Raw genomic sequence first — 57,671 nt, 5'->3', positions numbered from 1 at the left:
GGTGGCCGTGTTGACGGCGTCCTGGCCGATCATGGAGTCGATCACGAAGAGGACTTCGTTGGGGACGATGGCCCGGCGGATCTGGCGCGCCTGCTCCATCATGTCGGCGTCGACGCCGAGGCGGCCGGCGGTGTCCACGATGACGACGTCGTGCAGCTTCTGGCGCGCTTCGTCAACGCCGGCGCGTGCGACGGCGACGGGGTCACCGGCCGGGTGGGCCAGTTCGGAAGTGGCACCCGGGTGCGGCGCGAAGACGGGAACACCGGCGCGCTGGCCCACGACCTGGAGCTGCGTCACGGCGTTGGGGCGCTGGAGGTCACAGGCGACGAGGATGGGGCTGTGGCCCTGCGCCTTCATCCACTTGGCGAGCTTTCCGGCCAGGGTGGTCTTGCCGGCGCCCTGGAGGCCGGCGAGCATGATGATGGTGGGGCCGGTCTTGGCCATCCGGATGCGCCGCGTCTCGCCACCGAGGATCTCAACAAGCTCCTCGTTGACGATCTTCACGATCTGCTGGCTGGGGTTCAGGGCCCCGGAGACCTCGGCGCCCAGCGCGCGCTCACGGACCTGCCCGGTGAATTCCCGGACCACCGGCACGGCAACATCGGCATCCAGCAGGGCGCGCCGGATCTCGCGGACTGTGGCGTCGACATCTGCCTCGGTGAGGCGGCCCTTGCCGCGAAGATTCTTGAAGGTTGCTGTCAACCGGTCAGAGAGTGAATTGAACACGCGCCGTGCACTTCTTTCAGTGGATGTACGGGACTCGACTATCTAGGGTATCAAGACACGCCTTCAAGATGGCATGCTGGCAGGGTGACGAGCCAAACGACTGTCAAAACCCTGCTCATCCTCGGTGCCACGGGCGACCTGACCGGCCGGCTGCTGCTGCCGGGCCTGGCCCGGCTGGTGGCGAAGGGCCGGGCCCCCGGGCTGAGGCTCGCCGGGGCGGGTTCCAGCGCCTGGACGCCCGGACAGTGGCTGGACCGCGTGAACACTGCTTTCGCTGACGCCGAGGCCCACGCCGACGCGGCGGGCAAGCTGGAACTGAAGCGGGTCCTCGAATCCACAAGCTACCACCAGGTCGACGTCACGGCCCCGGGGCTGCTCGCGGCCCTGCTGGCCCGGCTCGAGGCCCCGGTAGCCGTGTATTTCGCCCTCCCCCCGCAGATCAGCCAGAAAGCCTGTGAAGTCCTCCACCCGCACGACGTGCCGCCCGGAACCCGGCTGGTCATGGAGAAACCGTTCGGCTTCAGCCTCGAGTCCGCGCGCCGGCTCAATGAACTCCTCCGGACTCTGGTCCCCGAAGACCACATCCATCGGGTGGACCACTTCCTCGGCAAGGCCACCGTGCTGAACATCCTGGGCCTCCGCTTCGCCAACACCTTCCTGGAACCGATCTGGAACCGGAACCACATCGAAAAGGTGGAGATCGTCTTCGACGAGGACCTGGCCCTGGAGGGACGAGCGCGCTACTACGACGGCGCGGGCGCCCTGCGCGACATGATCCAGAGCCACCTGCTGCAGATCATGGCGCTGCTGGCCATCGAGCCCCCGGCCACCATTGGCGAACGCGACCTCCGCGACGCCATCGCCGCCGTCCTGCGGGCCAGCAGCGTCAAGCCGCCCTACACCGACAGCACCCGGCGGGCGCGCTACCTCGCAGGAAGCCTCAGCGGCAAAGACGTCCCCGATTACACTGCGGAGGAGGGGGTGGACCCGGACCGGAACACCGAGACCCTGGCCGAGGTGCACGTGGACATCGACAACTGGCGCTGGAAGGGCGTGCCGTTCATGCTGCGCTCCGGCAAGGCCCTGGGTGACAGGCGCAAGGAGGCCGTGATCACCTTCCGGCCGGTTCCGCACCTTCCCGCCGGCTTCACCGGAATTGACACCCCCAACACGCTCCGCATTGGCTTCGGCCCGGACACGCTGGAGCTCGACGTCGACGTGAACGGCCCCGGAGACATCTTCAGCCTGGACCGCGCCGCACTCGTGGCCGAACTCAACGCCTCCGAGCTGCTGCCTTACGGCGAAGTCCTTGAAGGCGTCCTGACCGGTGACCCCCTGTTGTCCGTCAGGGGTGATACCGCGGAGGAGTGCTGGCGGATCGTGGAGCCGGTGCTGGCCGCCTGGGCAGAAGGGAAGGTTCCGCTGGAGGAATACCGGGCGGGCTCCGACGGCCCGGCACCCAAATAGGCAGCCCGTGCCCAAATAGGCCGACAGCGCCCACATAGGCTGCCCGCCCCGGCCAGTCCCGCACGCAGGAAGGGCCGGTCACCCTTTGGTGACCGGCCCTTCCGCTGCGTTGGGCTGTTGGCTGGTGCTAGATGGCGGCTACGCCGCGTTCACCCGTCCGCACCCGCACTGCTTCGAAAACATCGACCGTCCAGACCTTGCCGTCGCCGGCCCGGCCCGTGTTGGAGCTGGCGATGATGACATCCAGGATGTCGTCAGCCTGTTCGTCCGTGGCCAGCACCTCGACGCGGATCTTGGGCAGCAGGTCCACGTTGTACTCGGCGCCGCGGTAGACCTCGGTGTAGCCGCGCTGCCGGCCGTAGCCGCTGGCCGCGCTGACCGTCAGGCCTTGGACCCCGTAGGCCTCCAGGCCTTCGCGGATCGATTCGAGCTTCTCCGGACGAACGATTGCTGTGATCAGTTTCATGCCCCCACGCTTTCCTTACCTGTTGCTGCTTCTGTCTTCTTGCCGTCGCTGCCTGCGGGAACCGCGTCCGTGCCGCTGGTGTGCCCGCCGGTGATCAGCTCGTGCAGGGGCTGGAAGCTGCCGCCGTGGCCGCCGACGCCGAACTCGTAGGCGGTTTCTGCGTGCAGGCTGAGGTCCACGCCCACAACTTCCTGTTCCTGGGAGACCCGGAAGCCCATGGTCTTGTGGATGGCCAGCGCGATGATCGTGGTCAGGACGGCCGAGTAGGCGATCGAGATCCCCGCTGCCGCCAGCTGGGCCCAGAGCTGGGCGAAGCCGCCGCCGTAGAACAGGCCGCCGCCGACGCCGTCGGCCGGCAGGGCGATGAAGCCCAGGGCCACCGTGCCGATGATGCCGGAGACAAGGTGCACACCGACGACGTCCAGGGAGTCATCGAAGCCCCAGCGGAACTTCAGGCCGACGGCGAGGGCGGAGGCCACACCGGCGACAACGCCGAGGGCCAGGGCACCCACCGGGCTGACGTTGGCACATGCGGGGGTGATGGCAACCAGGCCGGCAACCACACCGGAGGCAGCACCCAGCGAGGTGGGGTGGCCGTCACGGATGCGTTCGGTGACAAGCCAGCCGAGCATTGCGGCTGCCGGAGCGGCCAGGGTGTTGATCCAGATCAGGCCGCCCTGTTCCGCGGTGGTGGCTGCGCCGCCGTTGAAGCCGAACCAGCCGAACCACAGGATGGCAGCACCGAGCATGACGAACGGAACGTTGTGCGGGCGGTGGTTCGGGTCCTTGCCGAAGCCCTTGCGGTTGCCGATGATGAGGACCAGGATCAGCGCTGCCACACCGGCGTTGATGTGGACCACGGTGCCGCCGGCGAAGTCGATCGCTGGGCCGAGGGCCTTGCCGATGGCGCCTTCGGGACCGAAGAGGCCGCCGCCCCAGACCATGTAGGCGAGGGGGCAGTACACCAGGGTGACCCAGACAGGCACGAAGACGCTCCACGCGCCGAACTTGGCGCGGTCTGCGATGGCGCCGCTGATGAGGGCAACCGTGATGATGGCGAAGGTGGCCGCGTAGCCGACCTTGATGAGGCCGTCAGGGGTGGTGATGCCCTCGAGGCCGAACGTGGCGAACGGGTTCCCGACAATCTGCAGGAATCCCTCGCCGGAGCTCATCGATGCGCCCCAGAGCACCCACACCACGCCGACCATGCCGATGGAGATGAAGCTCATCATCATCATGTTCAGTGCAGCCTTGGCGCGCGTCATGCCGCCGTAGAAAAATGCCAGACCTGGTGTCATGAACAGCACGAGTGCCGCCGCCACCATGAGCCATACGTGACCTGCGGTAAGTTCCATGGTGCACGTCCTCTCTTGATCGAATAGTGCGGAGTGATCCGCCTGCCCAACGCCTTTTGCGTCCTGAATCAAGTTTTGCCGCGGTGTGTTTCGCTGGCGGAGGATTTAGATTGCCGGTCTGTTACAACAACCTCCCTGACGTAAATGGTGCATATCCTGCTTGTTACGGTTATGTTTCAGCCGCCCCAAACGCCCGTCCCGCCTGTTTCACAAGGATTCCCCGCTCCATGACGCCACTCCCCCGTAACGCCGCGGGCAAACCGCGGTTCAGTGCGGTCCGCCGCGCAGACGGCGCTCCGCTGCCCCGTGACATCAAGGTGATGCTCGTCGCAGCCTTCCTGATCGCCTTGGGCTTCGGCCTCGTGGCCCCCGTGCTGCCGCAGTTCGCCACCACGTTCGACGTCGGGGCGACGGCCGCCGCCGTCATCGTCAGCATCTTTGCGTTCATGCGGCTGCTGTTCGCGCCCGCCGGCGGTGCCCTCATCGGCAGGCTCGGCGAGCGGCCCGTGTACGTCGCGGGCCTGCTCATCGTGGCGGCGTCCACGGCGGCCTGCGCCTTTGCCCAGAGCTACTGGCAGCTGCTGGTGTTCCGCGGGCTGGGCGGCGCGGGGTCGGTCATGTTTACAGTGGCCTCGATGGCACTGGTCATCAGGCTGGCGCCGCCGGAGAGCCGCGGCCGGGTATCGGGTGCGTACGCGTCGGCGTTCCTGATCGGCAACGTCTGCGGGCCTATTGTCGGCGGCCTGCTGGCCGGCTTCGGCCTGCGTGTCCCGTTCCTGGCCTACGCCGGCGCCCTCGTCCTGGCGGCCCTGGTGGTGCAGACGCAGCTCAGCCATGTTCCAGGCTCAGCCCGCGGCGAGGCAGCGGGCGCGCCGGCCATGAAACTCGGCGAGGCCGTCCGCGACAGCGCCTACCGGGCAGCCATGCTTTCCAGCTTCGCCAACGGCTGGGCGACGTTCGGCGTGCGCATGGCCACGGTGCCGCTGTTTGCCGTCACAGCCCTGGGCTCGGGCCCCGGGGCGGCCGGCTGGGCGCTGGCAGTCTTCGCTGCCGGGAACGCCCTCGCCCTGACCGTCTCGGGCAGGCTGGCGGACAGCCTGGGCAGGAAGCCGATGATGGTGGCCGGTCTCGTGGTTACCGCCTCAGCCACCGGGGGAATCGGCCTTACCCACGACCTCGGGTGGTTCCTGGTCGCATCGATGCTGGCTGGGGTGGGCGCCGGAATGCTCAACCCGGCGCAGCAGGCGGCGGTTGCTGATGTGATCGGGCGGGAACGCTCGGGCGGACCGGTGCTCGCGGCCTTCCAGATGACGTCCGACATCGGTGCGATCCTCGGGCCGGTGCTCGTCGGGCTCCTGGCGGACCGGCTTGGCTACGGCTGGGCCTTCGCCGCGACAGGTGCCGTGCTGCTGGCGGCCGCCTTGGGCTGGCTGGCCGCGCGGGAGACGGTGCAGCGCCAGTCCGACCCGACTGGGTAGCAGCAGGGGGCGCTCCCAAGGCTGGGAACGCCCCCTGCTGCTACCTACTTGGGGTGCGGGCTAATTCAGGAGGGCGTCGACGAAACCCTCGGTCTCGAACGGTGCGAGGTCGTCCGCGCCCTCGCCGAGGCCGATGAGCTTCACGGGTACGCCGAGGCTCTTCTGGATGGCGACGACGATGCCGCCCTTGGCGGTTCCGTCCAGTTTGGTCAGCACGATGCCGGTGATGTTGACAACCTCCGCGAAGACCCGGGCCTGGTTGAGGCCGTTCTGGCCGGTCGTGGCGTCCAGCACCAGCAGGACCTCGTCCACCTCCGCCAGCTTTTCCACGACGCGCTTGACCTTGCCGAGCTCGTCCATCAGCCCGACTTTGTTCTGCAGGCGGCCGGCGGTGTCGATCATGACGACGTCGACTTCCTGGTCGATGCCGGCCTTGACGGCCTCGTACGCCACGGACGCCGGGTCCGCGCCGTCGATGTCTGACTTCACGGTGGGAACCCCCACGCGCTGTCCCCAGGTGGCCAGCTGCTCGGCGGCGGCGGCACGGAAAGTGTCCGCGGCGCCCAGCAGGACGTCCTTGTCCTCGGCGACGAGGACGCGGGCCAGCTTGCCCACCGTGGTGGTCTTGCCCACTCCGTTGACGCCGACCACCATCATGACGGCGGGCCGGTCCGCGTGCCGGTCAATCCGCAGGCTCCGGTCCATGGATGGGTCCACGATCTTGATGAGCTCTTCCCGGAGCAGCGCCTTGACGTGCTCGGGGTCGCGTGTGCCCAGGACCTTCACGCGTTCGCGGAGCGCGTCCACCAGCTGCATGGTCGGTTCAGTGCCAAGGTCGGCCAGGAGCAGAGTCTCCTCCACCTCATCCCAGACGTTCTCGTCGATCTTGTCGCTGGAGAGCAGCGCCAGCAGGCCCTTGCCCAGGACATTGTTGGACTTGACCAGGCGCTCCCGGAGCCGGGTGAGCCGGCCGGCCACGGGCAGCGGGGTCTCCACCTGGATGGTCTCCAGGCCGGCCGCGTCATCCGGAACCTCGGCTTCCAGCCCCTCAACGTCGACGGCGTCCGGAGCCTGGCGATCAGCAGCCGCAGTGGGCGCGGCCGGGCGGTCCTCGAGGAGGGTTCCTCCGCCTCGGAGCGGCTCAACGGGGTCGTTGGCGTCGCGGGTACCGGGGTACTGGTTGCCGGATTTCCGGGCCTTCATCAGCACCGGGACCAGGCCGCCGATAACTACGAGGGCAGCAAGAATGGGCAGAAGAATGGGGATGATGTCATTCACACCCCTAGCTTCTCACAAGCTGCAGGGGCTTCTCAGACGTCCGCTCCCAGCCGCTGGCTGATGACTGTGGACACCCCGTCGCCCCGCATGGTGACGCCGTAGAGCGCATCAGCCACCTCCATGGTCCGCTTCTGGTGGGTGATCACGATCAGCTGGCTGGATTCCCGGAGCTCTTCGAAGATCGTAATGAGGCGGCCCAGGTTGGTGTCATCGAGGGCGGCTTCAACCTCGTCCATGACGTAGAACGGCGAGGGCCGGGCCTTGAAGATGGCCACGAGCAGGGCCACCGCCGTGAGCGACCGCTCGCCTCCGGACAGCAGGGACAGCCGCTTGATTTTCTTGCCCGCGGGCCGTGCCTCCACCTCGATGCCGGTGGTGAGCATGTCGGTGGGATCGGTCAGCACCAGCCTGCCCTCGCCGCCGGGGAAGAGCCGGCCGAAGACCCGCACGAATTGGGCCGAGGTGTCCGCGAAGGCCTCGGAGAAGACTTTCTGGACACGGTCGTCGACTTCCTTGATGATGTCGAGCAGGTCCTTGCGGCTGGCCTTGAGGTCCTCCAGCTGGGTGCTGAGGAACTGGTGCCGTTCCTCCAGTGCGGCGAACTCCTCCAGCGCCAGCGGATTGACCTTGCCAAGCGACGACAGGTCACGTTCAGCCTTCCGGAGGCGCTTTTCCTGCTCCTCCCGGACGAACGGCACGCCCTCCACCACCGGCTGGCCCTCGGCATCGACCGGCGCGCGCAGCGCCGCCCACTTGTCCGCGGAAGCGGCAGCGGGCAGGGGCACCGGCTGGTCCGGCCCGTAGTCTGCCACGAGCTGGTCCGCAGTGAGCCCCAGCTCCTCCACCGACCTCGCGTCCAGTGCCTCGATCCGGAGCCGCTGCTGGGCACGGGCCAGCTCGTCACGGTGCACTGAGTCGGTCAGTTCGGACAGTTCGCGGGCCAGGGCGTCGTTCGCCGTGCGGATCCCGGCCAGTTCGCGGTCCCGCTGCTCCCGGACGTGCTCGGCGTGGTCCCGCTCCCGGCCGGCCAGCTCGACGGAGACGTCGCTGAACCGGATCAGCTGTTCTGCCGCGGCTGCGACAGCCGCTGCCCGCTTTGCCTGGATACGCCGACGGCGGGCCCGCTCGGCCGCCTGCTCGCGCGCCCGGCGTTCCGAGGCTGCCGCCCGTTCCAGCGAGGTGGCCCTGTTGCGGATGGCCGTGAGCTGTTCTTCCCGGCTGCGCAGCGACAGGCGTGCTTCCATTTCGGCGGACCGTGCCTGTGAAGCGGCCAGTGCCAACGCGTCCCGCTGCTCCGTGGACGGCTCCTCCTCGGCGGGCGCGTCCTGGGCGGCTGCCAGCCGGGCGGTCACCGCTGTCAGTCCTTCCTGTTCGGCGACGATGTTTGCCTCGGCGCGGGCCAGCGACGCGGCCAGCCGTTCGCTCTCGCCGACCGCGCTGCGCAGGACCGAGTTGAGGTGGCCCAGCCGTTCAGCCACCGCGGCCAGCCGCGCGTCGGATTCATGCAGGCGATCCAGCGCGGCGTCCGCCCGTTCCTGCGCCTCGGCGCGGCGGGCCCCTGCGGCAGCGAGGGCAAAGCGGCACTGTTCCAACCCGGCGGTGACGGCGGCCAGGCGGGATGCGGCGTCGTCGACGGCGGCCTGCACCTCGAGCAGCGAGGGTGCCTTCGCGGATCCGCCGGTGACGGTCAGGGCGGTGAACACGTCCCCCGCCAGGGTCACGGCGGTAAGGTCGGGGTGCCGGGCGACGAGGTCCGCCGCCGCGTCATGGCCGTCGACGACGGCGGTGGCAGCGAGCAGTGTGCGCACGGCCGCCGCTGTGGTTCCGGAGGCCGTCACCAGGTCCGCCGCCGGGCGGGCCCCGGAAGGGAGTGCACCGTATGCAGCAGCGTCTGCGGCAGCGGGCGTTCCCGCGGGAGGGGCAGCGGCCGCGAGCAGCAGCGTGGCCCGGCCGGCGTCGTCGTCCCTGAGGAGGCGCACCAGTTCTGCTGCCGTTCCCGCATCCCGCACCACGATGGCGTCCGAAGCGCTGCCCAGGGCCGCCGCAACCGCGGCCTCATACCCCGGCTCGACGGTCAGGGCCGCCGCAAGCCGACCGACAGTGCCGGACACGCCGGCACCGAGGACGTGCTCGGAACCGTCCTTGCGGTTGAGGCCCAGCTGCAGCGCCTCGTGCCGCGCCTTGAGCGCGTCGCGTTCACGGATGGCGTCGTGCTCGGTTGCTTTAAGGGCATCGATCTCCGCGAGGATGCCGTCGAGGGCGGCGCTGGCGTCCTCGTATTCGGCGTCGAGGGTTTCCTCGCCGTCCTCGACGCCCGCCACCTGCGATTCGAGCGCGGTGAACTCGGACTGGGCATGCCGGCGCCGCTCATCGCCGGCAGCCAGGGATTCGCGCAGCCTGCCGACTTCGGCCTGGGCTGATTCCACCTTTGACCGTGCTGCCCCCACCTGGCCGGCCAGGCGTGCCAGCCCCTCCCGGCGGTCGGCGGCGGCCCGCAGCGCGGCGGTGAGGCGCTTCTCCTCGGCCGCGGCGGCGTTCTCGGCTGCTGATTTGGCGGCGGTGGCGGCCTCCAGCGCGGCCCGCCCTTCGAGGATGTCCTGCTCCAGTTCTGCCTGCTCGGCGCGGACCCGGGCGGCCTGCCGCTCCAGCTGTTCCGGGTCCCGGCCCGGCTCCGGCGCGGGGTCCGCGGAGCCCAGCAGTCGGCAGCGTTCCTGGGCCAGGGAGGCGAGCGAACGCAGGCGTTCCCGTCCGGCGGACAGCTGGTACCACGTGTCCCGGGCGGCGTTCAGCTGCGGCGTCGCCTCCGCCGCGAGCTGTTCCAGGGCCGCCTGCCGCCGGCGGCCTTCTTCGAGTTGGTTTTCGACGACGGCGCGCCGCGCCTTGAGCGCGGACTCGTCGGCAATGTCCTGTGCCAGGGTGTTCTGGAGCTGGACCAGGTCATCGGCCAGCAGCCTGGCCCGGGCATCGCGGACCTCGAACTGGACGGTCTGCGCGCGCCGTGCCACCTCGGCCTGTTTGCCGAGCGGCGTGAGCTGCCGGCGGATTTCCCCCGTCAGGTCGCTGAGCCGCTGGAGGTTGACCTGCATCGCCTCCAGCTTGCGGACGGTCTTCTCCTTGCGCCGCCGGTGCTTGAGGATGCCGGCGGCTTCTTCGATGAAACCCCTGCGGTCCTCGGGAGTGGCGTGCAGCACCCGGTCCAGCTGCCCCTGCCCCACGATGACGTGCATTTCGCGGCCGAGTCCGGAGTCGGAGAGGAGCTCCTGGATGTCCAGGAGCCGGCACGCCGAGCCGTTGATGGCGTACTCGGAGCCGCCGGTGCGGAACAGCGTGCGGGAGATGGTGACTTCGCTGTATTCGATCGGCAGCGCACCGTCGGTGTTGTCGATGGTGAGCGAGACGTGCGCGCGGCCCAGCGGCGGCCGGCCGGACGTGCCGGCAAAGATGACGTCCTCCATTTTGCCGCCGCGGAGGGTCTTGGCGCCCTGCTCCCCCATGACCCAGGCCAGGGCGTCCACCACGTTGGATTTGCCCGAGCCGTTGGGCCCGACGACTGCCGTGACACCGGGCTCAAAGTCGAACGTCGTGGCCGACGCAAACGACTTGAAGCCCCGGACGGTCAGACTTTTGAGGTGCAAGGTGTTTCAGATCTCCATAGGTGGCGGCAGCGGCTGCTTGTCATTCACCAAATCTAGTGGCAAGCGGGCCGGGATCCCCGGATTTACGGCCCTCCGGGGCCTTTCGAAACTGGGTGGGAATTGTCACCAGCGGCCGTTGCGTGGCCGCGGCTGGCACACGGGGCAGGTGTAGGAGGAACGGTTCATGAACTGCTCGCGCTTCAGGATGCTGCGGATCCCAGCGGCCGCGCAGCGCCGGCACTCCTCGCCTTCCCGGCCGTAGGCGTTGAGAGACCGCTCAAAGTAGCCGGACGCGCCATTGACGTTGACGTACAGGGAGTCGAAGCTCGTACCGCCGGCGGCCAGGGCATCGGTCATCACGTCGCGGGCAGCGGCGAGAACGCGTTCGGCGTCGGCCCGCCGGAGGGTGTCGGTGGGCCGGGCATAGTGCAGCTTTGCCCGCCACAGGGCCTCATCGGCGTAGATGTTACCGATCCCGGATACGAGTCCCTGGTCCAGCAGTGCGCGTTTGAGCCCGGTCTTCCGCTTCCGGAGGCGGCGGTAGAACGTGTCAAAGGAAAAGTCCGGATCCAGGGGGTCGCGCGCGATGTGCGAGGCCTCCTCGGCGATGACCGGCACCGGGTCCTCCGCGAGCCCGCCCGGTCCGCCGTCGTCCGTGGGGACGAGCGTGGTGACGAACAGGCCGCCGAAGATCCGCTGGTCCACGAACCGCAACTGCTCCGGCATGGCTTCCGCGGGGCTCAGCCGCAGGCGGATCTTCAGGTGCTTCTCGTCCGGAACGGAGCTATCCTGCATCAGCAACTGCCCGCTCATGCCAAGGTGGGCCATCAGGGCGACGCCGGGCAGCCCCGGGTCGCCGTTGTCGGCACTTGGGCGGGACGTGCCGTCCCCTTGCAGCGGCATCCACAGGAACTTGCCCCGGCGGACGACGTCGAGAACCTTTGCCCCCTCAAGGTTCCCGGCGAAATCCTCGGGTCCCAGAGCGTGCCGGCGCACGGACCGCGGGTCAACCACGTCGACGCCGGTGATGGTCCGGCTGCGCACCCAGTTGACCAGGCCGCGGCGGACCACCTCGACTTCGGGAAGTTCAGGCACGGGCGCTTAGCTGCCCGCGGCGGATTCCGACGGGGCCGCCTTCGCGTCCCCCGGTGCAGACTCCGCGCCGGCCGGTGCAGACCCCTCGGCCGGGGCCTTGGCTTCCGCTCCGGAGAGCTTCCGCCAGGCATCCGCGGCAGCTTCCTGCTCGGCTTCCTTCTTGGAATGGCCGGAGCCCTTTCCGTAGGCAGTCCCGCCGATCTGGAGGACGGCGACGAACGTGCGCGCGTGGTCCGGGCCGGAACCCTCCACGGCGTAGTAGATGCTGCCCAGCTGGCGCCCCGCAGCCAGCTCCTGGATGCTGGTTTTCCAGTCCGTGCCGGCACCCAGCGCGGCGGCGTCCTTCAGGAGCGGTCCGATGAGGCGCATCACCAGCTGGCGGGCGGTCTCGATGTCGTTGGACACGTAGGTAGCGCCAATGAGGGCTTCCATGGTGTCGGCGAGGATCGAGGCCTTGTTCTTGCCTTCGGTGAGCTTCTCCCCCTGCCCGAGGTAGATGTAGTCCCCGATGCCCAGGCTGCGGCCAATGCCGGCAAGGGCGCGGGTACTCACCACGGCCGACCTGCGCTTGGCCAGATCACCCTCGGGGAGCGTCGGGTTGTCGCGGTACAGCGCATCGGTGACGGAGAAGCCAAGAATCGAGTCGCCCAGGAACTCAAGGCGCTCGTTGGTGGGTATGCCGCCGTTTTCGTAGGCGTACGAACGGTGTGTCAGAGCAAGACGAAGCGTCCCGGCGTCAATGAAGACACCGAGACGCTTCAGAAGCTCTTCAGTTGAAGACATCCTGATCAGCTTGGGGGCCGATTAGACGTCCGCGACCTTGCGGCCCTTGTACTCAAGGAACAGCGCGGTGCCAGCCGAGTCAGTGACGACCTTTGCCTGGTGCGGCAGGCTGTAGGTGACCTGGCCGTTCTCGATGGTCTTCACCAGGTGGGGGGCAGTTGCCTTCCACTGGGAGCGGCGGGCGCGGGTATTCGAGCGAGACATTTTCCGCTTGGGAACAGCCACGGCTAACTCATTTCTCTCTAGAAAAACACTTACAAATCAATTTTGCCGGTCAGGCTTAGCCAGATCAGCTAGGGCAGCCCAGCGAGGATCTACGACCTCGTGGTGGTGCCCCGGCTCGTCTTCCAGGCGCGCTCCGCATTCGGAACACAGGCCCTGGCAGTCTTCCCGGCACACCGGCTGGAACGGCAGCATGGTAACAACTGCGTCCCGCAACACCGGCTCAAGATCGATCAGATCGTGCTCGACTCGACGTTGCTCTTCTTCGTCTTCCCCGTCCGAGAACACAGCGTCCTCGTAGAAGAAAAGTTCTTGCACATTGACCTCAAGGTCATACGCAAGGGGATCCAGGCATCGGCCGCACTCACCTTTTACTTCGGCGAGGGCGGTTCCTGATACCAGAATTCCTTCGTGTACGGCCTCAAGCCTCAGGTCCAGCTCGATATCCGAGCCTTCCTGAACGCCAATGAGCGCCACGCCGAGATCCCCCGGCGCGGGTACATGTTCCGTCAGTGTACGCATGCTCCCCGGACTGCGTCCGAGGTCCTTGACATCGAACATCAAGGGCGAACTTGCATCTCGCTTAATGAGAACTCCTGTTGAACATATGACCGACGTACCATCTTAGCCTGAACTCCCTGACGGACTCAAACCGGATGCCACGCCGGGGCACGCGGCCGGCGTGCACCGGAAACGTACCGGACAAGCCTACCCCCTGGAGGGCCGGCCTGCTCACGGCGCGCCGGAAAGGAGCCTCTTCAGCACCGATCTGGGGACGTACTCGGAGACGCTGCCGCCGAGGGTGGCCACTTCCTTGATCAGGGTGGATGAGAGGTGCAGATAGTGCGCCTCGGCCGGCAGGAACACCGTCTCCACTCCGCTCAGCTGGCGGTTCATGGTTGCCATGGGAAGTTCGTAGTCAAAGTCCGACGACGACCGCAGCCCCTTCACGATGGCGGAGACGCCGCGCTGCCGGCAGTACTCCGCAAGGAGGCCTTCCCCGACGGGTTCCACGACTATCCCCCGCAGCGAGGCCAGCGTCTCCCTGGCCATCTCGATCCGTTCCTCGAGCGGAAACCGGTACTTCTTGGCATAGTTGGTGGACACGGCGACGATCACTTCATCAAACAGGCTCGCGGCTCTGGCGATCACCTCGAGGTGTCCATTGTGGATGGGGTCGAAGGAGCCTGGGCATACGGCGCGTCTCATGTTCCGAACCTACCGTATCCGCGGCCCGGGATACCATGATTCCCGTGCCGCCGGCACGGGCCGCGGCCCAACAGAGCGGCTCAACAGACAGGCAGGAAACCAATGACACAAACACTTCCGGCACCCTGGCAGCGGGCGGCCACCGGGGCGAACCTGCTGGCGAGTGACGGCGCTTTGGGCGTGACCATCTTCGAGGAGATGACCACGCTGGCCATGCAGACCGGCGCCATCAACCTGGGGCAGGGCTTCCCCGACGAGGACGGCCCCGCGGAGATCAAGGCGGCCGCCCAGGCCGCGATCGCCGAAGGCTCCAACCAGTACGCGCCCGGCAAGGGGATCCCGCAGCTCCGGAAGGCCGTGTCCGCACACCAGAGCCGTTTCTACGGGCTGGAACCGGACCCGGACACCGAAGTCATCGTCACCACGGGCGCAACCGAGGCAATCGCCGCGTCCCTGCTGGCCTTCGTCGGGCCCGGCGATGAGGTCCTGACGTTCGAGCCGTTCTACGACTCCTACGGCGCCATCATCGGCCTCTCCGGCGCCACGCACGTCACCGCCCCTCTGCCCGCCCCGGATTTCCTGCCCGATACCGCTGCCCTGGAAGCGGCGTTCACGGACCGCACCAGGGTGGTGCTGCTGAACAACCCGCATAACCCCACCGGTGCGGTCTTCCCGCGCGAGGTGCTGCAGCGCGTCGTCGACCTCGCCCGGAAGCATGACGCGCTGATCATCACCGACGAGGTGTACGAACACCTCACGTTCGGCGTCCGTCACATCCCGGTGGCCACGCTGCCCGGGGCCGCCGACAGGACGGTCACCATCTCCTCGGCGGGCAAGACGTTCTCCTTCACCGGCTGGAAGGTCGGCTGGCTGAGCGGCCCGGAGCACCTGGTCGCTGCGGTCCGGACGGTGAAGCAGTTCCTCACCTACAGTTCCGGCACCCCGTTCCAGAGCGCCATCGCCACCGGACTGGCCCTGCCCGACGAGTTCTACCGGGGCATCTCCGCCACCCTGCGGAAAAAGCGCGACATCCTGAGCGAGGGGCTGCGTGCGGCGGGCCTGGATGTGTTCACCCCGGACGGCACCTACTTCGTCAACGTGGACACCTCGCCGCTGGGCATCCGGGACTCGGTGGACCTGGCCCGGCGCCTGCCCGGGCTGGTGGGTGTGGCAGCGATCCCGGTTCCCGTGTTCTGCCACCCTGAGGGCGCTGAGCGGACCCGCAGCCTGCTGAGGTTCGCTTTCTGCAAGCGCGATGAAGTCCTCGAGGAAGCCGCCGAACGGCTGGCGACGCTCCAGGACAGGCTCTGACCAGGCCCGACGGCGGTCCCAAGGCGTCCCGCTTCCTGCGCGCCACCGGCCAGCACGCCGTCATCGAACCGGATACCTATACCGACGGCGGGTTCGTGCTCAGCATCGGCGGGGCCGAGCAGTCGCACGTGGACCTGGCCGATCCCGAGGACATCTTCTACGAATACCTGCGCCGCATCGGGCACATCGTGGACCTCGCCGCTCCGTGGGGTGAGCCCATCCGTGCGCTTCACCTGGGCGCCGGCGCCCTGACCCTGGCGCGGTACATCCAGGCGACCCGCCCCGGTTCCGTGCAGTACGCCGTGGAGCTGGAGCGGGAGCTGCTGGACTTCGTGCTGGAGCGGCTGCCGCTGCCGGAGGGCACCGACCTCCACACGATCATCGGCGACGCCCGCGATGCCCTGGCGGCGCTGCCCGCTGACCTGCGTTTCGACGTCGTCATCCTTGACATCTTCTCCGGCCCCGAAGCGCCGGAGCACATCGCCTGCACCGCGTTCTACCAGGAGGCCGCCGCCCTGCTCACGGAACGGGGTGTGCTGATCGTGAATGTCGGCGACGAGCCCGGCCTGACCCTCGTCCGCAGCCAGGTGGCGGCGCTGCGAAGGGCCATGACGGACGTGGCCGCCTGCGCTGAATCGGGGATGTTCACGGGAAAGTATCCGGGGAACATCATCCTTGCCGGCACCAGGAAGCCATGGCCGCCCGAGTGGTCAGCAGCCCTCACCGCACGCGGGCCACACCCGGCCAAGGTCCTGGCCGGGGTGGAACTGGACCGGTTGTCGGACTAGCTTCCTAGTCCTCAGCCTCCAGTGCCAGATCCACGTCCTGGCCGCTGGACGGTTCGGCGTACCACAGCCGGGTCTCACCGTACTTCTTCTCGGCGAAGCGCTCCAGGCCTTCCGGCCACCCGGGTTCGGCGGCGCGCGAGGACCGTTCCACCACCACCACTGCCCCGTCGTTGAGGTGCGGTGCAAGCTTTTCCAAGACTGACGCCAGCGCCGGCTCCTCAAGGGGGTAAGGCGGGTCCAGGAAGGCGACGTCCCACGTGGCGTCCTCGGCAGCGCGGTCCAGGAAGGACTCCACCTTGGAGCGGTGCACCGTGACGGCCTTGCGGCCCAGGACTCCGTTGATGAGGTCGGCGTTCCGCTGGCACACGGCGCTGGCCTTCGCGTCGAACTCCACGAGGTCGACAGTTTCCGCTCCCCTGCTGGCGCTCTCCACCCCCAGCGCCCCCGATCCGGCGTAGAGGTCCAGGACCCGCGCGCCGCCGAGCACGTCGAACGCGTCCAGCCGGGAAAACAATGCCTCCTTGACGCGGTCCGTGGTGGGCCGGGTCAGCGACCCGGACACGTTGGCCAGCGGGGTTCCGCCCGCGGCACCGGCAACAATCCTGCTCATGCTGCGTACCCCGGCTGGGTGGGCCCGGGTGGGAGGGGGTTCGTGCTAGCCGCGTTCAAGGAACGCCTCCTTCTCGGGATTCAGGTACTCGTCAATGGCCTCGGCAAGTGCCGGATAGCCGGTCAGCGCGGGGTCCGCGGCCACGATCTTCTGGGCGTCCTGCCGGGCGCGGGCAATGATGTCCTCGTGCTCCAGCACCCGGAGCAGCTTCAGCGTGGACCTGCCACCTGACTGGGAGGCGCCGAGGATGTCGCCCTCGCGGCGCAGCTTCAGGTCCTCCTGGGACAGCTCGAATCCGTCGGTGGTGGACGCCACGGCGTCCAGTCTGCGCCGGCTCGGGTGCCCCGGTTCGAGCGTGGTCACGAGCAGGCACGTGCCCGGCAGCCCGCCCCGCCCCACGCGCCCGCGGAGCTGGTGAAGCTGGGAGATGCCGAAGCGGTCCGCGTCCAGGATGACCATCAGGGTGGCGTTGTGCACGTCCACCCCCACCTCGATGACGGTGGTGGAGACAAGCAGCTTGGTCTGGTTGGCGGTGAAGGAAGCCATGGTCTCGGACTTCAGCACCTGGTCCTGGCGTCCGTGGAGCGGCGCCAGCGCCACTCCGGCCAGGGCCGGTTCCTCTTTGAGGTGCTCGACGACGGCGGTCACGGACGCCAGTTCGCGTGCGGCTCCGTCCCCCTCCAGTTCCCCGGGCTCAGGTTCCGCTTCACCGGGAGTGAAGTCGCCGTCGTCGTCCGCCCCGATCTTGGGGCACACGACGTATACCTGGTGCCCTGACTCGATCTCCTCCCGGGAGCGGGACCAGATGCGGGCTGCCCAGGCGGGGTTCTCCGCGAGGCCCACGACGTGCGTGGTGATGGGCGCCCGGCCGGCCGGCAGTTCGTCCAGCACGGACGTTTCGAGGTCGCCGAACACGGTCATCGCCACGGTCCTGGGGATCGGGGTGGCGGTCATGACCAGCAGGTGCGGCGGCTTGCTGGCCTTGGCGCGCAGGGCGTCGCGCTGTTCCACGCCGAACCGGTGCTGCTCATCCACCACGATGAGGCCCAGATCAAAGAAGGTGACGTTCTCGCTTAGCAGCGCGTGCGTGCCGATGACAATCCCGGCAGTGCCGGAAGCAGCGTCGAGGAGCGACTGTTTGCGCGCAGCGGTGGGCATCGAGCCGGTAAGCAGGCTGACCTGCACCGAATGGTCACCCAGTCCGCCCAGGAGTCCGTCGCGGGCCAGCGGACCGAGGGTGCGCCGGATGGAGTCGAAGTGCTGCGCCGCCAGCACTTCCGTTGGCGCCAGCAGCGCAGCCTGTCCCCCGGCGTCGACCACCTGGAGCATGGCCCGCAGCGCCACGATGGTTTTGCCGGAGCCGACCTCGCCCTGCAGCAGCCTGTTCATGGGCCAGTCCTGGGACAGCTCAGCCGAGAGGGTCTTGCCGACGGCGGACTGGCCGGCGGTCAGAGTGAACGGAAGCTGCCGGTCGAAGGCTGCGAGCAGCCCCTCCGGCACGGGCCGCCGGGCGGTGGCCTCCTCGGAAGCAAGCTGGGCACGGCGGCGGGCCAGGGCTGACTGGAGGACCAGCGCCTCCTGGTAGCGGAACCGCTCCCTGGCCTTGCGCCAGTCCTGCGGGGTCTCCGGGGCGTGGATCAGCCGGTAGGCCTCCGGCACCGGAAGGAATTTTTCGCGGGCGGATATGGCCGCCGGCAACGGGTCCGGCAAGGCGTCCAGGTCCGCGGTTTCCAGCAGGGTTTTCACGACTTTCTGGATGGACCAGCTGGTGATGCCTGCGGTGGCCGGGTAGATCGGGATGGGCATCGCCGCCAGCTTTTCGGGGTCCATGTCCGGGACATCCGGATCCTTGTCCAGCAGCTGGTAGTTCGGGTTGGTCAGCCCCAGTGAACCTTGGTAGCGGGTCACCTTCCCGGAGAACATGGCGCGCCGGCCGGCATGCAGTTCGGCCCTGGCGAGGCGGCCGTTGAAGAAGCTGATTTTCAGTGTGCCCGTGCCGGCGTCGTCGGTGACGACGACGTCGGTGATGGAGCCCTTCCGGGCGCGCATCTGCCGGGTGCTGTTGGAGACGACGCGGGCGATGAGCGTCACTTCCTCATCGAAAGGAAGTTCGCTGATGCGCGTCAGCTCACCGCGGTTGAGATAGCGGCGCGGGAAGTGGTTGAGCAGGCCGCCGACGGTGGTGATGCCCAGGTGCTTCTCGATCGCGGCCGCGGAGCGCTTGCCGACCCGGCGCTCCAGGCCGAGTTCCAGTTCGACGTTCATCGTCCCTCTGCGCTCACTTCTCCCGCCGGGTCCCGGGGCAGGGCGAGCTCGCTGACGGACACGTCCGCCGGATCGCCCAGCGACCTGATCATGTCAAGGGCGGGGACCGGATCCGGGACGTGCACGTGGACCCGCCACCGGTACCGTCCCCCGGCGTCGGCGGACGGGCCGACCTGGCTCATGATCACGGAGTCCCCGAGTTCATCCAGCCGCTGCCGGAGCGTGGCGGCGTCCAGCGGGGACAGGCTGATGGTGCACATGACCTCCACGCCGTCGTCGGCCGGCATGCGGGTGTGGATGTGTGGGTCCTGGAGGTCGTACCCATGCAGGCCGTCGAGAAGTTCGTTGCGGAGTTCCTCGCCGAGCACCGCCGAACGGAGGCAGTCCAGGATCAGCAGCATCCCCACGCCGCCGGCGTCCACCACGTGCGCGGCCTGCAGGGCATCGAGCTGCCCCTCCGTGCGGACCACGGCCTCGAGGGCAGCTTCCACGGCCGCGTCCAGGACCAGGCCCAGTGCGTGGTTGCTGTCGTTGCCGTTCTGGCCGGCGTCGACGGCGGCCGCTGCCCGGCCCGCCGCTTCCATGACGGACAGCATGGTGCCGGGAACGGGGTCGCTCAGCGCGGACCAGGCCCTGATCTGCGCCCGGTTGAGGGCGGCGGCCAGGAGCGAGGAGGTGAGCCTGGCGTGACCTGCCAGTGGCTCGGCCGCGGCGCAGAGGAACACGGAGAACAGCGTGCCGGAGTTGCCTTTGGCCTGCTCCATCGCCGCCTGGCCGGCCCGCGCCAGGACGGCACCCACGTCGTTGAGCTGTGCCTGCTGGCCGGTGTTTTCCTGGCCGGCAGCTGAGGGAGCGCCGGCATCCTGCAGCGCACGGGCTGCGGCACGGACAGTCAGATACAGGTTGGTTCCGGTGTCTCCGTCCGCCACCGGGAAGATATTGATGGCATTCAGGCGGTCGCTGTGGTTGCCCAGTGCGGTTTCGGCCTTGCCCAGCCACCGCTTCATGGCTTGCGCGTTCGCGGCAACCTTAGTCTGCAAAGTGATCCCATCCCACGGAGTCTGCGGGCCGTCCCGCGATCGTCACGCCCGGCGCCTTGTCTGCGCCGCAGGCCTGTACTGAGCCTATCCCAGTAAACCCGGGCGGCACCTGCATGCCCGCCGGGAATGTGGCGAGGAGCCCGTGGTCTTCGCCGCCGCCCAGCACCCAGGCGTGCGGGTCGGCGCCCAGGAGCGCGGCCGCGGGGCGAAGGGGCCCGGCGAGCACGCCCAGCTGGCCGGGATCCAGGTCCAGGACGACGTGGCTGGCCACCGCCAGCCTGGTTCCGTCCCGGACCAGGCCGTCGGAAATGTCCATCATGGCCGTGGCGCCGGACAGCCGCGCCAGCGGCCCGGCCTCCAGGGGAGGCTCCGGCCGGCACTGAAGCTCAAGCAATGACAGCAGCTCCGGCGTCAGCGAGCTCACATGATGGGCGGACTCCAGCAGTGCCAGGCCGGCGGCTGCCCAGCCTGCCCGGCCGGCGATGGCCACAGTGTCGCCTTCCCGGGCGCCGGACCGGAGGACCGGCTGGCCGCCGTCGAGCGTGCCGAGGACTGCCACGGTGACGGACAGCTCGCGGCCGCGGCCAAGGTCGCCGCCTGCGACGGAGCACGCACCGGCGCCGAGCTTACTGATGGCTGCGGTGAGGCCATCCGCCAGGTCCTCGACCCATCCGACCGGCGTGTCCGGGGGCATGGTCAGGCTGACCACCATGGAGGTTGCCGATGCGCCCATGGCGTTGATGTCGCTGAGGTTCTGCGCTGCGGCCTTCCAGCCGACGTCGTAGCCGGTGGTCCGGTAGCCGTTGTTCCACTCAAGCCGGAAGTCCTGGTCCTGGACCTGGGTGTCGATGCTGATGACCGTCCTGCCGTCCGGGACCGCGACGATGGCGGCGTCATCGCCGGGTCCGAGAACCACGGCGGCACTGTGCAGGGCACTGAGTTCCAGGCGCGGGAAGATGCGTGCCAGAAGCTCCGCTTCGGACAGTTGGGCGACAGTCAATGGTGTTTGGGGCACGCCACTACGCTACCGCCACGGACTGACATTTTCGGCGGTCCGTCCGGCTCGCCGCGGAACGATAGGCTTGAGGGATGCATTTCCCGCATGCCCAGAAACCTGCCCAGAAACCCGTCCGCAGGCTTGGGGTGGCAGTGGCGGCGGCGCTGACCGGACTGACGCTGGGCGGCTGTTCACCCGCCGTCGATGTCGCCCCCGCCGCCGATGCGGCCAATCCGGCCTGCGCACCCATGATGGTGGCGCTTCCGGATGCCATCGGCGACGCCCGGCTGCGGAAGACGAACAGCCAGGCCACCGCGGCCTGGGGCGACCCGTCGCAGGTTATCCTGCGGTGCGGCGTCAACGTTCCCGGGCCCACCACTGACCGCTGCGTCAGCGTCAACGACGTCGACTGGGTCATCAAGGAGGGCAACCCCGTGTGGACGCTGACCACCTACGGCCGGGAACCAGCCACGGAAATCCTCATGGATCCGAACAGGATCAGCTCGGCCACCGTCCTGGCTGACCTCTCCGGCGCAGCCGCGAAGATCAAGGCCAGCCGCAAATGCGTGGGCCAGCAGGACGTCCAGAACCTGCCCACCAGCAAGTAGACAGACCCTGGGCCCACGCCGGCAGGGTTCCCTGGCCGAAGCGGAGCGAGGTTAGGGTGCCGGTGGGGATTTCAGCGCAGGCCGGTCTTGCGGGTCAGTGCCAGGTGGATGAGCTCGTCGATCAGGTCCGGATAGGACAGGCCGGTGGCCGCCCACATCTGCGGGTACATGCTTTTCGGCGTGAACCCGGGCATGGTGTTGATCTCGTTGATGATGAGGTCGCCGTCGGGCGTGTAGAAGAAGTCGACCCGGCTGAGGCCCTCCGCTCCCACTGAATCGAAGGCCGCGGCGGCAAGCTCGCGGACGCGGGCGATCGCTTCCCCGGGCATGTCCGCGGGGCAGCTCAGGGCGGCCGCGTCATCCACGTACTTGGCCTGGAAGTCATAGAACTCGTGTTCGCCCGCAGCCACGGAGATTTCGCCCGGCAGGGACGTGCGGGGAGCCTCGCCACCGCGGCCCTCAAGCACGGCGCATTCGATTTCCCGGCCCACGATGCCGGCCTCGATCACCAGCTTCGGATCATGTTCGCGGGCCGCCTCGATCGCGGCGTCCAGGGCGTCAAGCGAGTCCACCTTGGAGATGCCCATCGAGGATCCGGCACGGGCGGGCTTGACGAACACCGGGAAGCCCAGCAGGTCGACCTGCTTGCGGACCGACTCGGGATCGTTGCGCCACTGCCGGTCGGTCACCGCGATGTACGGGCCAACCTTCAGCCCGGCGGCCTCGAAGACCACCTTCATGAAGTGCTTGTCCATGCCCACGGCCGAGGCCAGGACGCCGGCACCGACGTAGCGGGTGTCGGAGAGTTCCAGGAGCCCCTGGATGGTGCCGTCCTCGCCGAACGGCCCGTGCAGCAGCGGGAACACCACGTCCACGGTGCCAAGTTCCTGCGGCACCTCGTTGGGAGCCGTCACGATGAGCTGGTGTTCCCCGCCGATCTCGGTGAGGCTGACCGTCTGGGCCGACGGCGGGACCTCGGGAAGCGAGGTGGCGGAGAGGGACCACTGGGCCGTGTCCCCGGACGCGAGCACCCACTGGCCGGATTTAGCGATGCCGATGGGAACGACGTCGTACTTGTTCCGGTCGATCGCCCCCAGCACTCCGGCGGCGGTTACGCAGCTGACGGCGTGCTCACTGGAACGGCCGCCAAAAAGGATGGCTACGCGCGGCTTGGGCCCGGCCGTCCCATCCAGGGTGGTCGTGTTTTGGTTGGTCTCGTCCGCTGCGGTCAAGTTTTCTTCCGACACTGTCAGTAATCGCCTTCGGCTTTAAGTTCCCGGGACAGCAGCAGCGGCCCGAGTTGGTCAACGGACAATTTTCCGGCGAGGACCGCGACGACGGCCGCCGTGATGGGCATTTCGACGCCGAGCTTGCCGGCCAGTTCGTGGACTGCCTGGCCGGACTTGATGCCCTCGGCTGTCTGGGTCATTTTCTGGGCAACCTCGTCCAGCGTGAGCCCCTGACCCAGCAGGCGGCCCGCGGTGTGGTTCCGGGAGAGCGGTGACGAGCAGGTGGCCACCAGGTCCCCGAGGCCGGCCAGGCCGGCCATGGTGTGTGCCTTGCCGCCGAGGGCCAAAGCCAGGCGGGAGGTTTCGGCCAGGCCGCGGGTTATCACGGATGCCTTGGTGTTGTCCCCCATCTGCTTTCCCTCGCAGATGCCCACGGCCAGCGCGATGACGTTCTTGACGATGCCGCCGATCTCAACACCGACGATGTCCGAGGTGGTGTAGGGACGGAAGTACGGGGCCGTGCAGCTTCTGGCGATCCAGCCGGCGACGGCGGAATCAGGGCAGGCAACGACCGAGGCCGTAGGCTCTTCGCGGGCGATTTCCATGGCCAGGTTGGGCCCGGACACCACGGCGATGCGTTCGGCGGGGATGTCCAGTTCCTCCGCGATCACCTCGCTCATTCGTGCGTCCGAGCCCAGTTCCAGGCCCTTCATCAGGGACACCACCAGGGCATCGGACCCGATCAGGGGCTTCCATTTGCGCAGCTGGAGGCGCAGCGACTGCGCGGGAACGGCCAGGACCACCAGGTCGGCTCCGGCCAGCACCTCCGCCACGTCGGTGGATGCGCTAATGCTCGGCGGAAGGTCAATGTCTGAGAGGTACTGCGGGTTGCGGTGGTTGCCGTTGATCTCAGCCACGACTTCCGCCCGGCGGCCCCAAATCCGGATCCTGCGGTCAACGCCGGAGGCCGAGGCGGCGTCGGCGAGGGTTTTCGCGAAGGTGGTCCCCCACGAACCGGCGCCAAGGACTGCCACGGACAGGGCCGAACCGGGCCGGCCGTGCAAAGGCGTCATTTCCCGCCCCGCTCGACATCGCGGCCGTGCTTCGTCTGGTTGTGGGCGGTGGGGTCCCAGCGCCGGGCCGGCGGCTGTTCCCCGCGGAGTTCGGCCAGGAGTCCGGTCACGGCATCCATGATGACGTCGGTGGCCTCCGCCAGGGTGGCCTTGTCCCGCGGGCGCCCCGCGAAGCGGGAGAGGTCAACGGGGTCGCCGATCCGGATCCTGGACGTCTTGCGCGGGAACAGGTGGAAGCGCTTGGCGTAGCGGGGAAAGACCTCGTGCGCGCCCCAGTGTGCCATCGGGACCACCGGGATGCCGGTCTCGAGGGCCAGCCGGGCGGCGCCGGTGTGGCCCTTCATCGGCCAGAGGTGGGGGTCGCGGGTCAGCGTACCTTCGGGGTAGATGATGATCGCCCCGCCCTCTGCCACTATCTCCTGGGCGAGCTGCAGCGAGCGGTTAGCTCCCGCCGTCGAGCGTTCCACCGGAATCTGCTTGGTGGCATGCAATACGGGGCCCACCACGGGCACCTTGAAGAGGCCCGACTTCGCCAGGAAATGCGGGGCGCGCTTGTTGCTGTACAGCATGTGCCCGATCACGAGGGGGTCGATCTCGGTGCAGTGGTTGGGCACGGCGATGAAGCCGCCCTTGGGAAGCTTGTCCGTGCCTTCCCATTTTTTGTTCATGATCAGGTTCAGGGCCGGCCGGACAATGCCGGCGATGATCATGAACGTTATGTGGCTTTTGGCCGATTCTTTCACCGGGCCCCCGCTACTTTGCCGACGAGATGTCGAAGTCGGCGCCGAGCCCGGCCAGCTTCTCCGTGAACCGCTCGTAGCCGCGGTTGATGATGTCGATGCCCGTCACCCGCGAGGTGCCCGTCGCTGCCAGGGCAGCGATCAGGTGGCTAAAGCCGCCGCGGAGGTCCGGCACATCGATGTCGGTTCCCTTGAGCTGGGTGGGGCCGGAGATGACGGCGGAGTGCAGGAAGTTCCGCTGTCCGAAGCGGCACGGCACGCTGCCCAGGCACTCCCGGTGCACCTGGATGCTGGCGCCCATGCGGATGAGGGCATCGGTGAAGCCGAAGCGGTTCTCGTAGACGGTCTCGTGCACGATGGACACGCCTTCGGCCTGGGTCAGGGCCACCACCAGGGGCTGCTGCCAGTCGGTCATGAATCCCGGATGCACGTCCGTTTCGAGGACGAGGGGGCTGAGCTTGCCGCCGCGGTGGTAGAAACGGATGCCGTCCTCGCCGATGTCCATCCCGCCGCCCACCTTGCGGAAGGTGTTCAGGAAGGTCATCATGTCCCGCTGCGAGGCGCCTTCGACGAAGATGTCGCCGCGCGTCACCAGCGCCGCGGACGCCCAGGAAGCGGACTCGTTGCGGTCCGAGAGTGCACGGTGGTTGTAGCCGCCGAGGTCTCGGACGCCCTCGATGCGGATGGTGCGGTCCGTCTGGACGCTGATGATGGCGCCCATCTTCTGGAGCACGGCGATGAGGTCGATGATCTCGGGCTCGGTGGCGGCACCGGAGAGCTCGGTGATGCCCTCGGCACGCGTTGCACTCAGGAGGACCTGCTCCGTGGCACCGACCGACGGGTACGGCAGGGAGATCTTGGCCCCGTGCAGGCCCTTGGGCGCGGAAATGTGGATGCCGCCCGGGCGTTTCTCGACGACGGCGCCGAACTGCCGCAGCACGTCCAGGTGGTAGTCGATGGGGCGGTCGCCGATCTTGCAGCCGCCCAGGTCCGGGATGAAGGCCTCGCCGATCGCGTGGATCAGGGGTCCGCAAAGCAGGATAGGGATCCGGGAGTCGCCGGCGTGCGCGTCGATGGCCGTGCTCGGCGCCGTCTTGGCCGCCTTCGGATCCAGGGTCAGGTCGCCGGTGACGGGGTCCTTCTCGACGGTCACGCCGTGGAGCTGGAGCAGGCTGGTGACCACCTCCACGTCCTTGATCTCCGGAACGTTCCGCAGCACGGAGGGCTCGTTGCCCAGCAGGGCCGCCACCATGGCCTTGGGCACAAGGTTCTTGGCACCGCGGACGCTGACACGGCCTGTTAGCGGGACGCCTCCGCGGATTGTCAGAACACTACTCATTTACCGGTTTCCTCACGACTACTCGCCCCCCAAATCCTTACAAAGGCACCAGCTAAGCATATGAGCTCGCGTTACCGAACCGAAATACGCGCGCCGATGCGCGGGACACGACGCCCGAACTCAGGGCAGCAGAAAGGCCCGCCGCGACTGTGCGCGGCGAGCCTTCCGACAATGCTTTTCGGCTCCCGGTCAGGAGGTCCTGGCCGGCAGCGTCAGGGGCTTGAAGGACGGCCGGGTGGCTTCGTAGGCCGTGATGTCCTCCTCGTGCTGCAGGGTCAGCCCGATGTCGTCGAGGCCCTCGAGCAGGCGCCAGCGTGTGTAGTCGTCGATCTCGAACGGCGCAACCACGTTGCCGCAGGTCACGGTCTTGGAGGCGAGGTCGACGGTCACCTCGGTCCCGGGTGCGTTCTCGAGCGTCTTCCAGATGAGCTCGATGTCATCCTGGGCAACCTGGGCCGCAAGGAGACCCTGCTTGCCCGAGTTGCCGCGGAAGATGTCGGCGAACCGGGAGGAGAGCACGGCGCGGAAGCCGTAGTCCTTGAGCGCCCAGACGGCGTGTTCACGGGAGGATCCGGTGCCGAAATCGGGGCCGGCCACGAGCACGGACCCGGCGTTGAACGGCTCCTGGTTCAGGATGAAGGACGGGTCCTTCCGCCACGCCGAGAACAGCGCGTCTTCAAAGCCGGTGCGGGTGATGCGCTTGAGGTATACGGCCGGGATGATCTGGTCCGTGTCGACGTTGCTCTGGCGCAGCGGGACGCCAATGCCGGTGTGGGTGGTGAACTTTTCCATGGCGTCTTCCTAGGCGGCGTCGGTGGTGAGGGCTGCGGATTCCGGGGCCGGATCGAGGTCCGACGGCGAGCTCAGCGTTCCGCGGACGGCCGTCGCGGCTGCGACCACCGGGGAAACGAGGTGCGTGCGGCCGCCCTTGCCCTGCCGGCCTTCGAAGTTGCGGTTGGAGGTGGAGGCGCACCGCTCCCCCGGCTCCAGCTGGTCCGGGTTCATGCCCAGGCACATGGAGCAGCCGGCAAAGCGCCATTCGGCGCCGAAGTCCTTGAAGACCCTGTCCAGGCCCTCGGCCTCGGCCTCGAGCCGCACGCGGGCCGAGCCGGGAACCACGAGCATCCGGACCTTCGGGTCCTTCTCGCGGCCGCGGATGATGTCTGCAGCGGCGCGCAGGTCCTCGATGCGGGAGTTGGTGCAGGAGCCCAGGAACACAGTATCCACGCGGATGTCCTTCATGGGCGTTCCGGCTTCCAGTCCCATGTACTGCAGGGCGCGTTCCGCAGCGGCCTTGGCGTTCTCGTCGCCGAAGTCTTCCGGGGACGGCACCTTGGCCGAGAGCGAGACGCCCTGGCCCGGGTTGGTGCCCCAGGTGACGAACGGCTCGAGGGTGTTCGCGTCCAGGTCAACCTGGGCGTCGAAAACTGCGTCGTCGTCCGTGCGCAGCGTGTTCCAGTATTCGACGGCGGCGTCCCACTCGGCGCCCTGCGGCGCATGCGGGCGTCCGTTCATGTAGGCGTAGGTGGTTTCGTCCGGAGCCACCATGCCGGCGCGGGCGCCTGCCTCGATGGACATGTTGCAGATGGTCATCCGGGCGTCCATGGACAGCGCGCGGATGGCGGAGCCGCGGTACTCCAGGACGTAGCCCTGGCCGCCGCCGGTGCCGATCTTGGCGATGACAGCGAGGATAATGTCCTTGGCGGTCACGCCGGGGCGCAGCGTGCCCTCGACGTTGATGGCCATGGTCTTGAAAGGCTTGAGGGACAGCGTCTGGGTGGCCATGACGTGCTCCACCTCGGACGTGCCGATGCCCATGGCCAGCGCACCGAACGCGCCGTGCGTGGAGGTGTGCGAGTCGCCGCACACAACGGTCATGCCGGGCTGGGTCAGTCCCAGCTGCGGACCCACGACGTGAACGATGCCCTGTTCGGCGTCACCGAGCGGGTGCAGGCGGACGCCGAACTCCTCGCAGTTATTGCGCAGGGTCTGGATCTGGGTCCGGCTGGTAAGGTCGGCAATCGGCTTGTCGATGTCCAGCGTCGGGGTGTTGTGGTCCTCGGTGGCGATGGTGAGGTCAGGGCGGCGCAGCTTGCGGCCGGCCAGGCGCAGACCCTCGAACGCCTGCGGGGAGGTCACCTCATGGACGAGGTGGAGGTCGATGTACAGAAGGTCAGGCTGGGCGTTGGCACCTTCGCCGTCGCCTTTGCGCACCACATGCGCGTCCCAGACTTTCTCGGCCAATGTTTTGGCCATGGCCATCTCCCTTCAATGCTGTTTGTTTGTTGGTTCCACTGAAACAGCAGACCCCGGTAATAAGCCAGTCAAAAGATTTGCATCTCAGATAATGAGACGGCAATATCAATACATGGACAATTCTAGTGGAGTCGGTGTCATTGATAAAGCAGCCCAGATGCTCGACGCACTTGAGGCCGGACCGACGACTCTTGCGCAGCTGGTCGCTGCCACGGGACTGGCACGGCCGACAGTGCACAGGCTGGCGCTGGCGCTGGTCCACCACCGCCTGGTCAGCCGTGATATCCAGGGCCGCTTTGTCCTCGGCAGCCGCCTGGTTGAGCTGGCGTCCGCTGCCGGCGAAGACCGGCTGATCGCCTCCGCCGGGCCGGTCCTCATGCAACTCCGCGATGCCACCGGCGAAAGCGCCCAGATCTTCCGCCGCCAGGGCGACTGGCGCGTCTGCGTCGCCTCGGCCGAGCGGCCCATTGGCCTGCGTGACACCATTCCCGTGGGAACCCAGCTGTCCATGAAGGCCGGCTCCGCCGCCCAGGTGCTGCTCGCCTGGGAGGACCACGACCGCCTGCTGGAGGGCCTGCAGTCCGCGCGCTTCACACCCACCGTTCTGGCGGGAGTACGACGGCGGGGCTGGGGCCAGAGCCTCGGCGAACGGGAGCCGGGGGTCGCCTCCGTCTCCGCACCTGTCCGCGGACCGTCCGGCCGGGTGATCGCCGCGGTTTCCATCTCCGGCCCGATCGAGCGGCTGACCCGGCAACCCGGCCGGCTGCACGCCGAGGTCGTCTGCAACGCGGCCCGTGTCCTGACCGAGGCCCTCCGCAAGAACAACGACTGATTTTCCCACCTTCGTGGCCCCGACGGCGTGCCAGGTTCTGTAGTGCGCCCAACCCAGTAGCAGATCAGGGCCTTCCCAGCGCTGGGAACGCCGCGAGCTGCTACCTGGTTTTCGTTCTCGGGCAGATTCAAAAAAAGTTTCGAGATCCGCCTCCATCGGGGGTCCTGGCGGCCCTTTAATGTCAGTGGCCCTTGGCAGACTGTGCTCATGGAGGTTCTCGGGAATTCAGCAGTGAGAGCGGAGGCGCCGCACGCCGGCGCCCTGCATGCTGCCGCGGTTTCCGACGCCCTTGTTCCGGACGCAGTTTCCCCCTTTGACGCGGTACCCGCCGACTGGTTCACCGGCGGGGTTTTCCCGTTCAATGAACTGGCCGCTGCCGGGTTCGTGTATGACGCGGACCTCGACGCCATGGTCCCGGAGGACCCTATCCCCGGTGGAGACTATCCCGACGGCGTTTTTCCTGAGGACCCGTTTCCCGAGCTCCTTTATAAGGACGAGCTGTTCGCGGCCAACTCGAGCGCCGACGGTACTGCCTCAAGTGCGGGCGCACCTGGGCTGAGTCTTGTTGACAGGGGCGGACCGGCAACGATCCTCATCCGTGCCGACCTCACCGCCGACGGTCCGGGGCTGATCGACCAGATCCGGGCGGGCGAGAACATCAAGGCCATGATCGCCGGGCAGCAGGCCAGGCTTGCCGTCGAGTTCGAAGCGAGACAGCGGCAGGAACAAGCCGAACCCGGAGCCGTGAACAGTCCCGCGCAGGCCGCTCCCGGGCTGGCCAAAAACAGCACTCTGTCGGCCGAAGAGCTTGGCAGGAGACGCCCCAAAGAAAACACCACGGGTGTGGCCGAGCAGATCGCGCTGGCCCGGGGTGAGTCCCCTCACCGCGGCGGGCGGCTGCTGGGCATGGCCAAAGCCCTCGTTGTCGAGATGCCGCACACCCTCGGCGCACTCGACACGGGCCAGCTGAGTGAAGAAAAGGCCATGTACTTCGTGAAGGAAACGGCCGTTCTCACCGTCGAAGACCGGGCCGCTGTTGATGAGGAACTTACCGCGGACACCGGAACTTTCGACGGGGTCGGGACCCGCGGCGTCATCGCCGCCGTCAAAGCCGCCGCCACCCGCAGGGATCCGCGCTCCGTCACCCAGCGGGCCAGCCACGCCGCCTCCGAACGGGGCGTGAGCCTGCGCCCGGCTCCGGATTGCATGAGCTACCTGACCGCGCTATTGCCTGCCCGCGAGGGCGTCGCCGTGTACAAGTCACTCTCGGGGCAGGCCGACGCCCTCCGTTCCGCCGGGGATCCGCGGTCCCGGCACCAGGCCATGGCCGACACCCTCGTCGAATCCATCACCGGTACCCCCGGCGGCATCACCGGGATTGAACTCAACCTCGTCATGACCGACCGCACCCTCCTCCAAGCCGACAGCGAACCCGCACGCCTCACCGGCTACGGCATCGTCCCCGCAGCATGGGCACGCGAACTCCTCAACCCGGAACAGTCACACGAACGAGGAGAGTGGCCGGGGAACCCGGAGGGCTCGGGCCCGCAGGATTCCGGCCAAACAACCGCCTGCGGGCCAGCCCCCGGCAGCGCCGAAGCTACCGGCGCGAACGCATCGGGCTCAAACACCTCCCTGAAAGACACCCTGAAGGAACTAAAGCTCTGGATCCGCCGCCTCTACACCGCCCCGGACACGGGCGATCTGGTCGCCATGGACTCGAAACGCCGGCTCTTCCCGGCACCGCTGCGCCGCTTCATCCAGGTAAGGGACGACACCTGCCGCACGCCCTACTGCGACGCCCCGATCCGCCATCACGACCACATCATCCCCTGGCACGACGACGGTCCGACATCCCTTGCGAACGGTGCCGGACTCTGCGAAGCCTGCAACCACACGAAAGAGCTTCCCGGCTGGAAAGCCCAACCCAGACCCGGGCCGCGGCACACCTACGAAATCACCACGCCAACCGGCCACACCTACCGCTCCACCGCGCCCCCGCTTCCTGGAACTGGACTGCGCGAACCGCACCACTCCGAAGAGTGCGGCCCGGCGCCGTAACGGGCAGTAGTCTGGGCACCATGACCAGCTACGCAGTGTTCCTCCGCGGCATCAACGTGGGCGGCATCAACATCAAGATGGCGGACCTCAAGGAAGCCCTCAAGGCGGGACCGTTCACCGGCGTAAAGACCCTGCTGGCCAGCGGCAATGTGGTGCTGGCCAGCGAGCTGAGTCCTGCCGCCGTTAAGAAGGAGTTCGAGGCAACCCTGCGGAAGGCCTTCGGCTACGACGCCTGGGTGGTGGTCCTGACCTCGGACCGCGTGGCAGAACTCGTTGCCGCGTGCCGCTACCCGGCCGATGACAAAACCACCCATACCTATCTCACCCTGGCCTCGGACACGGCCGCGCTCGACGAACTTTTCGACACGGGGAAAGCCCTGGACGGCGCAGAGCAGGAGCGGCTCGGTCCCGAGGCCATGGCTTGGCTGGCGCCCGCCGGCGGCACCCTTGAGAGCCCGTTCAGCAAACTGTCCGCCAAGCCGAAGTACAAGGCCTCCACCACCACCCGAAACCTCCGCACCATGATCAAGGTCCGGGACGCCGCAGCAGCCTTGGAGACGGCGGCCGGCTGACGCGCCGGCAGTCTAGCCCGCGGCCTTCCGCAGCGCCGCGTTGAACGCCTCCAGCCGGCGCACTTCCGCCTCGACCGGTTCCACCACCAGCCGGCCCGCCACCTCTGCCACAGCAGCATTGAGCCGCTTCCTGGCCCTCGCGCCGCGGCGACGTGCCACGCCGGCTGAAATGAATTTGGCCGTCACGGCGAGCAGGATCCCCAGCCCAGCTCCGCCGGCAATCATGAGGGTCGGGATCGGCCAGCCCTCTACCCTGGGAACCTCCGGAACGGGCAGTTGCAGGTAGCCGAGGCCCGCGAGTACACCCAGCCACCCGAGACCTGCCACGGCCGTCAGCAGCGCCAGCCACTGGATCACGTTGAATGCACTCCACCACCAGGACTTCCGGCCCGCAGCGAGGTCTGCCCCGGCGATGGCCTGGTCAAGGGCATCAGGCAGCCGGTCCCTCCCCGCCCGGGCCGCGGCGCGGATCGATGCCCGCCAGGGACCGGGGGCACCGTCGCTGGCGGCATCGGCAAACTGGCGGACCGCAGCGTCGGTCCGCGCGCGCTCCGGAGCGCCCGCGGGCGGCAGGGACGTCCGGTTCACCTCGGCGCTGGTATTGCGCCGCAGGTTGAGCCGGCGCAACGGATCTGGCCTGAAACGGACAAGCCAGCGCGTCACGGGCCAGCCTGTGCGCCGGGTGGACTCGATCCGGTAGGACGTGGACACAGCGTCAGCCACCAGCGGCACGTTCGCCGCCACGGCCAGTTCGTCAGCGAGCCGCGCCGCGGTCCCGCCCTTCACCCCTGCAGCTTCCCCGCGGCCCGAGGCTTCCTCCAGCTGCGCCGCGGCCTTGGTCACGTCAGCGGACAACCGAAGGGACAGGGCCTCCCGTTGCGACACCACGCGGCGGATGGCAGCACGGACGCCGTCGACTCCCGCTCCCGTTAGCGCGGAGGCCGCCATGACCTGCACCTTGCCCAGCCCGTCGCGTGCCAGGATCCCCCGCAGCGACTCCATCACAGGCTGAACGTCGCCTGCCGGCAGCCTGTCCACCTGGTTGAGCACCACCAGAGTGACGGCCCCGTGGGACGCCAGCGGCGCCAGGAAGCCGTTGTGGACGGCAGCGTCGGCATACTTTTGAGGATCCAGCACCCAGACCAACACGTCCACCATCCCCACGAGCCGCTCTACGATCTCCCGGTTCGCGGTGCGCGTGGAATCAAAGTCGGGCAGGTCAAGCAGAATCAGCCCGGTATCCTCGTCTGCAAACCCGTCCACGGGATCGGCGAGGTGACGGGCGCGCACGTCCAGCCAGTCCAGCAGCGGTTCACTGCCGTCGGCTCCCCAGACACTCGCCAAAGGTTCAGATGTGGTGGGACGGCGCGCCGCCGCCGTCGCGATCTCAGCGCCGTTCACGGCATTGAACAGGGTGGATTTTCCGCTTCCGGTCGCCCCGAAGAAACCCACCACCGTATGGTCGGCAGAGAGCGACCGCCGTGACCGGGCCCGTTCCAGCACCCGGAGCACATCCTCGACGGCGGCGTCGGGCAGCACGCCCTCGGCCAGTTCCCGGGCCTTGCCCAGAGCATCGAGGCGGCCTTGCAGCCGCGTTTCTTCCTTCGCCCTCCCCCAGCGGTTCATGTGGCGTCCGCCAGCCGCGCCAGCGCTTGAGCATGTTCGGCGAGCCCGACGGCGGCCTGACCGGCCTCCGGGTCCAGCCGGTCCAGGAAGCGCTCCTGCTCGGCCGCCAGCAGGTTCCGGCATCTGCTGCTCAAATCGTCGCGGGCGGTCCGGGCGAGCCGCCGTACGGCGTCCTCACCAAAGACAGCTTCCAGCAGTCTCTGGCCTACGACGGCGGTGCCACCGGCGACGCCGATTTCAAGTCCGGTCAGCCCGGCAGTCATGGAGAACACCACGATCATCAGCGCGGCACCGAGGCCGTTGATACCGAAGGAGAGCCACCGCGCCTGGGTCCGCTTGTCCTGCCCCTCGGTCCTGATCAGTTCCATGAGACCCGCCTGCCAGTCGCGTATTTCCGCTGCCGCCAGGTCCGCGAACCCCGGGCTCGTTCCCGAGAGGTCGTCCGTGCCCAGGAGTTGCCGTCCCGCCGGATCCGAGCGCCAGCGCTGGTCTGCGTCCTCCGCCGCTTTGGCAGCTTCATCCAGGATGACGGCCTGGAGGCCTGTTTCAATGGCGGTTTCCACTTTCACAGCGGGCGCGGGCTCGCCGCGGAAGAATGCCCCGAGCCGGTCGCGGAACCGCCCGACGTTCTGCTCCAGGCTCCGGAAGAATTCTCCCGTTCCCACAAAGTCCTGCCAACGGGCCAGGACCTCCCCGCGGAGCAGGGCCCCGTCCTTGGTGGCGTCGATGATCCGGGTGCCTGCATCTTGGTAGGCGGCCCGCACGTCGTCGCCCAGCAGCCTGGCGGCACGGCCCTGCTCGCTGGCGGCGTCGGCGATGCGTCCCACGCGCTGGCCAAGCTCCCGCACCGCGCCATGCAGGGTCCGCCGTACGATGTCGGCCCGGGCAGCGGCATCGGCGGCCAGGCCACGAAGCCAGGCCTGCAGGGGCTCCACGGTCTCCGCCGGCAGCATGCCGGAACCGCCAAGGTGGACTTCCGGGATGACGAAGAGGCGGGCGGTTCCAAGGCCCTCCCGTGCCAGCATGCTGCGCAGATCCTCGCTCACCTCAGCTTCCGCAGCGGGCGGCACACGGTCGAGGACCACCGCCACCATGATGTCCCTCGAAGCCGCGTTGAGCAGCAGCTTCCACGGCACGGCGTCGGCGTAGCGGTTGGCTGTAGTCACGAAAATCCACAGATCCGCTGCTGCCAGCAACTGCCCGGCGAGCCTGCGGTTCTCGTCCGAGATGGAGTCCACGTCCGGAGCATCAAGCAGTGCTATGCCCTCGGGCACCTCGGGCTCGCCCACGAGGACCAATGACGTGACGGGCGAGGTGTCCGTGGGTGTACCCGCCGCCCCGGCCGGCGCGGGTGTGGCGGCCGGAACGGTGCCCGGGACGGTGGCAGGGACCACAGTCCCCCGGATCCGGCTGAGGCCTGGCAACACCCGCTGGTCTTCGAACCAGGCAGCTTCCGAGGGATGGTGCAGGAGGATGGGCTGGCGGGTGGTGGGCCGGATGGCGCCGGCACGGGTAACGGGATGGCCGACCAAGGCGTTGACCAGCGTCGATTTTCCCGCTCCGGTGGAACCCCCGACGACGGCCAGCAGCGGCGCATCCAGGCTGCGGTAGCGCGGCAGGATGTAGTCCTCGAGCTGCGCCAGGGATCTGCGGATCTCCAGCCTGTCTTCCTCGGCGCCGGGGAGGGCCAGCGGAAGCGAAACCGCGTCCAAGTCGCGGTGTACGGCCTCGAGCAGCGCTACAGCCTTAGCTGACTGCCCGACCGATGACTGGCCTCTGGGCAGCGTGTTGCCGGAAGACGGTGCCGGCTCGTTGGATGAAGTCACAGCTTCATCATGACAGTTCGGCCACCCTTCTCGCCGCGGTCTGGGGACGGCGCCAGCGCCGGGCAGGACCCTCTACATAGCGGCAGGACAACCACGCCAGGAGTGCCACGAGGAGCAATGCCGCTCCGGCGAAAATGAGCGGCGGTACTGCGTGAGGCCATCCAGCCCACATCGACGGCAAGAACAGGGTCCACAGCGGGCCATTCCACAAGCGGGGATCCGGCATGCCGTCCAGAGTTCCCGGGATTCCAGCAAGAGCTACCACCGCGACGCACACGAACAGTCCCGGGAAGATGCGGAGAAAGCGCGCCCGGGCGTAGCTCCACGCTGTCCTGGCCTGCATCCTGCTTTGGGTGATGAGGTATCCGGAGATGCCGAAAAAGCCTATGACGGCCCACGTGCCCAGCTTCACACCACCGGGCTGCGGTTCAGGTCCGTATCCGCCTAGCCACCATGCGTGGGAAACGATGACCATGGCGGCGAGTACCAGTCTTATGGCGTTGAGCGAATTCTTGCCCTCCGCGAACCTGTTCCCCAGCATGGATTTCCCCCAATGACTTGACTGGGTTCAGAGTATTGCAGGGCCCGCACCATGGCCATAGGGTTTAGCGGCCATGGCACCGCCAGGACGCAAAGGCATAAAAAAATCCCCCGGAGCAATGCTCCGGGGGATTTATTGTGACCCCAGCGGGATTCGAACCCGCGTTACCGCCGTGAGAGGGCGGCGTACTAGGCCGCTATACGATGGGGCCGTGTACTTTCCGATCAGCATCCCTGCCGATCAAGCCAAGTTAGTGTTTCACACATTTGGCTTTGTTCCAAATCGATCAATTTCGATTCGCAACACCTGAGAATCTGCGGAAAATCCGTAGAATTTCAGAGCTGGGATACCAGGACTCGAACCTAGAATGACGGTACCAGAAACCGTAGTGTTGCCAATTACACCATATCCCATTGGCACTTTCGGGCCGGTCGAAAGTCTCTATCTTTCGCTCCGTGCCCCTCAGCACGAGTAATTACTCTACCCGACAGTTTTGCCCTGCACAAATCGGCGGGCCGTTACCTGTGCCACACTTCCAAGAGCGGCGGCGGGCACAGGAAACGGCCCCCGATCAGCTGGCTGGAGCCGGCGGCAGCGCCAGCAGTTCCAGCAGCGAGGTGATCTCCTGCCCCTGGAAACCGGGAGCCTGCTCCCCGCCACGGTTCAGCCAGATGCCCAACAGTCCCGCCGCCGTCGAACCTTCAGCGTCCAGGAGACGGTTATCGCCGATGTACAGCGTGGTGGACGGCGTGCTGCCGATCAGCCGGACACCTTCGAGGTAAATGGCGGGGTCGGGCTTGGGGACACCGACCGTGTCCGTGCCCACGAGGAACCGGATCCGTTCCAGCCCGGCGCTGTCCAGCTTCGCCCGCTGGTAGTCGTGCACGTTGTTGCTCACGGCCCCATAGGGGATGCCGGTCTGGTCCAGCGCGTCAAGGAGCGGCAGGACGTCTTCAAAGGCCTTCACGTAGCTGGGCTGCAGCCGCGCGTAGGTGCTGAGCCAGTTGTGCGCCTCCTCGCCCTCGCCCATTTCGACGCCGAAGTGGCCCAGGGCTGCCCGGCCCCGGAGCAGGCGCTGCTCATTGAAGGTCAGTTCGCCCGCAAGGTAGCGGTCGTAGTAGTGCGTCGTCTCGTGCGTAAAGATCCGCCCAACCTTCTCCCATCCGGTCTGGTCCAGGCCGGGCAGGAGGTGTTCGCTGGCGTCCCGCAACGCCGTGGTCATGGCGTAGGCAAGGTCCACGAGGGTGTCGTCAATGTCGAACAGGACACCGCTGACGGCCCCGAGGCTCGGGGCCAGGACGGCGGTTTCCACTGCGGGCTGTGACATCAGCCGCGGAAAGCGCGCAGGCGCGCCAGGGACGAATCCTTGCCCAGGATGACCATGGATTCAAACAGCGGCGGCGAAATCCTGCGGCCGGAGATCGCCGTCCGCACGGGACCGAACGCCAGCCGCGGCTTGATGCCCAGGCCCTCCACCAGCGCCTGCTTCAGCGCGGACTGGATGTTTTCCGCGCTCCAGTCGTCGACCGGCTCGAGGGCGGCCAGCGCCGCATCAAGAACCTCAGTGACGTTCTCCGGTAGCCCCTTGCGGGCGTCGTCCGCCACGTCGATCTCGTCGTCGGCCTTGAACAGGAACGCCAGCATCTCGGGTGCTTCGCCGAGGAGGGTGATGCGCTCCTGGACCAGCGGTGCGGACTCCGTCAGGATTTCCTCCTGGCGGTCGGTGAGGATCTCCCCCACCAGGCCCTCGCGCCGGAGGTACGGGACCAGCCGTTCGCGGAAGACCGCGGGGTCCAGCAGACGGACGTGGGTTCCGTTGATCGCTTCGGCCTTCTTGAGGTCGAAGCGGGCCGGGTTGGCCAGGACATCGTGGATGTCGAAGTTCTTCACGAGCTGTTCCACCGTGAAGATGTCCTCGTCGGCGCTCAGGGACCAGCCGAGCAGGGAAAGGTAGTTGAGCAGGCCCTCGGGAATGAAGCCGCGCTCCCGGTGCAGGAAGAGGCTCGATTCCGGGTCGCGCTTGGAGAGCTTCTTGTTGCCCTGCCCCATGACGTAGGGCAGGTGCCCGAACTCCGGCATGTACTCGGCGACGCCCACGGCATAGAGCGCACGGTACAGGGCGATCTGCCGCGGCGTGGAGCTCAGCAGGTCCTCGCCGCGGAGAACGTGGGTGACCCCCATGAGGGCGTCGTCCACCGGGTTGACCAGGGTGTAGAGGGGGGCTCCGTTTGCACGCACCACGGCGAAGTCCGGGACAGAGCCGGCCTTGAACGTGATCTCGCCGCGGACCAGGTCGGTGAAGGTGATGTCCTCGTCCGGCATCCGCAGCCGCAGCACGGCTTCCCGGCCCTCGGCCTTGAATGCCGCGACCTGTTCGTCGCTGAGGTCACGGTCAAAGCCGTCATAGCCCAACTTCGGGTCGCGTCCGGCGGCGCGGTGGCGCGCTTCGATCTCGTCCGGCGTCGAGTAGGACTCGTAGATATGGCCGCCGGCCCTGAGCTTGGCGATGACGTCCTGGTAGAGGTCACTCCGCTGCGACTGGCGGTAGGGCTCGTGGGGCCCGCCCACCTCGACGCCCTCATCCCAGTCGATGCCGAGCCACTTCAGGGCATCCAGCAACTGGTGGTAGCTTTCCTCGCTGTCGCGTGCCGAGTCCGTGTCCTCGATGCGGAAGATCATCTTGCCGCCGGTGTGGCGGGCATAGGCCCAGTTGAACAGCGCCGTGCGGATCAGCCCGACATGCGGGGTGCCCGTGGGTGACGGGCAGAAGCGGACGCGGACGGGCGTTTCGGCGGTGACGGCAGGAATGGCAGCAGGAGCGGCGGAGGGGGTAGTCATAGTGATAACAACTTTACCAACCGGGCACCCCTGCGCCGTCCCCGGCCAAGTACGGCTAACGGCGGACGACGGGGTTCGACAGCCGGCCGATGCCTTCGATCTCAACCTCGTAGCGGTCGCCGGCCTGGACGAGCCCCACACCGGCCGGCGTGCCGGTCATGATCACGTCGCCGGGCAGCAGCGTGAACGCGCTGGAGACGATGGAAACCAGTTCGCGGACGCCGCGGATCATCTGGGCGGTGCTGCCGTCCTGGCGCAGTTCGCCGTTGAGCCGGCCCTTGATGGACAGGTCCTCGGGGTCGAGTTCGGTCTCGATCCATGGTCCGAGCGGCGCGGAGGTGTCGAAGCCCTTGGCCCGCGCCCACTGCAGGTCGGTCTTTTGGACGTCGCGGGCGGTGAGGTCGTTGCCGCAGGTGTATCCGAAGATCACGTCGTCGGCACGTTCCTCCGGCACGTCCTTGCAGATACGGCCGATGACGACGCACAGCTCCGCCTCGAAGGAGACTTCCTCGGAGAACTCCGGCAGCACCACGGGATCGTTCGGACCCACCACGGAGGTGTTCGGCTTCAGGAACAGCAGCGGCTGCTGGGGCACCTCATTGCCGAGTTCGTGGGCGTGCTCCACAAAGTTGCGCCCCACGCCGATCACCTTGCTGCGCGGAATGATGGGCGCCAGCAGGCGGACATCCTCCAGCTTGTGCCGCACGGAGGTGCGTTCCACACCGTTGAAGAAGGGATCGCCGTTGATGACAGTGATTTCCTCACTGCCGGGCTGGCCTTCAACAACGCCGTAAAGGGGATCAGAATCGACTACAAACCGGGCAATACGCATGGCTCCAAGCCTACAGTCTCAGTCCTGCTCCCTCAGGAGGCGCAGGTATTCCAGCTGTGCCGCCACGGAATTCTCCGCGGCGCGCCGGACGGAAGGGTCGACGTCGGCATAGACAACGCTGGTGACCTCGCCTACGCCGGCGTCCGGGCCGAGACCGGCCAGGGCCGTTCGGATCTGCGCCAGCCGGTCCAGCCGGTGGTCCCGGTAGGCGCGGACCACGGCGTCGAGCGCCGGCAGAACGGGGCCGTGGGCGGGCAGCACAGTGGCCGGCCCAAGCCGTTCCAGCCGGTCGAGGGAAGCGAGGTAGCCGGCCAGCGTGCCGTCCGGGTGGTCCAGCACCGTGGTCCCCCGGCCCAGGATGGTATCGCCGGTCAGCACCGAGCCGGCGGGGCCGTCGAGGGGCAGGTGGAAGCAGACGGAGTCTGAGGTGTGCCCGGGGGTGGAGACCACCCGGATCTCGGTGCCGCCGGCGGCGATGGTCTCCCCCGGCTGCAGCACGGTTCCCCCATGGCAATGCTCGGGAGCGGCGGCCCGGACCGGGGCGCCGGTGATTTCGGCGAGGCGGGCCGAGCCTGCGGTGTGGTCCGCGTGCCGGTGGGTGACCAGAACAAGCTCCACGGGTCCGGCCGCCGCGAGGGCCTGAAGGTGCGTCTCGTCGAGCGGGCCCGGATCAACCACCACCACGGCCCCGTGGCCAGGTTCCCCCACGATGTAGGAGTTGGTCCCGTCCAGGCTCATCGGCCCCGGATTCGGCGCGAGGCGGAAACGCGTCAGCGGACTGCTGTCGGTAAGGGCGCTGGTGATGTGCTGGTTCACGGGTTTCATTCTGTCATCCGGAACCAGCCGGCATACAGGAAAAGAACGACGGCGGGCGGCCGGTGAGCCGAAACGGCCCAGCCGGCCACCCGCCGTCGTTCGCTTTTCAGTATGGAAGAGGCTCAGGCGAGCCGGGTCAGCCAGCCGTGGGTGTCCTCGACCGTTCCGGTCTGGATGCCGAGCAGCTGGGCGCGGATGGCCATGGTGGTCTCGCCGGCCTTGGCATCCTCGGAGCCGATGAACTCCGTGGCGTCCCTCAGGACCCCGATGGGGGTGATGACGGCGGCGGTACCGCAGGCGAACACCTCGGCGATCTCGCCGGAGGCCACGCCGTCGCGCCATTCGTCCAGGGTGATCTTCCGTTCGGTGACCTCGCGGCCCATGTCCTTGGCCACCTGGATGATCGACGAGCGGGTCACACCCTCAAGGATGGTGCCGCTCAGCGCGGGCGTCACCAGCGAGCCGTCCTTCATGACGAAGAAGACGTTCATGCCGCCGAGTTCCTCGACGGCATTGTCGTTGAACTGGTCCAGGAACAGCACCTGCTTGCAGCCGTTCGCCTCGGCTTCCTGCTGCGCGATGAGCGAGGCTGCGTAGTTGCCGCCGCACTTGGCAGCCCCCGTGCCGCCCCGGCCTGCCCGGGCGTATTCGCGGGAGATCCAGATCGAAATCGGCTTGAGCTCCCCGCCGAAGTAGTTGCCGGCCGGCGAGGCGATGACGCGGAAGGACACCTCACGGGCTGCGCGGACACCAAGGAACGCCTCGGTGGCGATCATGAACGGCCGCAGGTACAGGGCCTCGCCGTCACCGGACGGAACCCATTCCTTGTCCGCTGCCACGAGTTCGCGGATGGCCCCGAGGAAGTATTCGGCCGGGATCTCCGGAAGGGCCAGGCGGCGGGCGGACTTGTTCATCCGGGCGGCATTGGCCTCCGGCCGGAAGCTCCAGATGGAGCCGTCCGCGTGACGGTATGCCTTCAGTCCCTCGAAGATTTCCTGCCCGTAGTGCAGCACTGCGGCGGAAGGATCCAGCATGATGGGCCCGTAGGCCTCGATCCGGGCATCATGCCATCCGCCCTGGCCGCTGGCGTCGACCGTGTAGTCAACAATCGCAGTGTGGTCGGTGAAGTGGTCGCCAAAGCCTGGGTTCGCCAGGATGGCTGCACGCTCCTCAGCAGACTTCGGGGTGGCCGAGGGCTGCTGGGTGAATTCGACGCCATGGGCAGTCTGAGTCATGGTTCCTCCACGGTCGGCTGCCTGGCATCTGAACGTGGTTCAGCATCGGACCACGGCAGCGATTGGTAATTCAGGTCAAGCTTACGCCTGCTGGGGGACGCTAAACGGCCGCCGCAATGGCGTCGCCGATGGCGCTTGTGCTGCGCACTTCACCGTTGCGGCTTTCGACGTCGGCCACCACCGCGGACTCGATCCGCCGGGCCGCATTTGCGTAGCCCAGGTGGTCCAGCAGGAGGGCTGCGGACAGGATGGCAGCCGTGGGGTCTGCCTTCTGCTGGCCCGCAATATCGGGTGCGGAACCGTGGACGGGTTCAAACATGGACGGCGCAGTGCGGTCCATATTGATGTTGCCCGAGGCGGCCAGGCCGATGCCGCCGGTGACGGCTGCCGCGAGGTCGGTGATGATGTCGCCGAAGAGGTTGTCGGTGACGATGACGTCGAAGCGCGCGGGGTCGGTGACCATGAAGATGGTGGCGGCATCGATGTGCAGGTAGTCGTGGGTGACCTCGGGGAATTCCTTGGCTACGGCCTCCACGGTGCGCTTCCACAGGTGGCCGGCAAAAACCAGCACGTTGTGTTTGTGGACCAGCGTCAGCTTCTTGCGCGGGCGCTCATTGGCCCGGCGGAAGGCATCGCGGACAACGCGCTCCACGCCGTGGGCTGTGTTCAGGGAAACCTCGGTGGCCACCTCGTGCGGCGTGCCGCCGCGCAGGGTGCCGCCGTTGCCCACGTAGGGGCCCTCGGTGCCTTCACGCACGACGATGAAGTCGATGTTGCCCGGTTCGGCCAGCGGGCTGCCCACCGTGCCGTAGAGACGGGAGGGGCGCAGGTTGACGTAGTGGTCGAGGCTGAAGCGCAGCTTGAGGAGCAGCTCGCGTTCAATCAGGCCGGACGGGATACGCGTATCGCCGGGGGCTGCACCGATGGCGCCGAACAGGATGGCGTCGCGCGTCTTCAGGTCCTCCAGGACAGCATCCGGAAGGGTCTCGCCACTTTCGAGCCAGTGCTGGGCACCGAGCTCGTAGTGGGTCTGGTCCAGGGTGACGCCCTCGGCGGCCACGACCTTTTCGAGAACCTTCAGGGCTTCGGCGATGACCTCCGGGCCAATGCCGTCGCCCGGAATGACAGCAAGATTGATGGTAGATGCGCTCATATTTTCAGGGTAGCCAAGCCATCCACATTCTGGTCAAAGCGTCTCACTATCCGGGCGACGGTACGTACTAGCCGTCCGCGGGTTCCTCGTACTTCGGGAACACCGGCGCCGGAGCGGGCAGGTCGGTGCCCGCCGCGATCGGCGTCGCGATGGCGGGGAACTCCCGGGCCGCGCCTTCCGGCTGGCCGAGGTATCCAAGCAGGGCGGCGGTGGCGGCAGGCATGACCGGCTGGGCCAGGATCGACACGATGCGGAGCACCTCGAGGGTCACGTACAGCACCGTCTGCATGCGTTCGACGTCGGTCTTCCGCAGCACCCACGGTGCCTGCTCTGCGAAGTACGCGTTGGTGTCCCCGAGAACCGTCCAGATTGCCTCGAGGGCGCGGCTGAACTCCTGCTTCTCGAAGGCGGCACGGGCCTGCTCCAGGAGGGCGTTGGCCTGGCCCAGGATTGCCGTGTCGGCGTCGGTGAACGCGCCCGGGGCAGGGACGCGGCCTTCGCAGTTCTTGGCCACCATGGACAGTGAGCGCTGCGCCAGGTTTCCGAAGTTGTTCGCCAGGTCGGAATTCATCCGGCCGACGATCGCTTCGTGGTTGTAGCTTCCGTCCGCGCCGAACGGAACCTCGCGCAGGAAGAAGAACCTCACCTGGTCCAGGCCGTACTGCGCCACGAAGTCCTCCGGGGCAACGACGTTGCCCAGGGACTTGGACATCTTGACGCCGTTGTTGTGCAGGAAGCCGTGGATCATGACCCGCTTGGGCAGCTCGAGGCCCGCGCTCATGAGGAAGGCCGGCCAATAGATGGCGTGGAAGCGCGAGATGTCCTTGCCGATGATGTGGACATCGGCCGGCCAGTACCGCTTGAACGACTCCGATTCGACATCCGGGTAGCCGGCGCCGGTGAGGTAGTTGGTCAGCGCGTCGACCCACACATACATGACGTGCTTTTCGTCGCCCGGGACGGGCACGCCCCAGTCGAAGGTGGTGCGGCTGATCGACAGGTCCTCGAGGCCGCGCTTGACGAAGCTGATGACCTCGTTGAACCGGGACTGCGGCGCACCGAACTCCGGCTGGGCCTCGTACAGGGCCAGCAGCTTCTCCTGGTAGGCGGACAGCCGGAAGAAGTAGCTTTCCTCCGCGGTCCAGGTCACCGGGGTGTCGGTCTCCTTGGTGTACCGGGCGCCGTCGTCCTTGACCACGGTGTCGTCCTCACCGTAGTAGGCCTCATCCCGCACGGAGTACCAGCCCTCGTACTTGGACAGGTAGATGTCCCCGTTGGCTTCCATCTTCTTCCAGATGGCCTGCGAGGCGGTGTAGTGGTCCGCATCTGTGGTGCGGATGAACCGGTCGTAGCTGATGCCGAGGGCGGCGTGCGCGGCCTTGTAGATCTCCGCGTTCCGGTCCACCAGCTCCTTGGGCGAGATGCCTTCCTTCTCCGCGGTCTGCGCAATCTTCAGCCCGTGCTCGTCGGTGCCGGTCAGGAACTTCACGTCGTAGCCGTCGAGCCGCTTGAACCGTGCCATTGCATCCGTGGCGATGTACTCGTAGGCGTGGCCGATGTGCGGCACGCCGTTCGGGTAGGTGATGGCCGTAGTGATGTAGAAGGGGCTCTTGTCTGAGGAAGTCACGGGCGGAACGTTACCTTTATGCGGAGGAATGGATCTAGATCAGTTCGGTCAGCGTATCGCTCAGCCGGACCAGTTCGTGGTCATGTGACGCCACGAGGACTGCGATGCCATCGGACGTGGTGTCCTTCAGGATGCTGATAATGCGGTTGGCGGAGGCCCGGTCCAGGCTGGCCGTCGGCTCATCCACCACCAGGACGCGGGTGCCCAGGATCAGGGCACGGGCGATGGCGACGCGCTGGCGCTCACCGCCGGAGAGCTGCTCGGGACGGTGCCGCATGCGGCGGCCGAGGCCCACGAGGTCCAGCAGGTCCTTGGCCATTTCGCGCCGCTGCTCCACCTCTCCGTCGGGCACTGCCGGGAGGAGCACGTTCTCGAGCGCGCTCATGCCGTCGATCAGGGCGCCGCCCTGGTCAACGTAGCCGATCAGGGCACGGCGGCGGTCTGCGATCTCGTCGTCGGACATGGTTTCGAGGGAGTCCCCCTCCCACAGCACCCGGCCCGACGTCGGCAGGGTCAGGCCCGCCCCGACGGTCAGGATACTGGTCTTGCCCGATCCGCTTCGGCCGGCCACACAGTGCATCTCCCCGGCGCTCAGGGTGAGGTCAAAGCCTTCCACGACGCTGACGGCGTCGGACCCGTTCTTGCCTCCGCCGTAGCGGATGGTGATGTTGTTCAGCTCCAGCGGGGTGGCGTGATCGGCTTCCTTGACAATGGTGTTGGCCCGGGTCTGGACCGGGGTTTCAGCCTCTTTGTTCCCGCGCACGCGGCGAAGGTTCAGGTCGTTACTCATTTGACCACTTTCGTTGCAATCGGAATCCAGCAGAGAACAGCCACGAGCCCGGCCACTGCGGCCCACAGCGCGGCGTAGGGGGCAAGAACAAGGCCGATGCCCAGGGCGCCGAGGATGCCCAGCGGCACGGCAACCGCTCCCACCAGGGCATTCTCGAAGAAGCGGACCTGACCGAGCATGTCGGGGTTCCAGCCCATCGCCTGCAGCGTCCCGAGGTACCGGCGCTTGGCCTTCAGCTCGAAGCGCCCGGTCACCAGCGTGAGCAGGAGCCCCACTGCCACGCCGGACAGGCCAAGGACGATGCTCGGCAGTGCCACGCTGGCGGCAGCCAGGCCACTGAGGGCGCTGGCGCCGGCGGCCCGCGGGATGTCGATCAGCAGGGCGATCAGGCCGCCCACCGCCGACCCGAACACACCAACTGCGACGGCCAGCGAAATGGCGTTGAAGCGGTGCGTGCTCAGCTGCCGGTTCGCGAAGGTCAGCGGCGAGTCGACGGCGATGAGCTTCTCGTCGTGCTGCGGCTCCTGGTCGACCACCTCGCGGTGGCGCAGCTGCTGGGCGGCGAAGAAGGCCGCGCCCAGGTACAGGGCCAGCACGGACGCCGAGACGATGGCGGTGGCGATGTTCCAGCTCAGCAGGCTGAGCACTACGCCGGCAACGGCCAGCAGTCCGGCGCCGACGGCGAACTCCTCCAGGACCCATGAGCGGATCCGGCGCTGGGTCCAGCCCATGGCCCGCAGCGTGCCGGCTTCGCTGCGGCGCAGCCGCACGTAGCTGACAGTCGAGGCGCCGGTCAGCAGGGCGGCACCGCAGAGGGTGAGGAACAGCAGCGTCAGGTTCGTCGCGGTCAGCGAGCCGGCCACGGCGTCGGCCGCGTTCTGCCTGACCCACGACTGCTGGACGGTGCCGAGCGCGGACTCCTTGCCGGCGTCGTCCTTGGAGTAGCCGGGAACGAAGATGTTGGCGTCCTCGCGGGCGGAACCGGCCACGACGGTGGCTTCGAGCCCCATGTCCCGGATCTCGGCGGCGAGCTTGTCCACCTCAGGCTGGACCTGCTTCCAGCTGCCTGCCGCGCTGGCGCGGACGCGGACGGCGTCGATGACGGAGGCGTTCTTCTCGTAGCCGCGGGCAGCAGCCAGGCCGTAGTAGTCGGTGATGGCGCCGGCCGACTGGCTGACGAGTCCGGTGGCGCTCAGCGAGGGCTTGAGCGTGGTGCCCGCAACGTCCTTGCCCTGCGCGTCCTTGGTCAGCGTCATGGGCGTGGGATCGTAGCCGCCGAGCGGAAGCCGGTTGACGTCCCCGGCCGCTTGCTGGACGGCGGCGGGATCGAACGTGCCATAGACCATCGCGAGCGGGGTGGCCAGCTTCTTGCCCGTTTCCAGGTTCTCCCGGTAGGAGCGCTCGTCGACGGGGTTTCGCTGGGTCTGGTCCACGGCCTCGCCGGTGGCGCTCTTCTCCGGCAGGCGGTTCACGGTGACCCACTCGCCGGGGGTGGCGGTCTTGTCCTCGGCGCCGTTGCCTGCCGTGGAGCCATCCGTGTACTTGGGGGCGGAGGCGAAGTTGGTGCTCCAGGTGGCAGGGCTGTACAGGCCGCGGCTGAAGTTCGCCGAATTGCCGAGCAGCTTGGAGTAATCCGTGGACCCGGGCCAGGACAGCGCAAAGGGCGACTTGGACACGAACGGCAGGTAGTCCTTGTCCAGGGAGCGCTCGGCGGTGCCGACTTCCTTGACCACGTTTCCGGAGTCGTCGATCTCTTCGATTTTCACGGAGTACTTCAGGTCGACCGACGTGCCGGAGCGGACGATCAGCGGGATGGCCTGGGAGTCCTCGGTGAGCTGGCCGTTGCGCTTGGCCTGCTGGTACTGGGTCATGATGGGGGCCCAGTACTTGAGTTTCACGCCGAGGAAGTCAGGGCCCTCTTCGAGTTCCTTCATGCCAATGCCCGTGGTGAAGAGGCTCTCCAGGTGCTGCCCGACCGCCTCGGCGCTGCGGGCGTCTGCCGGCGGTGCCTTTTCCAGCGGTGCGAGGAAGTCACCGGCGGTGCCCAGCAGGGCACGCTCGGAGACGGGGTCGACGGCGACCACGGACTCGGTGACCTCCGGAGCCATGGGCAGGGCAACAGTGAGGTTGAACAGGTTGTGCTCGGACCCGCCGGCCGGGGCCGGGAACTTGATCCCGGTTTCGCCGTCGGGACCTGCGATCTGGATGCTGTTGCCTCCCTCGACCTGCTGTTCCACGAGCTTGCCCTTGCCGAGGGTGCCCTCGGCAGTGGACTTGAACAGGGTGTGCTGCGAGGACCCGTCGGCGCTCGTGGCGCTGGCCGTCAGGCGGTACTTCTTGGGCGTGTCGCTGAGCACCGACTGGGCTGCCGGCCACTTGCTGGGGTCGGTGCCGCCGGGCTGCCCGGCGGTGGCGGTGCCGACGAGTCCGGCGTTGAAGCCCAGGTAGTCCATGGCCTCCAGGCGCGGGGTCTCAAGGTTCTGCGTCACGCGTGAGACCAGGCTGATGGGGGCGGCCACGGAGGTGCCGGACAGATCCCGGATCTTCTGCAGCTGGTCGAAGCTGATGCCGCCCTGGCCGGTGGCAATCTCGGGCTGCATGAGCGTACCGTCCGAGCCGGCCTTGGCCTGGACCAGGATGTCGTAGAGCCCGCGCGAGTTCTGGTCCACGGTCCGGTTCAGCGCTGCCTGCGACTGGGTCTGGACGAGGACGGACAGGCACATGGCGAAGATCAGAATTGCAGCGGTCAGCAGCAGCACTTTGCTTCTGATGAACCTCTGGACGGCGTTCATTGGGCTCCCTGAAACCTGGATTGCGTGCGCACGCCACGATGACCGAAGAAATGTGGAGGTGTCCCAATGCGGGCGTGCAAAAAGTATTGGCCGGCCTGTCGGCTGGATCCTTAAATTCGAACCTAGCTATTGTACGCAGACCGGCCAATCATACGTGGCCGGGGTGAACTCCAGGGGACGTGGAGTTCACCCCGCGTTGGGGACCTGGCCGTTGCCGGCCGGTGTTCGTCGGACTAGTCCTCGAGGTCCACTTCGCGCACCATCTCGGCACCGATGCCGGCCTTGATGGCGTCCAGCACCTGCTGTGGTACGGAGCTGTCGATGGTGAGCAGCGCCAGGACCTGGCCGCCCTCCGAGTTCCGTGCCACCTGCATGCCGCCGATGTTGATGTTGTTCATGCCCAGGATGTGGCCGATGGTTCCGATGACGCCGGGGCGGTCGGCGTAGGAGACCACCACGAGGTGCTCGCTGATGGGGATCTCGACGTCATAGCCGTTCACGCCGACGAGCTTCTGCACCTGCTTGGGGCCGGTCAGGGTACCGGCCACGGAAATCTGTGCACCGTCGCTCAGGGCGCCGCGCAGCGTCAGGACGTTGCGGTAGTCCTCGGCTTCGGGGGTGGTGATGAGGCGGACGTTGATGCCGCGCTGCTCGGCGATCACCGGCGCGTTGACGTAGGACACCTGCTCGGTGACAACGTCGGCGAAGACCCCCTTGAGGGCGGCGAGTTCCAGGACCTTGACGTCAAGGGCGGCGATTTCGCCGGCAACCTCGACGTCGATCTGGGTCACCGAGGCGTGCGTCAGCGCGGTGAAGATGCGGCCCAGCTTCTCGATCAGCGGGATGCCCGGGCGGACGTCGGGGGCGATCACGCCGCCGGCGACGTTCACGGCGTCCGGAACCAGTTCCCCGGCGAGGGCGAGGCGGACGGACTTGGCGACGGACACGCCGGCCTTTTCCTGCGCCTCGTCCGTGGACGCGCCCAGGTGCGGGGTGACCACAACGTTGTCCAGCTTGAAGAACGGCAGGTCGGTGCTGGGTTCCTGGACGAAGACGTCCACGGCGGCGCCGGCGATCTGGCGGTCCTGCAGCGCGGTGTAGAGGGCTTCCTCGTCCACGAGGCCGCCGCGGGCCACGTTGATCACGTAGGCCGTGCTCTTCATCTTCTTGAAGGCGTCAGCGCCGAGCATGCCGACCGTTTCCGGCGTCTTGGGCATGTGGATGGTGATGAAGTCGGACTGGGCGAGCAGTTCGTCCAGGGTGACGAGCTTCACGCCGAGCTGGGCGGCGCGGGCCGAAGTGATGTAGGGGTCGAACGCGAGGATCTCGGTGTCGAAGCCCTGCAGGCGGGCGGCCACCAGGGCGCCGATGCGGCCCAGGCCGATGATGCCGATCTTCTTCTCGAAGAGCTCGATGCCGGTGTACTTGGAGCGCTTCCACTCGCCGTCCTTCAGGGCGGCGCTGGCCTGCGGGATGTGGCGGGCCAGGCTCAGGATGTGGCCTACGGTCAGTTCCGCGGCGGACACGATGTTCGACGTCGGGGCGTTGACCACCATGACACCGGCCTGGGTGGCGGCCTTGATGTCCACGTTGTCCAGGCCGACGCCGGCACGGGCGATGACCTTCAGGTTCTTCGCGGCGGCAATGGCCTCGGCGTCCACCTTGGTGGCGGAGCGGACCAGGATGGCGTCAACGTCCTCGATGGCAGAGAGCAGCTGGGAACGATCGGCGCCGTCGGTCTGGCGGATTTCGAAGTCCGGGCCAAGGGCCTCGATGGTGGCGGGCGAAAGTTCTTCGGCAAGCAATACTACGGGTTTTGACACAGCTGATCCTCTGCGTTGAAGTCCTGGGGGTAAATAAAGTCTAGGCGTACGGAAAGGCCGGGCTCACATTGTTAAGTGTGAACCCGGCCTCATTGTCACGCTGGAAGGGGCGCAGCCTTAGCGGGCTGCAGAGCCTTCGACGTAGTCCTGGTCCTGCTGCTGCCAGGAGAACAGGGAACGCAGCTCGCGGCCAACGCCCTCGATCGGGTGCTGCTCAGCCTTGGCGCGCAGCTCCTTGAACTCGACGCCGCCGTTGTCCTGGTCTTCGATGAAGCGCTTGGCGAAGGCACCGGACTGGACGTCCGCGAGGACGGCCTTCATGTTTTCCTTCACCTCGGGGGTGATGACGCGCGGGCCGGAGACGTAGTCGCCGTACTCTGCGGTGTCGGAAACGCTCCAGCGCTGCTTGGCGATGCCGCCTTCCCACATGAGGTCAACGATGAGCTTGAGCTCGTGCAGCACCTCGAAGTAGGCGATCTGCGGCTGGTAGCCGGCTTCGGTCAGGGTTTCGAAGCCGTACTGGACCAGCTGGGACACGCCGCCGCACAGGACAGCCTGCTCGCCGAAGAGGTCCGTTTCGGTCTCTTCGGTGAAGGTGGTCTTGATGACGCCGGCGCGGGTGCCGCCGATGGCCTTGGCGTAGGACTTGGCCAGGTCCCAGGCGGAACCGGAGGCGTCCTGCTCCACGGCGATGATGTCCGGGATGCCGCGGCCGGCTTCGAATTCGCGGCGGACCGTGTGGCCCGGAGCCTTCGGGGCGATCAGGATGACGTCAACGCCCTCCGGTGCCTGGATGTAGCCGAAGCGGATGTTGAAGCCGTGCGCGAAGGCGAGGGCCTTGCCCGGGGTCAGCTTGTCCTTGATGGAGTCGTTGAAGATCGAGCGCTGGTGCTGGTCCGGCGCCAGGATCATGATGACGTCGGCCCATTCGGCGGCGTCGGCAACGTTCTTGACCTGGAAGCCTGCGTCCTCGGCCTTGGCGATGGACTTGGAGCCTTCCTTGAGGGCGATGACAACCTCGACGCCGGAATCGCGCAGGTTCTGCGCGTGGGCGTGGCCCTGGGAGCCGTAGCCAACAATGGCAACCTTGCGTCCCTGGATGATCGACAGGTCTGCGTCGTCGTCGTAAAACATTTCAGTCACTTGCGTAACTCCTCTTGAGTGGATTTTTGTAGATGCGTGTCTCTGGTGCTGCGTTTGCGGGCGAACGCTCCGACTAGGCTCTGCCTTACGCGGAGCGTAGCGCCCGATCACTCATGGAGCGGGATCCCCGTCCAACGGCCAAGGTGCCGGACTGCACAATTTCGCGGATACCGAAGGGCTCCAGCACTGAAAGCAGCGCCGTGAGCTTTTCGGGATGGCCAGTTGCTTCAATGACCACCGAGTCTGTGGAGACGTCGACCACTGAAGCACGGAACAGGTCTGCAGCCTGGGTCACCTGCAGACGAGTTGCGGCATCCGCACGTACCTTGACCAGGATGTGGTCGCGCTGTACGGAAGATTCGGAAGTCAGTTCAACAATCTTGATCACGTTGATCAGCTTGTTCAACTGCTTGGTGACCTGTTCGATCAGGTCACCGTCGGCGTCGACGACGACGGTCATCCGGGAGATGCCCGGGACTTCCGTCGGGCCTACGGCCAGGGAATTGATGTTAAAGGCGCGGCGGGCGAAAAGGCTGGCCACGCGGGTCAGCACACCGGGCTTGTCTTCGACCAGAACGGACAGTGTGTGGCGGCTCATGATCAGTCCTCCTCTTCCCATTCCGGGGTCATGTTGCGGGCAACCTGGATCTGGTCATTGCTGACGCCGGCGGGCACCATCGGCCACACCATGGAGTCGGGGCTGACCACGAAGTCGATGACCACGGGGCGGTCATTGATCTCCAGAGCCTTCTGGATTGTTGCGTCGATGTCCTCGTCCCGCTCGCACCGGAAGGACGCGCAGCCGTAGGCCTCACCGAGCTTGACGAAATCCGGGATCCGGATGGTCTCGTGACCTGTGTTCAGGTCCGTGTTGGAGTAGCGGCCCTCGTAGAAAAGGGTCTGCCACTGGCGCACCATGCCCAGCGAGGAGTTGTTGATGACGGCAACCTTGATGGGGATGTTGTTGATGGCGCAGGTGGCCAGTTCCTGGTTGGTCATCTGGAAGCAGCCGTCGCCGTCGATAGCCCAGACCACACGGTCCGGCTCCCCCACCTTGGCGCCCATGGCGGCGGGAACGGCGTAGCCCATGGTGCCGGCACCGCCGGAGTTCAGCCAGGCATGCGGGCGCTCGTACTTGATGAACTGCGCAGCCCACATCTGGTGCTGGCCCACGCCGGCAACATAGATGCCTTCGGGACCGGTCAGGGCGCCGATGCGCTCGATGACGCGCTGCGGTGCAGTCAGGCCGTCCTCGGGTTCGGTCCAGCCCAGCGGGTAGGTGTCCTTCAGGTTGTTCAGGAAGGCCCACCAGTTGGCCAGGTCCGGGGTTCCGGTGGTGCCAAACTGGGTCCGGACGGCTTCCGTCAGCTCCGGAATGATCTCCTTCACGGAGCCCACAATGGGAACGTCTGCGGTGCGGTTCTTGGAGATTTCCGCGGGGTCGATGTCCGCGTGGATGACCTTGGCGTTGGGCGCGAAGGTCTTCAGGACGCCAGTGACGCGGTCGTCGAAGCGCGCACCCAGGGTCACCAGCAGGTCCGCCTGCTGCAGCGCGGTCACGGCCGAGACCGTGCCGTGCATGCCCGGCATGCCCACATGCTGCGGGTGCGAATCCGGGAAAACGCCGCGGGCCATGAGCGTCGTGACCACGGGGGCGCCGGTCAGCTCGGCCAGCTCGCGCAGCTCGGCCGCGGCATGGGCCTTGACCACGCCGCCGCCCACGTACAGCACAGGCTTGCTGGCGGCCGAGATCAGCTTGGCGGCCTCGCGGACCTGCTTGTTGTGGCCGCGGACCACGGGGCGGTAGCCCGGCAGGTCGATCTTGGGCGGCCAGGAGAAGGTCATCTGCCCCTGCTGGGCGTCCTTGGCGACGTCAACGAGGACCGGGCCCGGACGTCCGGTCGAGGCGAGGTGGAACGCCTCGGCCATAACGTGCGGAATATCGTTGGGGTCCGTCACCAGGAACGAGTGCTTGGTGATGGGCATGGTGATGCCCACGATGTCGGCTTCCTGAAAGGCATCGGTGCCGATCACTCCGCTGGAAACCTGGCCGGTGATGGCCACGAGCGGAACGGAATCCATGTGCGCATCCATGATGGCGGTGACGAGGTTGGTGGCGCCCGGGCCTGAGGTGGCGATGCAGACGCCCACCCGCCCGGTGACCATGGCGTAGCCTTGCGCGGCGTGGCCGGCTCCCTGTTCGTGACGGACCAGAACGTGGTTCATTTTGGAGGCCATCAAGGGGTCGTAGGTGGGCAGGATCGCGCCACCGGGCAAACCGAAAATGTCATCGACGCCGAGTTCTTCGAGCGAACGGACAATTGCTTCTGAGCCGGTCATCACCGTCGGGGGTACGACGTTGTTCGGCCCAAGGACAGGAGAGGCGGCTGCAGCAGTGTCGACCCCGGCGTCAGCCGGCTTGTCGACGCGTTCCGGAGCCTTGGCGGCTCCAGTGGACTTTGAAGCCATCAGCGAGGGGCTGATGGGCGATCCTTTGCTCATCGAACTCTTCCTTAGTGGATCTTGAATTGGTGTGGTGCTAGGAAACCTGAACGTTCCGTCCCGCCCGGAAAATAAAAAAACCCCTCAGCCTGGCGGCTTTTCGAGGGGTTGCGCGTGACAGTTCGTTACCAGTCGGGCTATGGAGCCACGCGCTTGGTAAGTACGACGACTGCATTTGCAGCGGCGCGGCTGGTAACGAGTGCGATCATGCGTTCAGTTTTCCCTCTAAGTGAGATACGTGTCAACGAGAGTTAACGCTATCTCACCATTTGGACATCATTGTCCATTTTCGACCCGCTTCCAAACGGTGGGGTCGAACCGCAACCCGACCGCCGGAGGCGGCAGGGCTTAATAAGGGGGATTCCGAGGGCCCCTTGATGCGCGGCGCGCGCGCCGCGCATCAAGGGAAGGAATCACCCGCAGTAGGCGCCCGTGGAGGCGCTGTGCACCAGCTTGGCGTACTTGGCCAGGACACCCTTGGTGAACTTGGCCGGCAGCGGTGCCCAGCCTTCCTTACGGGCTTCGAGTTCTGCGTCGTCAACGAGCAGGTCGAAGCTGCGTGCAGCGATGTCCACGCGGATCCGGTCGCCGTCCTTGACGAAGGCGATGGGGCCGCCGTCGACCGCTTCGGGGGCGACGTGGCCGATGCACAGGCCGGTGGTGCCGCCGGAGAAGCGGCCATCGGTGAGCAGCAGGACATCCTTGCCGAGGCCGGCACCCTTGATGGCACCGGTGATGGCGAGCATCTCGCGCATGCCCGGACCGCCCTTGGGGCCTTCATAGCGGATCACCACGACGTCGCCCTTCTGGATCTCGCCCTTGTCCAGTGCGTCCAGGGCGCCCTGCTCACGCTCGAACACACGGGCAGTGCCCTCGAAGACCTCGGCGTCGAAGCCGGCGGTCTTCACGACAGCACCTTCCGGAGCCATGGAGCCGTGCAGGATGGTGATGCCGCCGGTCTTGTGGATCGGGTTGTCCAGCGCGCGCAGGATCTTGCCGTCCACGTCCGGGGGGTTGATGGCCTCAAGGTTTTCCGCAACGGTCTTGCCCGTAACGGTGAGGCAGTCGCCGTGCAGCAGGCCGGCGTCGAGCAGCGCCTTCATGATCACCGGCACGCCGCCGATCTTGTCGACGTCGGTCATGACGTAGCGGCCGAACGGCTTCAGGTCGCCCAGGTGCGGGACCTTGTCGCCGATGCGGTTGAAGTCGTCCAGCGTCAGTTCGACCTCAGCCTCACGGGCGATCGCCAACAGGTGCAGGACGGCGTTGGTGGATCCGCCGAAGGCCATGGTGACGGCGATGGCGTTCTCGAAGGCCTTCTTGGTCATGATGTCGCGTGCCGTGATGCCCTGGCGCAGCAGGTTCACGACTGCCTCGCCGGACTTGCGGGCGAACTCATCACGACGGCGGTCTGCCGAGGGCGGGGCGGCGGAGCCGGGAAGGGACATGCCCAGGGCCTCGCCGATGCAGGCCATGGTGTTGGCGGTGTACATGCCGCCGCAGGCGCCTTCGCCGGGACAGATGGCCTTCTCGATGCGGGTGAGGTCTTCCATGCTCATCTTGCCGGCGGCGCATGCACCGACAGCTTCGAAGGCGTCAATCAGGGTGACTTCCTTTTCGGAGCCGTCCTCCAGCTTGACCCAGCCGGGCATGATGGAGCCGGCATACAGGAAGACGCTGGCGAGGTCGAGGCGCGCGGCTGCCATGAGCATGCCCGGGAGGGACTTGTCGCAGCCGGCCAGCAGCACGGAGCCGTCGATGCGCTCCGCCTGCATGACGGTTTCCACGGAGTCAGCGATGACTTCGCGGGAGACCAGGGAGAAGTGCATGCCCTCGTGGCCCATGGAGATGCCGTCGGAAACGGAGATCGTGCCGAACTGCATCGGGAATCCGCCGCCGGCGTGGACGCCTTCCTTGGCGCCCTGGGCCAGCCGGTTCAGGGACAGATTGCAGGGAGTGATTTCGTTCCAGGAGCTCGCGACGCCGATCTGGGGCTTGGCGAAGTCGTCGTCCCCCATGCCGACAGCCCGGAACATTCCACGTGCCGGAGCTGCGTGAATGCCGTCGGTGACAATCCGGCTCCGGGGCTTGATGTCAGGCTTGTTGCCGGTTCCGTTCAGGGTGTCCTCACTCATGGGTCAAAGTCTATGACTCCCGACAGGCTGCCAATGACCGGAAGCGGCACCTTCGGCACATTTTCCGGAAAATTCTGATCAAATAGTGGACTTCCGTCTCACATTCTGGAAGCGAGCCGCTGCCGCCCCGCTCCCCCGCTGGCGTTGACAAGCCTAGACAGCCCTATTGACAGCGACGTACCGTCAAGCAACGGCAACCTCGTGTGACGGATGAAAGGCTTTGCTATGGAGTGGATTATCTGGGTCATTGTCATCGTTTTGATCATCGCCATGGTTTGGTGGCTGCTGAACCGGAACTCGCGGGGAACGGCAGCAGACGCGGCCCGGACCGAGCAGGCGGCTTCCCCGGCCGGAACCAGATCCGCAGCATCCACCCGGACGGAAGAGACGCCGTCGGCCGCTTCTGCCGCCGCAACGGCAGCGGGACCGGCGTCGGGCACCACCCGGACCGCACCGGAAACGGGCCGCCAGGCCGAACCGGACGCTGCGCCGGCAGCCGCGGAAGCCGCACCGCTGGCGGGCCAGCCCGCCCCCGCGGCCACGCGCCCCGACCCCGAGGACGTGGAACCGGACATCGAATCCTGGGAGGCCGCCACCGCCCGCCCGTCCTCAGCGCGGTCCGCCGGAGGCGATGTTGACGACTGGGACGACGACGGCGACAAAGCAGAGTGGGACGCCCAGTGGTCGGATGCCGGCAGCGCCGAAACCGGGACGGCCGAAGCCGCCCGGCCCGAAGCAGGCAGTTCCGCCCAGCAGGCACCGGCGCAGCCCGCCACCCCGACACACCACGCCGAGTACACGGACCCGCACGCCCCCACCCTGCCGGGCGCGGAATCGGCCGCGGCCGAATCCCTGGACGCCGAGGCTGAAACCCAGCAGCGGATCCAATCCTCCGCAGCCGCGGAAGCCGGAGCCAGCCACGAGGCCCAGCCCCATCACCGCGAACCCCAGCCCCACCACCTGGAACAGGGCTTCGGCGCGGAACGGGGTTTCGGCGAACAGCCCATCCCCCACAAGCAGGCCGCCGCCGAGGGAACGGAAACCGCGCCGGAGCATCCCTTCGGCGAGGGTTCGGCTGCGCCGGAAGCAGACGGCAGCGCCCCGGCGGGGTTCGCCGTCAAGGGTGACGTCGGCGCCATGACCTACTACGACGAAGACAGCTCCGGCTACGAGGACGCCAGGGCCGAGGTCTGGTTCCTTTCCCCGGCGCACGCCGAGGCTGCCGGGTTCCGCGCGCCGCGCCGGTCCCGGCGCTAACGCTGCCATGCCCCCGGCAGGGCCCACCCTCTCGCTTTCCGCCCTGACGCTGTCCCTGTCCCTGACGTTGGGGCTCTCCGGCTGCACGGGCAACGGCGGTCCTCCCGCCCCGGGCAGCACCGGACCCACGGTGAGCGGGGCAACCGGGACGTCCGCGCCGGGCACCGGCACGCAGGGGACGGGCCCTTCCGGTACTGGCACCTCGGGTACCAGCGCGGCTCCCTTGCCTCCGCGGGCACCTGAGCTCCGGAGCAGGATCGAGGGACTGACGATTCCGTGGTCGACGGTCTTCCTGCCGGACGGCACGGCCGTGATCTCCGAACGCGATTCCGCCCTGCTCAAATCCGTGAACGACGGCAGGGTCAGCACTATCGGGCCCGTCCCCGGCGTCGTTCCAGGCGGCGAGGGCGGGCTGCTGGGCCTGGCGTTGTCGCCGGACTTCGCCTCTGACCACTATCTCTATGCCTACTTCACCGCGGCCGAGGACAACCGGATCGCGCGCATGCGCCTGGAAGGCACCGGCACGGCCGGCGGCGGTGGCCTCCGGCTGGGTGCTCCTGAGGTGATCTTTTCCGGAATGTCCAAAGCCTCCACGCACAACGGCGGCAGGATCCGCCTCGGCCCGGACGGGTTCCTCTATGTCGGCACGGGCGATTCGCAGCGCCGGGAGCAGCCGCAGGACAGGAACGCCCTGGGCGGAAAGATCCTGCGGCTGACCAGGGACGGCGCCCCTGCGCCGGGCAACCCCTTCCCGAACAGCCCCGTCTACAGCCTTGGCCACAGGAATGTCCAGGGTTTGGCATGGGACAGCCAGGGCCGGCTGTGGGCCAGCGAGTTCGGCCCGGACGTCAACGACGAACTCAACCTGATCCAGCCCGGCGGAAACTACGGGTGGCCGGAAGTCACGGGGGCACCGCACCGGGACGGCTTCATTGACGCCAAGGTTGTCTGGCCGTCGACGGCGGAGTCCTCGCCCAGCGGACTGGAAATCGTTGGCAGCACGGCCTACCTTGGCGCGCTGCGGGGTCAGCGCATCTGGGCCGTCCCGCTCGACGGCGAAAACGCCGGCATTCCTGTGGGCTATTTCACGCGGCAGTTTGGGCGGATCAGGAACGTTGCAGTGGCCCCGAACGGGGATCTTTGGGCTCTCAGCAACAACCAAAACCCTGATTCCGCGCTGATTCTGCGGCTTCCACGCTAATCGGTGCCCCCCGCCCGCCCCGATTTCACACCGGCCGAAAGTTCGTGTAGAGTTTCATGTCGTTGCGGAGCTCAACGAGGGAAATAAACAGCCCACGGA

The 57,671-nt window shown here is 67.3% G+C and carries 47 protein-coding genes and 2 tRNA genes (1 of these 49 only partly in view); 10 read left to right on the top strand and 39 right to left on the bottom strand.

What is annotated here, in order from left to right; all coding sequences use genetic code 11:
* A protein-coding gene (gene ffh, locus ACFVTE_RS06370) for a signal recognition particle protein (RefSeq protein ID WP_387098274.1) crosses the window boundary here: on the bottom strand, positions 1–726 show its start. 855 nt of this gene lie to the left of the window's left edge; 726 of the gene's 1,581 nt are visible here — the first part of the coding sequence; its start codon is at positions 724–726; the stop codon falls past the left edge of the window.
* Positions 727–810: 84 nt separating this feature from the next.
* Between ffh and ACFVTE_RS06365 the strand changes: the two genes are divergently transcribed.
* A complete protein-coding gene (locus ACFVTE_RS06365; RefSeq protein WP_387098272.1) occupies positions 811–2,193 on the top strand; it encodes a glucose-6-phosphate dehydrogenase in 1,383 nt (460 codons plus the stop codon).
* Between the two features lie 127 nt (positions 2,194–2,320).
* On the opposite strand, the gene ACFVTE_RS06360 is transcribed toward ACFVTE_RS06365, so the two are convergent.
* Positions 2,321–2,659, bottom strand: a complete 339-nt coding sequence (locus tag ACFVTE_RS06360; protein WP_003806050.1) for a P-II family nitrogen regulator — start codon at positions 2,657–2,659, stop codon at positions 2,321–2,323.
* Entirely contained in the window at positions 2,656–4,014 is a 1,359-nt protein-coding gene (locus tag ACFVTE_RS06355) for an ammonium transporter (RefSeq protein WP_387098270.1), read from the bottom strand. The genes ACFVTE_RS06360 and ACFVTE_RS06355 overlap by 4 nt, the downstream gene beginning before the upstream one ends.
* 227 nt (positions 4,015–4,241) lie before the next feature.
* On the opposite strand from ACFVTE_RS06355, the gene ACFVTE_RS06350 reads away from it, so the two are divergent.
* Positions 4,242–5,492 (top strand): MFS transporter, encoded by a 1,251-nt coding sequence (locus ACFVTE_RS06350; protein WP_387098268.1) that lies wholly within the window; start codon positions 4,242–4,244, stop codon positions 5,490–5,492.
* A 60-nt stretch (positions 5,493–5,552) separates the two neighbouring features.
* Here ACFVTE_RS06350 and ftsY read toward each other — a convergent pair whose 3' ends face one another.
* The 7 genes from ftsY to coaD all read right to left on the bottom strand — a co-directional run bounded on the left by ftsY (position 5,553) and on the right by coaD (position 13,714).
* Entirely contained in the window at positions 5,553–6,770 is a 1,218-nt protein-coding gene (gene ftsY / locus ACFVTE_RS06345) for a signal recognition particle-docking protein FtsY (protein ID WP_387098266.1), read from the bottom strand.
* A 32-nt stretch (positions 6,771–6,802) separates the two neighbouring features.
* The gene (gene smc / locus ACFVTE_RS06340; RefSeq protein ID WP_387098264.1) at positions 6,803–10,405 is read right to left on the bottom strand and encodes a chromosome segregation protein SMC; all 3,603 of its coding nucleotides are present in this window, start codon (positions 10,403–10,405) and stop codon (positions 6,803–6,805) included.
* A gap of 123 nt (positions 10,406–10,528) precedes the next feature.
* Entirely contained in the window at positions 10,529–11,500 is a 972-nt protein-coding gene (gene mutM, locus ACFVTE_RS06335; RefSeq protein WP_387098262.1) for a bifunctional DNA-formamidopyrimidine glycosylase/DNA-(apurinic or apyrimidinic site) lyase, read from the bottom strand.
* Positions 11,501–11,506: 6 nt separating this feature from the next.
* Positions 11,507–12,283, bottom strand: a complete 777-nt coding sequence (gene rnc / locus ACFVTE_RS06330; RefSeq protein WP_387098260.1) for a ribonuclease III — start codon at positions 12,281–12,283, stop codon at positions 11,507–11,509.
* 21 nt (positions 12,284–12,304) lie between these two features.
* Positions 12,305–12,508: a 50S ribosomal protein L32 gene (gene rpmF / locus ACFVTE_RS06325; protein ID WP_003806041.1), complete on the bottom strand. Its 204-nt coding sequence runs from the start codon at positions 12,506–12,508 to the stop codon at positions 12,305–12,307.
* 36 nt (positions 12,509–12,544) lie between these two features.
* Positions 12,545–13,069, bottom strand: coding sequence for a YceD family protein (locus ACFVTE_RS06320; RefSeq protein ID WP_387098258.1), 525 nt, complete (start codon positions 13,067–13,069; stop codon positions 12,545–12,547).
* 168 nt (positions 13,070–13,237) lie between these two features.
* Positions 13,238–13,714 carry a pantetheine-phosphate adenylyltransferase gene (coaD, locus tag ACFVTE_RS06315; protein ID WP_387098256.1) on the bottom strand — a complete coding sequence of 159 codons (477 nt, stop codon included), beginning with the start codon at positions 13,712–13,714 and terminating at the stop codon, positions 13,238–13,240.
* A 102-nt stretch (positions 13,715–13,816) separates the two neighbouring features.
* Here coaD and ACFVTE_RS06310 point away from each other — a divergent pair, with 102 nt between their 5' ends.
* Both ACFVTE_RS06310 and ACFVTE_RS06305 read left to right on the top strand, forming a co-directional pair.
* Positions 13,817–15,025 carry an aminotransferase class I/II-fold pyridoxal phosphate-dependent enzyme gene (locus ACFVTE_RS06310; protein ID WP_387098254.1) on the top strand — a complete coding sequence of 403 codons (1,209 nt, stop codon included), beginning with the start codon at positions 13,817–13,819 and terminating at the stop codon, positions 15,023–15,025.
* Entirely contained in the window at positions 15,022–15,813 is a 792-nt protein-coding gene (locus ACFVTE_RS06305; protein WP_387098356.1) for a spermidine synthase, read from the top strand. The genes ACFVTE_RS06310 and ACFVTE_RS06305 overlap by 4 nt, the downstream gene beginning before the upstream one ends.
* A 4-nt stretch (positions 15,814–15,817) precedes the next feature.
* Here the strand turns inward: ACFVTE_RS06305 and rsmD are convergent, their stop codons facing one another.
* Genes rsmD through ACFVTE_RS06285 form a run of 4 tightly spaced genes read right to left on the bottom strand, consistent with a single transcriptional unit; the run spans position 15,818 to position 20,743 of the window.
* A complete protein-coding gene (gene rsmD / locus ACFVTE_RS06300) occupies positions 15,818–16,423 on the bottom strand; it encodes a 16S rRNA (guanine(966)-N(2))-methyltransferase RsmD (protein WP_387098252.1) in 606 nt (201 codons plus the stop codon).
* A 45-nt stretch (positions 16,424–16,468) separates the two neighbouring features.
* The gene (locus tag ACFVTE_RS06295; protein WP_387098250.1) at positions 16,469–18,688 is read right to left on the bottom strand and encodes an ATP-dependent DNA helicase RecG; all 2,220 of its coding nucleotides are present in this window, start codon (positions 18,686–18,688) and stop codon (positions 16,469–16,471) included.
* Positions 18,685–19,695 (bottom strand): DAK2 domain-containing protein, encoded by a 1,011-nt coding sequence (locus ACFVTE_RS06290; RefSeq protein WP_387098354.1) that lies wholly within the window; start codon positions 19,693–19,695, stop codon positions 18,685–18,687. The genes ACFVTE_RS06295 and ACFVTE_RS06290 overlap by 4 nt, the downstream gene beginning before the upstream one ends.
* 22 nt (positions 19,696–19,717) lie before the next feature.
* A complete protein-coding gene (locus ACFVTE_RS06285) occupies positions 19,718–20,743 on the bottom strand; it encodes a thiamine-phosphate kinase (protein WP_387098248.1) in 1,026 nt (341 codons plus the stop codon).
* A gap of 74 nt (positions 20,744–20,817) precedes the next feature.
* On the opposite strand from ACFVTE_RS06285, the gene ACFVTE_RS06280 reads away from it, so the two are divergent.
* The gene (locus ACFVTE_RS06280) at positions 20,818–21,333 is read left to right on the top strand and encodes a DUF3515 family protein (protein WP_387098246.1); all 516 of its coding nucleotides are present in this window, start codon (positions 20,818–20,820) and stop codon (positions 21,331–21,333) included.
* 71 nt (positions 21,334–21,404) lie between these two features.
* Here the strand turns inward: ACFVTE_RS06280 and ACFVTE_RS06275 are convergent, their stop codons facing one another.
* From ACFVTE_RS06275 to leuC, 6 genes are all read right to left on the bottom strand, one after another.
* Complete coding sequence (locus ACFVTE_RS06275) at positions 21,405–22,526, bottom strand: D-alanine--D-alanine ligase family protein (protein ID WP_387098352.1); 1,122 nt, start codon at positions 22,524–22,526, stop codon at positions 21,405–21,407.
* A 56-nt stretch (positions 22,527–22,582) separates the two neighbouring features.
* Positions 22,583–23,635, bottom strand: a complete 1,053-nt coding sequence (locus ACFVTE_RS06270; protein WP_387098244.1) for an NAD(P)H-dependent glycerol-3-phosphate dehydrogenase — start codon at positions 23,633–23,635, stop codon at positions 22,583–22,585.
* Entirely contained in the window at positions 23,632–24,378 is a 747-nt protein-coding gene (locus tag ACFVTE_RS06265; RefSeq protein ID WP_387098242.1) for a lysophospholipid acyltransferase family protein, read from the bottom strand. Before ACFVTE_RS06265 ends, ACFVTE_RS06270 begins: the two co-directional genes overlap by 4 nt.
* Positions 24,379–24,388: 10 nt before the next feature.
* The gene (gene murA, locus ACFVTE_RS06260; RefSeq protein WP_387098240.1) at positions 24,389–25,714 is read right to left on the bottom strand and encodes a UDP-N-acetylglucosamine 1-carboxyvinyltransferase; all 1,326 of its coding nucleotides are present in this window, start codon (positions 25,712–25,714) and stop codon (positions 24,389–24,391) included.
* Between the two features lie 189 nt (positions 25,715–25,903).
* Complete coding sequence (gene leuD / locus ACFVTE_RS06255; RefSeq protein WP_003806025.1) at positions 25,904–26,506, bottom strand: 3-isopropylmalate dehydratase small subunit; 603 nt, start codon at positions 26,504–26,506, stop codon at positions 25,904–25,906.
* Between the two features lie 9 nt (positions 26,507–26,515).
* Positions 26,516–27,970 carry a 3-isopropylmalate dehydratase large subunit gene (leuC, locus tag ACFVTE_RS06250; RefSeq protein WP_307103603.1) on the bottom strand — a complete coding sequence of 485 codons (1,455 nt, stop codon included), beginning with the start codon at positions 27,968–27,970 and terminating at the stop codon, positions 26,516–26,518.
* 112 nt (positions 27,971–28,082) lie between these two features.
* On the opposite strand from leuC, the gene ACFVTE_RS06245 reads away from it, so the two are divergent.
* The 3 genes from ACFVTE_RS06245 (at position 28,083) to ACFVTE_RS06235 (ending at position 31,435) form a co-directional block, all read left to right on the top strand.
* A complete protein-coding gene (locus tag ACFVTE_RS06245) occupies positions 28,083–28,802 on the top strand; it encodes an IclR family transcriptional regulator (protein ID WP_387098237.1) in 720 nt (239 codons plus the stop codon).
* Between the two features lie 207 nt (positions 28,803–29,009).
* Complete coding sequence (locus ACFVTE_RS06240; protein ID WP_387098235.1) at positions 29,010–30,863, top strand: HNH endonuclease; 1,854 nt, start codon at positions 29,010–29,012, stop codon at positions 30,861–30,863.
* A gap of 20 nt (positions 30,864–30,883) precedes the next feature.
* Complete coding sequence (locus ACFVTE_RS06235; protein WP_387098233.1) at positions 30,884–31,435, top strand: DUF1697 domain-containing protein; 552 nt, start codon at positions 30,884–30,886, stop codon at positions 31,433–31,435.
* A gap of 12 nt (positions 31,436–31,447) precedes the next feature.
* On the opposite strand, the gene ACFVTE_RS06230 is transcribed toward ACFVTE_RS06235, so the two are convergent.
* The 19 genes from ACFVTE_RS06230 to ilvD form a co-directional block, all read right to left on the bottom strand.
* Positions 31,448–33,061, bottom strand: a complete 1,614-nt coding sequence (locus ACFVTE_RS06230; RefSeq protein ID WP_387098231.1) for a GTPase — start codon at positions 33,059–33,061, stop codon at positions 31,448–31,450.
* Entirely contained in the window at positions 33,058–34,887 is a 1,830-nt protein-coding gene (locus ACFVTE_RS06225) for a dynamin family protein (RefSeq protein ID WP_387098229.1), read from the bottom strand. Before ACFVTE_RS06225 ends, ACFVTE_RS06230 begins: the two co-directional genes overlap by 4 nt.
* A 7-nt stretch (positions 34,888–34,894) precedes the next feature.
* The gene (locus tag ACFVTE_RS06220; protein WP_387098227.1) at positions 34,895–35,428 is read right to left on the bottom strand and encodes an acyltransferase family protein; all 534 of its coding nucleotides are present in this window, start codon (positions 35,426–35,428) and stop codon (positions 34,895–34,897) included.
* 138 nt (positions 35,429–35,566) lie between these two features.
* Positions 35,567–35,639 (bottom strand) — tRNA-Glu (locus tag ACFVTE_RS06215).
* Between the two features lie 130 nt (positions 35,640–35,769).
* Positions 35,770–35,841, bottom strand: a tRNA-Gln gene (locus ACFVTE_RS06210).
* 158 nt (positions 35,842–35,999) lie between these two features.
* Complete coding sequence (locus ACFVTE_RS06205; protein WP_387098225.1) at positions 36,000–36,755, bottom strand: HAD family hydrolase; 756 nt, start codon at positions 36,753–36,755, stop codon at positions 36,000–36,002.
* A complete protein-coding gene (gene gltX, locus ACFVTE_RS06200) occupies positions 36,755–38,266 on the bottom strand; it encodes a glutamate--tRNA ligase (RefSeq protein ID WP_387098223.1) in 1,512 nt (503 codons plus the stop codon). The genes ACFVTE_RS06205 and gltX overlap by 1 nt, the downstream gene beginning before the upstream one ends.
* A gap of 55 nt (positions 38,267–38,321) precedes the next feature.
* On the bottom strand, positions 38,322–39,098 hold the full coding sequence (locus ACFVTE_RS06195) for a fumarylacetoacetate hydrolase family protein (protein WP_377989844.1): 777 nt from the start codon (positions 39,096–39,098) through the stop codon (positions 38,322–38,324).
* A gap of 18 nt (positions 39,099–39,116) precedes the next feature.
* On the bottom strand, positions 39,117–39,923 hold the full coding sequence (locus ACFVTE_RS06190; RefSeq protein WP_387098221.1) for an MBL fold metallo-hydrolase: 807 nt from the start codon (positions 39,921–39,923) through the stop codon (positions 39,117–39,119).
* Positions 39,924–40,036: 113 nt separating this feature from the next.
* Positions 40,037–41,149: a branched-chain amino acid aminotransferase gene (locus ACFVTE_RS06185; protein ID WP_387098219.1), complete on the bottom strand. Its 1,113-nt coding sequence runs from the start codon at positions 41,147–41,149 to the stop codon at positions 40,037–40,039.
* 100 nt (positions 41,150–41,249) lie between these two features.
* A complete protein-coding gene (locus ACFVTE_RS06180) occupies positions 41,250–42,302 on the bottom strand; it encodes a 3-isopropylmalate dehydrogenase (protein WP_387098217.1) in 1,053 nt (350 codons plus the stop codon).
* 67 nt (positions 42,303–42,369) lie between these two features.
* Positions 42,370–43,929, bottom strand: a complete 1,560-nt coding sequence (gene metG, locus ACFVTE_RS06175; protein WP_387098215.1) for a methionine--tRNA ligase — start codon at positions 43,927–43,929, stop codon at positions 42,370–42,372.
* 34 nt (positions 43,930–43,963) lie between these two features.
* Positions 43,964–44,719: an ABC transporter ATP-binding protein gene (locus ACFVTE_RS06170; protein WP_387098213.1), complete on the bottom strand. Its 756-nt coding sequence runs from the start codon at positions 44,717–44,719 to the stop codon at positions 43,964–43,966.
* Positions 44,716–47,511 carry an ABC transporter permease gene (locus ACFVTE_RS06165; RefSeq protein ID WP_387098211.1) on the bottom strand — a complete coding sequence of 932 codons (2,796 nt, stop codon included), beginning with the start codon at positions 47,509–47,511 and terminating at the stop codon, positions 44,716–44,718. The genes ACFVTE_RS06170 and ACFVTE_RS06165 overlap by 4 nt, the downstream gene beginning before the upstream one ends.
* 233 nt (positions 47,512–47,744) lie before the next feature.
* Positions 47,745–49,334 (bottom strand): phosphoglycerate dehydrogenase, encoded by a 1,590-nt coding sequence (serA, locus tag ACFVTE_RS06160; protein WP_387098209.1) that lies wholly within the window; start codon positions 49,332–49,334, stop codon positions 47,745–47,747.
* Between the two features lie 117 nt (positions 49,335–49,451).
* Entirely contained in the window at positions 49,452–50,477 is a 1,026-nt protein-coding gene (gene ilvC / locus ACFVTE_RS06155; RefSeq protein ID WP_331574867.1) for a ketol-acid reductoisomerase, read from the bottom strand.
* Between the two features lie 85 nt (positions 50,478–50,562).
* A complete protein-coding gene (ilvN, locus tag ACFVTE_RS06150; RefSeq protein WP_050054685.1) occupies positions 50,563–51,075 on the bottom strand; it encodes an acetolactate synthase small subunit in 513 nt (170 codons plus the stop codon).
* A gap of 2 nt (positions 51,076–51,077) precedes the next feature.
* Positions 51,078–52,979 (bottom strand): acetolactate synthase large subunit, encoded by a 1,902-nt coding sequence (locus ACFVTE_RS06145; RefSeq protein ID WP_387098207.1) that lies wholly within the window; start codon positions 52,977–52,979, stop codon positions 51,078–51,080.
* A gap of 413 nt (positions 52,980–53,392) precedes the next feature.
* The gene (gene ilvD, locus ACFVTE_RS06140) at positions 53,393–55,114 is read right to left on the bottom strand and encodes a dihydroxy-acid dehydratase (protein ID WP_387098205.1); all 1,722 of its coding nucleotides are present in this window, start codon (positions 55,112–55,114) and stop codon (positions 53,393–53,395) included.
* A 225-nt stretch (positions 55,115–55,339) separates the two neighbouring features.
* Here ilvD and ACFVTE_RS06135 point away from each other — a divergent pair, with 225 nt between their 5' ends.
* Together ACFVTE_RS06135 and ACFVTE_RS06130 are read left to right on the top strand one after the other, a co-directional pair.
* The gene (locus tag ACFVTE_RS06135) at positions 55,340–56,371 is read left to right on the top strand and encodes a hypothetical protein (protein WP_387098203.1); all 1,032 of its coding nucleotides are present in this window, start codon (positions 55,340–55,342) and stop codon (positions 56,369–56,371) included.
* A gap of 7 nt (positions 56,372–56,378) precedes the next feature.
* On the top strand, positions 56,379–57,572 hold the full coding sequence (locus ACFVTE_RS06130) for a PQQ-dependent sugar dehydrogenase (protein WP_387098201.1): 1,194 nt from the start codon (positions 56,379–56,381) through the stop codon (positions 57,570–57,572).
* Positions 57,573–57,671: the final 99 nt, after the last annotated feature.

The sequence above is a fragment of the Arthrobacter sp. NPDC058097 genome (assembly GCF_042884885.1).
Taxonomy (GTDB): domain Bacteria; phylum Actinomycetota; class Actinomycetes; order Actinomycetales; family Micrococcaceae; genus Arthrobacter.
This window is presented reverse-complemented; position numbering and strand designations above follow the sequence as displayed.

What these genes read in the sequence shown, in the direction of transcription:
- gltX (WP_387098223.1), bottom strand. Translation starts at nt 38,266, where the DNA reads ATGACTACCCCCTCCGCCGCTCCTGCTGCCATTCCTGCCGTCACCGCC.
- ACFVTE_RS06180 (WP_387098217.1), bottom strand. Translation starts at nt 42,302, where the DNA reads ATGAGCGCATCTACCATCAATCTTGCTGTCATTCCGGGCGACGGCATT.
- ACFVTE_RS06310 (WP_387098254.1), top strand. Translation starts at nt 13,817, where the DNA reads ATGACACAAACACTTCCGGCACCCTGGCAGCGGGCGGCCACCGGGGCG.
- ACFVTE_RS06290 (WP_387098354.1), bottom strand. Translation starts at nt 19,695, where the DNA reads ATGAAGCGGTGGCTGGGCAAGGCCGAAACCGCACTGGGCAACCACAGC.
- ilvD (WP_387098205.1), bottom strand. Translation starts at nt 55,114, where the DNA reads ATGAGTGAGGACACCCTGAACGGAACCGGCAACAAGCCTGACATCAAG.
- ACFVTE_RS06145 (WP_387098207.1), bottom strand. Translation starts at nt 52,979, where the DNA reads ATGAGCAAAGGATCGCCCATCAGCCCCTCGCTGATGGCTTCAAAGTCC.
- ACFVTE_RS06185 (WP_387098219.1), bottom strand. Translation starts at nt 41,149, where the DNA reads ATGACTCAGACTGCCCATGGCGTCGAATTCACCCAGCAGCCCTCGGCC.
- ilvN (WP_050054685.1), bottom strand. Translation starts at nt 51,075, where the DNA reads ATGAGCCGCCACACACTGTCCGTTCTGGTCGAAGACAAGCCCGGTGTG.
- ACFVTE_RS06360 (WP_003806050.1), bottom strand. Translation starts at nt 2,659, where the DNA reads ATGAAACTGATCACAGCAATCGTTCGTCCGGAGAAGCTCGAATCGATC.
- ACFVTE_RS06240 (WP_387098235.1), top strand. Translation starts at nt 29,010, where the DNA reads ATGGAGGTTCTCGGGAATTCAGCAGTGAGAGCGGAGGCGCCGCACGCC.
- ACFVTE_RS06205 (WP_387098225.1), bottom strand. Translation starts at nt 36,755, where the DNA reads ATGTCACAGCCCGCAGTGGAAACCGCCGTCCTGGCCCCGAGCCTCGGG.
- leuC (WP_307103603.1), bottom strand. Translation starts at nt 27,970, where the DNA reads ATGGCCAAAACATTGGCCGAGAAAGTCTGGGACGCGCATGTGGTGCGC.
- ACFVTE_RS06355 (WP_387098270.1), bottom strand. Translation starts at nt 4,014, where the DNA reads ATGGAACTTACCGCAGGTCACGTATGGCTCATGGTGGCGGCGGCACTC.
- rnc (WP_387098260.1), bottom strand. Translation starts at nt 12,283, where the DNA reads ATGTCTTCAACTGAAGAGCTTCTGAAGCGTCTCGGTGTCTTCATTGAC.
- ACFVTE_RS06190 (WP_387098221.1), bottom strand. Translation starts at nt 39,923, where the DNA reads ATGAAACCCGTGAACCAGCACATCACCAGCGCCCTTACCGACAGCAGT.
- ACFVTE_RS06130 (WP_387098201.1), top strand. Translation starts at nt 56,379, where the DNA reads ATGCCCCCGGCAGGGCCCACCCTCTCGCTTTCCGCCCTGACGCTGTCC.
- leuD (WP_003806025.1), bottom strand. Translation starts at nt 26,506, where the DNA reads ATGGAAAAGTTCACCACCCACACCGGCATTGGCGTCCCGCTGCGCCAG.
- ACFVTE_RS06350 (WP_387098268.1), top strand. Translation starts at nt 4,242, where the DNA reads ATGACGCCACTCCCCCGTAACGCCGCGGGCAAACCGCGGTTCAGTGCG.
- murA (WP_387098240.1), bottom strand. Translation starts at nt 25,714, where the DNA reads ATGAGTAGTGTTCTGACAATCCGCGGAGGCGTCCCGCTAACAGGCCGT.
- ACFVTE_RS06280 (WP_387098246.1), top strand. Translation starts at nt 20,818, where the DNA reads ATGCATTTCCCGCATGCCCAGAAACCTGCCCAGAAACCCGTCCGCAGG.
- ACFVTE_RS06270 (WP_387098244.1), bottom strand. Translation starts at nt 23,635, where the DNA reads ATGACGCCTTTGCACGGCCGGCCCGGTTCGGCCCTGTCCGTGGCAGTC.
- ACFVTE_RS06220 (WP_387098227.1), bottom strand. Translation starts at nt 35,428, where the DNA reads ATGCTGGGGAACAGGTTCGCGGAGGGCAAGAATTCGCTCAACGCCATA.
- ACFVTE_RS06165 (WP_387098211.1), bottom strand. Translation starts at nt 47,511, where the DNA reads ATGAACGCCGTCCAGAGGTTCATCAGAAGCAAAGTGCTGCTGCTGACC.
- ACFVTE_RS06230 (WP_387098231.1), bottom strand. Translation starts at nt 33,061, where the DNA reads ATGAACCGCTGGGGGAGGGCGAAGGAAGAAACGCGGCTGCAAGGCCGC.
- ACFVTE_RS06235 (WP_387098233.1), top strand. Translation starts at nt 30,884, where the DNA reads ATGACCAGCTACGCAGTGTTCCTCCGCGGCATCAACGTGGGCGGCATC.
- ACFVTE_RS06245 (WP_387098237.1), top strand. Translation starts at nt 28,083, where the DNA reads ATGGACAATTCTAGTGGAGTCGGTGTCATTGATAAAGCAGCCCAGATG.
- rsmD (WP_387098252.1), bottom strand. Translation starts at nt 16,423, where the DNA reads ATGAGCAGGATTGTTGCCGGTGCCGCGGGCGGAACCCCGCTGGCCAAC.
- coaD (WP_387098256.1), bottom strand. Translation starts at nt 13,714, where the DNA reads ATGAGACGCGCCGTATGCCCAGGCTCCTTCGACCCCATCCACAATGGA.
- ACFVTE_RS06195 (WP_377989844.1), bottom strand. Translation starts at nt 39,098, where the DNA reads ATGCGTATTGCCCGGTTTGTAGTCGATTCTGATCCCCTTTACGGCGTT.
- ACFVTE_RS06135 (WP_387098203.1), top strand. Translation starts at nt 55,340, where the DNA reads ATGGAGTGGATTATCTGGGTCATTGTCATCGTTTTGATCATCGCCATG.
- ACFVTE_RS06170 (WP_387098213.1), bottom strand. Translation starts at nt 44,719, where the DNA reads ATGAGTAACGACCTGAACCTTCGCCGCGTGCGCGGGAACAAAGAGGCT.
- ACFVTE_RS06295 (WP_387098250.1), bottom strand. Translation starts at nt 18,688, where the DNA reads ATGAACGTCGAACTGGAACTCGGCCTGGAGCGCCGGGTCGGCAAGCGC.